Origin of the sequence: Fibrobacter sp. UWR3 (genome assembly GCF_900143055.1) — a bacterium.
Lineage (GTDB): Bacteria > Fibrobacterota > Fibrobacteria > Fibrobacterales > Fibrobacteraceae > Fibrobacter.
This window is the reverse complement of record NZ_FRCW01000005.1, coordinates 171,972-229,642: the sequence shown is the minus strand read 5'-3', so window position 1 is coordinate 229,642 and position 57,671 is coordinate 171,972. Positions and strand designations below refer to the sequence as shown.

Sequence of the window (57,671 nt, the reverse complement as noted above, 5' to 3'; positions counted from 1 at the left end):
CAAACACTTGCGGCGGACTTCAATCTGGGCTATACTTTCCTCGATTTGAAATACGTAAACTTGAGGGCGTTTGTTTCGGGCGGAGTGGGCTACAGTTCTTTGAAGTATGTCGATTCGGACAATAATGACAATAGCCTTTCCTCGCAGGTTTTCCCGGCTTTTGGCGCTGGTGCGATGGTGGATGTTTTCTTTATGGATTACAAGAAGGTCCGCGTGGGACTGAGAATCAGGGGTGGTATCAAGAACATGTGGGCAGACGATGTCGTCGATGCTTCGGGCTACACTCTGTACGCCTCGCTGGAATTGGCTCTGTTTGAATACAAGCAAAAAAACTTTGAATTCGATTATAGCGATAGGGAGGGTGCGAAATGATTCTGAAGCGCCTTTTCTTATTCTTGCTTGCTGTAGTTTCGCTTGCCTTTGCCAATGCCGACTTCGTGATTATCCGGGACATTGTCAAGCAGGAATCTGTTGTCAAGAAACTTGAAACAGCTCCTGCCGCATTTTACGGGACGATTACGGGAATGCGTATCGTTCCTGAAGAAGAACTCGGAAAATATACGCTTGAAGGCGATAGCGCCCGCCTGTTCAATTTCTTTCACGGATGGGCAGAAACGAAAAGGAACCGACAGGAAAAGGACCTTTCCCGCGCTCCCGAAATATTCCGCAAAACGTTTGAACTGCGTAACCTGACGGGATGGGATACAGGCTTTTACCTGGTGAATTACACCTTGCTTGTCGAGAAGGTTTATGACAGGGCTACCGGTGCGTGGGTCGCTCCGAGCGGGGAAGCGAAAAAGTCCATATTCACTTTTGCGTATGTAGGGACGGATATTTCCGGGGATTCTACGGGCTGGTCGCTTGTCCAGCGGCTCGCGCTTATTCCTTTCCCGGAGCATTCGCTACAAACTAATTCGCAGAATAAATACATCTTCTTTTTGGACGGATTCTCCGATCCGGTGCCGTCGCTGGATTCGTCTCTTGAAAATGTCCGGTACTTTCCATTCCGCGTGAAGTACGATATTAAACCGCATTATGCGATAGACGTGCGCAAACGCCTGCTTGACTTAGTGAATGCGGGTGAATATTCTGCCGCGCTCGCCTTGGCCGATTCGGCGGACCTATCGCTCCGATCCCGCGTTCTGCTTAAGGTCTTGAACCGGGATTATGAATTTATTCTAAATGAAGATTCCGTAATGTATTATCGTGACGGCTACAACAACATTCAGTACGGGGAAGGGCTGGACCCGCGCCTGAACGCCTTGTTAAAGTATTTCGTGGAAGACGGTTCGTATTGTGCATCGGTGAAGGGCCTGTCGGGAAAAAATCGTGAGCGCGTCTGCGAGACGGTTAAGCGAATTGCCGCAAATAAGCCTCCAGAACGCTTGTACGTTTCCGAAGATAAATTCGCTTTCGATTTTGCAACAAATTTCGGACGTCCCTTCCTGTGGGGAGATTTTTCTGGGGTAAGCCCTTCACTGTATATGAATTTCGAGACGAACGTTCTCATGAATCGGTGGATATTTGGCATGAATTCGTCAATTGTCGTGCTTGATACCGAATGCGATTCCTGCTCGGCTAACGATTTTTCTGCAAATGTACAGTTCGGATTCTTGTGGCTGAAAACTGGGTACGTGGAGTCTGCTGCATTCGCATCTATCGGGGTGTCCACGTTTGAGTATAACTATGGAGACGCTGACGATTATTCGCACGAACCGTACTTCCGCTACGGAGTGGGAATGTACTTCGACCTGCTGTTCCCCAATTACATAGGCAAGCCCGTTGAAGGTTCACGCATACATAGCCGCTTTGGCTTGCGGCTCAAATTCGGGCTTAACAATATGGATGTATCCGATATTGCTCAAGCTGACGGTTACTCGCCCTACGTTTCCCTTGGATTAACGTGGCGTCTTGTCTCGATGAATCCGGGACAGGTAAAGAGCGAGAAACCGAGAAAGAGGCAACTACGGTATATGAATTTAGAATGCTGGTGGTAGTTAGCGCTCCAGCCTGAAGTACAGCGCGCCGAGCGGCGGGAGCTGAATGTTCAGGCTCCACTGGCGGTTCTGCCACGGGATATCGTCCGTCCAGACTTCACCGAAGTTTCCGACGTTACTGCCGCCGAACATGCTCGCGTCTGTGTTGAAGATTTCCTTCCATGCACCGCGCGAGGGGGCACCCAGACGGTAGTCGCGGCGCACGACCGGCGTGAAGTTGAACACGCACAGAATCTGGTTCCCGTGGTCGTCCTTGCGCACGAAACTCACGATGGAATTGTCGGCATCGTCGCACCAGATCCACTCGAAACCGGTGTGGTAGTGGTCGATTTCCCAGAAGGGGGCGTTTTCCTTGTACAGGTGGTTGAGCGTCTTCATCATCTGCAGCAGCTTTCCGTGGCTGTCCCAGCTTACGAGGTGCCAGTCAAGCGACTGCTTCTCGTTCCATTCGCGCCACTGCCCGAACTCGTTGCCCATGAAGTTGAGTTTTTTGCCCGGGTGCGCGTACTGGAAGGCATAGGTGAGGCGGAGGTTCGCGAACTGCTGCCAGTTGTCGCCCGGCATCTTGCGGAGCATGGAGCCCTTGCCGTGCACCACCTCGTCGTGGCTGAACACCTGGATGAAGTTCTCGCTGTAGGCGTACATCATGCTGAAGGTCAGCTGGTTGTGGTGGTACTTGCGGTGGATAGGTTCGTGCTCGATGTAACTCAGGAAGTCATTCATCCAGCCCATGTTCCACTTGTAGTGGAATCCGAGGCCGCCCTGCTCCGGCGGGCGCGTGATACTCGGGAAGCTCGTGGATTCTTCGGCAATCAGGATGGCGTGCGGGGTCAAGCGGCCCATGATGCTGTTCAGGTGCTTCAGGAACTCGATGGTATCGTAGTTGATGTTGCCGCCGTCCTTGTTCGGCACCCATTCGCCCGGGCCCTTGCCGTAGTCGAGGTAGAGCATCGATGCTACGGCGTCTACGCGCAGGCCGTCGCAGTGGAATTCCTTGAGCCAGTACATCGCATTTGCGATAAGGAAGTTCTTGACTTCGTTGCGGCCCAGGTTGAAGATGTAGGTGCCCCAGTGCGGATGTTCGCCCTGGCGCGGATCGGCGTGCTCGTAGCAGGCGGTGCCGTCGAAGCGGCCGAGCGCGTGTGCATCCTTCGGGAAGTGCGCCGGCACCCAGTCGAGAATCACGCCGATTTCGTTCTGGTGGCAAAGGTCCACAAAGTGGCGGAACTGGTCGGGCGTACCGTAGCGGCTCGTGGGGGAGTAGTACCCGGTCACCTGGTAGCCCCAAGATTCATCGAGCGGGTGTTCCGCGAGCGGCAGGAATTCCACGTGCGTGTAGCCCATCTCCTTCAGGTAGGGGATGAGGCGTTCGGAAAGTTCGTCCCAGTTGAGGAAGCGGTCGGGGTTCGCGGGGTCGCGCCTCCAGGAACCGGCGTGCACCTCGTAGATGTTCATGGGGCTTCCGAAAACCTTGGTGGCCCAGTGAGTTTTCATGTAGAGTTCGTCGCCCCATTCGTAGCCGTCGAGGTGGGTCGTGATGGAGGCTGTTGCCGGGCGGACTTCCGCAAGTTTTGCGAGCGGGTCAATCTTTACGTGAAGGTTTCCGTCCGCGCCGTGGATTTCGAAGCGGTACAGTTCGTTTTCGCCGAGGTTCGGGATGAATATTTCCCAAATGCCGGAACTGCCGAGCATGCGCATCTGGTGGCGGCGGCCATCCCAGCTGTTGAAGTTGCCGACGACGGCGACAGCGCGTGCGTTCGGGGCCCACACGGCGAACTGCACGCCCTTGAATCCCTGGTGCTCCACGAGGTTCGCGCCCAGCTTGCGGTAGAGTTCGTAGTGCGTGCCGGTCGAAATCAGGTGGCGGTCGAATTCGGTAAGTACGGGCTGGAAGGCGTACGGGTCGGTGAGCGTGTACTCGATGCCGTCGCCCTGCTTGATAATCAGGTTGTAGAAGAACGGCTCGTAGTCCATGTCGAGGATGGCCTCGAAGAACCCGGTGTCGCCGAGCTTCATGAAGTCGAATTCCACTTCGCCGTCGCAGGATTCACCGCGGATGTAGGCGGCCTGCGGTTGGTACGTGCGGATGACCGTCTTGATACCCTTGTCCGTCTCGAGCGGGTGGATACCCAAGATAGAGAACGGGTCCTTCGTCTTGAAGTCCCAGATAGCCTGCATGTCTTCTGCAGAAAGGCTCGTGAAATCGTTCCAATCCATAAATACTCCTTTAGACAACCCGTGAAAAAACGGGCTGTGGCACTTTTCGTTGTAAATATAACATAAAGAAAGGTTTTTGGTCAATAGTTTTTAGTCATTAGTCATTGGTTCTTGGTTATTAGTCGCAAGTTGTTAAAGTTTCTTTGTTCGCTGAAGGTCATGTTTTTTATCTTTCCCCCAAACGGAGGTTTTTATGGCTATTGCAATGGAAGATACGGTGAACCCGATGCAGTTCACGCAGGTGTTCAAGGTGACACCCGAGATGATTGACGACAATCACCATTTTAACAACGTGTGGTCGGTCAAGTGGATTCAGGATATTGCGATTGCCCATTCCGATTCCGTCGGCGGCACGGCCCTCATGAAGAACCTTGGCGCCGGCTGGATGATCCATGTGCAGCACGTGGAGTACAAGAACCAGGCTTTTCTGGGCGATGAAATCCGCGGGACTACTTGGGTGGCGGCGTATGGCCGCGTGGCGAGCTTGCGCAAGTGCAGGTTCGAGCGTGTGTCCGACGGCAAGGTGATTTTCGAATCCGAGACGCAGTGGGTGCTCGTGGACCTGAACCGCGGCCGCCCTATGGCCCTGACCGACGAGATGAAGAAGTTGTACGTCGAAGGGGCGTAGACCGGGCTACACCCCGATGGTACAAATATGGGGTGTTTTTTTTGATTGTGCCGTTTTTTTGCTTTTTTTAGCAAAAATGCTGATTGACAAATTAGTATTTTTTTATTATCTTTTACCTTTGTACATATTTTTTGCCTTCGGGCATAAATAGGAATAGAAGGAAACTCTGAATGAAAATTGTATTGCCTGTCGCCGGAAATGGTCTGAGACTCCGTCCGTACACCGAGGATCGTCCTAAGTGCCTGCTGCCTCTTGCCGGCAAGACAATTATCGACTGGATTGTCGAGGACGCTTCGTGCCTCAAGCCTTCTGAGACGATTTTCATTACCGGCTACAAGGCCGAAAAGATGGACGAGTACCTCAAGTCGAAGCCCGAATGGGGCGCCGTGCGTACCGTGGTGCAGTCCAACCCGCAGGGGCTGGGCGAGGCGGTAAGCCTTGCTCTCCCGTACGTGAACGACGACGAGCCTCTCCTGATTATCTTGGGCGATACGCTTTTCGAGGCGGACCTGAATATCCTGAACGATGCGCAGGAAAACATCCTCTACACCTATAAGGTCGAGGACCCGAAGCGCTTTGGCGTTGCCGTGGTGGGCAAGGAAGGCCTTATTGACCGCCTTGTGGAAAAGCCGCAGGAGTTCGTGAGTGACGAGGCCATCGTGGGCATTTACTACATCAAGGACGTGAAGGCGCTGAAGGCTGCCCTCAAGTACCTGATGGATAACGATATTCGCACCAAGGGTGAGTTCCAGCTCACCGATGTGCTCGAGATGATGATTGAGCAGGGGTGCAAGTTCAAGACGGCTCCGGTTTCCCGCTGGCTCGATTGCGGGCTCGTGGAAACGCTGCTCGATACGAACGCGCATATCCTGAAGCGCAACGACAACTCCAAGGACGTGAATGTTCCGGGCGTGGAAATCATTCCGCCGTGCTACATCGGCAAGAACGCGAAGATTCACGGTTGCAAGATTGGCCCGTTTGTCGCCATCGGTGACGATTGCGAACTTTCCGGTGTCGAGATTCGCGACGCGATTGTCTGGAACGGCGTGAAGATTTCTAGCGGCATCGTAAAGAACGCCGTGGTTCACAAGTAGCCTTGTGCAAATTCGTGTTTTCGCTCCGCCTTGTGCGGGGCTTTCTTTTTGGGATAAAATGCCCCGTGCGGGGTGTTTGCATATTCTCCTATGTGTTGAAGAAAACCCGCATCAACCGATGCGGGTTTTTACTTGCTTGCGACATTCATGGACACGCTTGTCGCTTCCGCGACTTCGGTGTGATGTTTTTATGCCTTTATAATCGTGTCCTTCGCGAGGACGACGATGCCAGATTCTGTCACGTGGAAGAGCTTCTTGTCGCGTTCCAGGTCGTAGCCAATCTGGAATCCGGCCGGAATGTGCAGGCCCTTCTCGACGATGGCGCGGCGCACCTTCGCGCCCGGCCCGATGGTCACGTTCGGGAAGAGGATGGATTCCTCCACGAGGGCGTCCTTCTGGATGGTGACGCCGGGGGAGAGAATGCTCTTTACCACGGTGCCCCCGCCGATAATGCAACCCGAAGAAACGATGGAATCGATGGCCGCTCCCTGGTGGGCGTTGCCGTCACCGGCAAAGAAGCGGGCGGGCGGCTGGTTCCAGTTGAATGTGCGGATAGGCCAGTAGTTGTTGTACAAATCGAACGGCGGGTTTTCGGAACACAGGTCCATGTTCGCCTCGAAGAAGGCGTCGAGCGTTCCCACGTCGCGCCAGTAACCCTTGGTAGATGCCTGCTCGCCGCGCACGATGTTCGTGTTGAAGTCGTAGACGTACACCGGGTATTCTTTGTACAAACTAGGAATGATGTGCTTGCCGAAGTCGGTCGCGCCGTTCTCTGCTCCCTTCAAAAGTTCGCGCACCAGGAACTTGCTCGTGAAGATGTAGTTGCCCATGCTCGCGAGGCAGTAGCCGGGGTTGCCAGGCATTTCTTTGGGGTTCTTGGGCTTTTCTTCGAAACCGATCATGCGGTTGTCGGCATCCACTTCGATAATGCCGAATTCAGACGCTTCGGAAACCGGCACCGGAATAGCGGCAATGGTCAAAAGGGCGGCGCGGGAGAGGTGGAAATCAATCATCTGGTTGATGTCCATCTTGTAGATGTGGTCGCCACCGAAAATAGCCACGAGGTCCGGACGTTCGTCGGTAATCAGGTTGATGTTCTGGAAAATGGCGTCGGCCGTTCCCTTGTACCAGTCGTCGCCAGTGCGCATCTGTGCAGGCACCAAGTCCACATATTGGTCCAAACTGGCGTTCAAATTCCAGGCGGCAGAAATGTGCTTGTTCAAGGAATCGCTCTTGAACTGGGTCAAGACCTTGATTTTAAAGATGCCGGAGTTGATGAAGTTGTTCAGCACAAAGTCGATAATGCGGTAAGTTCCGCCAAAATGGACGGCAGGCTTCGCGCGGTCGCGGGTGAGGGGCTGTAAACGGCTGCCTTGACCGCCGGCCATGATCATGCAAAGGATGTTTTTCTGGTGTTCTCTAGAATAAGACCAACTCATATAGCAATAACCTTATAATGAGGGGTATTAACCCTTTTTCGTGTATACAAGCCTAATTTATGTAATTTCAGGCCGAAATGTAAACTTTTTAGCAAAAAAAAACAAAAAAAGTGAAATTTTTTCAAGCGCCGTATTTGGGGCGGACTGCGTGTGGCGGATGGATGGGGTGATTTAGTTCAAAAAATTGCCAACGCCCCTGCAATTTGGACATTGTTTTTTGTAAATTTTATCGCGTTCGAAATTATCGAAACTTAACGTTAAACCAAACAGGAGCTCATAATGAGTCTTACCCTTAACGATATCAAGCACCCGAAGATCAGTACTTGGGTGAATGAAATGATTGCCATGTGCGAACCGGACAACGTCGTTGTCGTTGACGGCTCCAAGGAAGAATACGATGCCCTTATGCAGAAGTGCGTCAAGGCTGGCCTCGCCACGAAGCTCGCCAAGAAGGAAAACTGCTACCTGTTCCGTTCTCTCCCGTCTGATGTGGCCCGCGTCGAATCCCGTACCTTTATTTCCTCTGTGAAGGAAGAAGATGCAGGTCCGACCAACCACTGGATCGACCCGTCTGAACTCAAGCAGACGATGCGTAAGCTCTATAAGGGTTGTATGCACGGCCGTACCATGTACGTGATTCCGTTCTGCATGGGCCCGCTCGGCTCCCCGATTTCCAAGAACGGTATCGAAGTCACGGACTCCGAATACGTTGTTCTCAACATGGACATCATGACTCGCGCCGGTAAGAAGGTTCTCGACATCTTCAATGCAGACGTGAACGCTGACTTCGTTCCGTGCCTCCACTCCGTTGGTAAGCCGCTCCGCGAATGCGAAAGCGACAACGGCATCTGGCCCTGCGCTGACGTTGAATACAAGTACATCACTCAGTTCCCCGAAGAACGCCTCATCTGGTCGTACGGTTCGGGCTACGGTGGAAACGCTCTTCTCGGTAAGAAGTGCTTCGCTCTCCGTATCGCTACCGTTCTCGCTCGCGACGAAGGCTGGCTCGCTGAACACATGCTCATCCTCAAGCTCACCAACCCGAAGGGCGAAGTCAAGTACGTGACTGGCGCATTCCCGTCTGCTTGCGGTAAGACGAACCTCGCTATGCTCATCCCGACTATCCCGGGCTGGAAGGTCGAAACCATCGGTGACGACATTGCATGGATGAAGTTTGGTAAGGATGGCCGTCTCTACGCTATCAACCCGGAAGCCGGCTTCTTCGGCGTTGCTCCGGGTACTTCTGCAGAATCCAACAAGAACGCTCTTATCTCTGCAGAAAAGAACACCATTTACACCAACTGCGCCCTCACTGAAGACGGCGACGTGTGGTGGGAAGGCATCGGCTACCCGGCCAAGGGCAAGCTCGTTGACTGGAAGGGCAAGACCCGTGACGCTCTCCCGAAGGACAAGGCTCCTAAGGGCGAAGAAATGGCTCACCCGAACGCTCGCTTCACCGCTCCGGCTAAGCAGTGCCCGTGCATTGCTAAGGAATGGGAAGATCCGGCAGGCGTGCCTATCTCTGCAATCCTCTTCGGTGGCCGTCGTCCGTCCACCATTCCTCTGGTCCACCAGTCCCTCAGCTGGAACCACGGCGTGTTCCTCGGCTCCATCGTGGGTTCCGAAATCACCGCTGCCTCTACGATTGACGCCTCTCAGGTCGGTAAGATCCGTCGCGACCCGTTCGCCATCCTCCCGTTCTGCGGCTACAACATGGGTGACTACTTCAAGCACTGGATCGAAATCGGTAAGAAGTCCACTGAAGACAAGCTTCCGAAGATCTTCTACGTGAACTGGTTCCGTAAGGATGCCAACAACGAAAAGCTTCCGGGTGGCTTCATGTGGCCGGGTTACGGCGACAACAGCCGCGTGCTCGCTTGGATCTTCGACCGCTGCAACGGTGTTGACAACGCTGTCGAAACTCCGATCGGTTACATGCCGAAGGAAGGCGCCATCAATACTGATGGTCTCGCTGACTACTATAAGGAAACTCTCCCGCAGATCACGAAGGTTGACGTGGAAGGCTGGAAGAAGGAACTCGCTGACGTTAAGGAAAACCACTATCCGAAGTTCGGCAAGCACCTCCCGAAGGAACTCTCTGAAATCATCGACATGATCCAGGATCGTCTCAATAAGGCATAGTGCCTTATTAGGAAAAGTCTCCTCCTAACAAAAGTCCTCGTGGCCGCAAGGCCGCGGGGATTTTTGTTTATGAGATGTGGGCGGGCACTGGGGGAGATTAGGGCGGGCTCCAAGCCCTCCCTTGCCGCCCCTTCCCTGTTGTCTGTAAGTAAACTTTTATAAACATAATGTAAAAATTGCAAATTTTTTTGTAACGAGTACACTTTTTCGCAAAAATGATAATATATTCCAAGTTGGAATAGGGGTGCCTTTGGCATTCTGAAATTTGGAATAGAAGGTATAAAATGAATCGATACGACCTGGTCCTCCTGGGCCTGATCCTGGAGAAGGAGCGTAGCGGCTACGACATTATCACGGAAATCAGTTCCCGTGAACTTGACCGCTGGGCCAACCTGAGCACATCTACCGTTTACAACCGCCTGACGACGCTCGAGAAGAACGAGTGCATTCTGGGCCGTACAGAACGCGAAGGGAACCGCCCCGAACGCATGATGTACAGCATCACCGAGAAGGGTAAGGACGTGCTCCGCAAGGAGGTCCTGAAGCACCTGACCGGGTTCAACGACGACCCGCGCACCTTGGGCTTCGCCTTCCTTTACGGTGCCGAGAACAAGGAACTCATCCGCACCCTCGAGGCGCACGAACGCCGTCTGGTGCAGGAAATCGAGCGCCTGGAGAAGATGATTGCCGAAGAACCGCGCCCGACGCTTTACCCCGAAGGCCCGTTCCTCAACTGCATGAGCCGCGACCACATTCTTGTGGAGCTCAAGTACGTGCGAGCCGCCATCGGCATCCTGCGCGACCCCATCCGCAACAAGAAGCTCGACGGCTACTTCTACATCAACTTCGGTAACCGCGACTTCGAGAACTTTAACCAGAAGAAAGACCAATAACAATGTGTAGTGTGAAATGTGTAATGTGTAATGAATAATTGCACATCTCACATTTCACACCTCACATTTTTTTATATTTACCGCGTTAAATTTAACAACCCCCTCTTACGGAGATACAATGGCTACAAAACAGAAGAAGAGTGTCAAGAAGGTCGCCTCCAAGAAGGCTCCGGCCGCCCAGTACGGCTACTTCGATGACGCTGCAAAAGAATACGTGCTCACCACGCCGGCAACCCCGATCAAGTGGTGCAACTACGTCGGTACCTTGAATTTCGGCGGTATCGTGGATACTACCGGCGGTACCCTGGTTTGCAAGGGCGACCCGGCCCTGAACCGTATCACCAAGTACATCGCCCAGATGCCGTGCTCTGACTTCAAGGCCAGCACCATCTACATCCGTATCAAGGAAGCCAAGGGCTACACGGTGTTCTCTCCGTTTGTTGTTCCCACCCTCACCAAGATGGACAAGTGGGAATGCCACGTGGGCCTTTCTTACATGCGCTGGATTGCCGAATGCTGCGGACTCCGCACCCAGGTCACGATTTTCGTGCCGACGGGCTCCAACACTCTCCTCCAGGACATCCAGGTGACGAACCTCGGTGGTGCCGCCAAGGAAGTGGACATTATCCCGGTCTATGAATTCAGCCACTTCGAAGCTGAAAAGCAGCTCACGAACGCCGACTGGGTTCCGCAGACCATGACCCTCAAGGGCCACTGGGAAAAGGACGGCCACGTCGTTCTCGAACAGTATGCCTACATGAAGCGCGACTACGCCGTGAACTACGTGACCGCTAACTGCAAGGTCGGTAGCTTCGACGGTGACCGCCGCGTGTTCCTCGGCGCGAACGAAATGGGCTCCTGGGCCGCTCCGCTTTCCTTGGGCAACAAGGAACTTTCCAACAGCGAATGCGACCGTGGCGACAACATCGCCGCCCTCATGATTCACGGTGGCAAGATTGCCGCCAAGAAGACTTTCCGTTGCTGCACCCAGCTCGGTCAGGAACAGAGCCTCAAGGTTGCTGCCAAGGCCATCGCCAAGTACCGCGACCTGAAGAACGTCGACAAGGCTTTCGACGAACTTGCCAAGTTCTGGGAGAACTACCTCTCCACGATCCAGGTGAAGACTCCGGACGCATCGTTCAACACGATGGTGAACGTCCACAACCCGCGCCAGTGCCACACCACCAAGAACTGGAGCCGCTACCTCTCTCTGTACCAGCTGGGCTACGGCACCAGCCGCGGTATCGGTTACCGTGACTCCACGCAGGACTTGATGGGCGTGATGAGCCACATGCCGGAAGAAGCCCTGGTCCTCACCAAGAACCTCATCTCCGTGCAGCGCCCCGAAGGTAACGCCATGCACCAGTACGCCCCGCTCGCCCTCGCCGAAGACAACGGCAACGAAGCGAACGCCGGTGACTCCCGCGAAAAGGCCGGCGTCAAGGATGCCAAGGGCAATCCGATGTATGCCGACTGGTACGGCGACGACCACCTCTGGATCATCCTCACTGTGGCTTCTTACCTCAAGGAAACCGGCAAGATGGATTTCCTCAAGGAAGAGATTCCGTTCTACGTCGCCGGCAAGAAGCGCAAGGACCGTCCGAAGGGCACTGTTCTCGAACACTTGAAGCGCGCCCTGAAGTTCACCCGTGAACACCTCGGCAAGCACAACCTCCCGCTCCTCGGCTTTGCTGACTGGAACGACTGCATGAACTTGCCCCTCGGTGCAGAATCCACGTTCAACACCGCCTTGTACGCCAAGGCCCTGCTCGAAATGATGGACATCGAAGAAGCCCTCGGCGACAAGAAGGCCGTCGAAATGTACAAGGGCTGGTACGAAGACGTTAAGGCCGCCTTCAACAAGAGCGCCTGGGACGGCAAGTGGTGGACCCGCTGGTTCGACAAGGACGGCAACGGCTACGGTGTCGCCAAGGCCAAGTACGGCAAGATCTACTGCAACGGCCAGTCCTGGCCGGTTATCGCCGGCATCGCTTACGGCGACCGCGCCAAGCAGGGCATGGACAGCCTGAACAAGCTCCTCAACACCAAGTACGGCGTGAAGAGCTCCACTCCGGGTTACCGCGGTTTTGAACCGGCCGTGGGTGGCATCTCCACCTATCCTCCCGGAGCCAAGGAAAACGGCGGTATCTTCCTCCACACCAACCCGTGGGTGATGATTGCCGAAACCATCCTCGGCCGTGGCGACAATGCCTTCCAGTACTACAACCAAATTAACCCGGCTTCCAAGAACGACATCCTCGACGTGTTCGAGTCCGAACCGTACTGCTATCCGCAGAACATCCTCGGTGACGAACACAAGCAGTTCGGTATGGGCCGTAACGCATGGCTCTCCGGTACTTCCACCTGGACGTACCAGGCTGCCACGCAGTTCATCATCGGTATCCGTGCCAACTACAAGGGCCTCGTGGTTGATCCTTGCATCCCGTCCAAGTGGGATGGCTTCGAAGCAACCCGTAAGTTCCGTGGTGCAACCTACCAGATTACGGTGAAGAACCCGAAGCACGTGTGCAAGGGTGTCGCCAAGATGGTGGTTGACGGCAAGGAAATCGACTCGAACATTGCCCCGATCTTTACGAAGGGTGTACACAAGGTCGAAGTGACCATGGGCTAAGAAACGCATATAGCCGTCGCGATAGTGCGTTGCCTTGACTCTCGTCGTACGTTTGTACGCCTTCGGTCAAGGCGCCTGCTCTCGCTAGGCTCTCTGCGTTTCTTGGATGATAGTGTCATCCCCGCGTAGGCGGGGATCTCCTCTTAGAAACATTTATGTCCGCCTCTCACGGGGCGGATTTTTGTTTGCTCTCGCTTGGCTCTCTGCGTTTTTCGAAAGAGGTTTGTCATCCCCGCATAGGCGGGGATCTTCCTGAAATTAAAATATCCGCTCCTTTTGGGGCGGATTTTTGCTTTTTTGTGGAAATTGGGGACTAAACTGCTGAAAAAACGCCTGTTTGGTACCCAATTTGTTAGCTTGTTTGTACTAAAAAGTCAAATTTTGCTTTTAGTGGGGATGAAATACTCAAAAAATGTCGCTTTAATCCCCATTTTTTTTGCAATATCAGTGTTTGAACGTTAGAAATGCGTTATTTCCTGTTAGTTTGTGTGTGAAAATGGGTACCAAAGTGCGTCAAAATAAGTCGTTTGGTACCCTTTTTTTGTTTTTTGTGTTATTTTTAGTGAGGTATGAATATGTTTTCTAGACTTTTTCGCGTGATTTCCCTGCTTGCAGTGCTTTGCGTGTGCGGCCATGCAGCCGAGGACAAGTTGTTCAACATGAACGCCGATATTGAAAAACTCATTGCCCCGTATATCGAAAAGGCTAGGGAGACGTTCCCTGCGGTCAAGAAGAAGTACATCGCGGGCGACTACGTGCGCGAAAAGCGTGTGCTGGATGTACAGATTAATCTTGTCGACAAGGACGGGACGAAGGAGATGGTTTTCGTTCATGTTACCCAGTGCTTGGGAAATCGGTTTCAGGGAATTGTGACTAACGATATTCAGCTCCTTAAGGAATACAAGAAGGGCGATGAAGTCTCGTTCACGCAGGACCAGGTGAAGAACTGGGTCGTCGTGGATTCCTTGGGCAACGAGGAAGGCAATTTCGTGGGGAAGGCCATCGAGGCGTTCGATTCGGGGATTGTCGGCGTTTTTTTCGAGGGGGTGTTCAAGAAGGGCAAGTTCGAGTTCAAGTACCAGGATGCCCAATCGGCGAAATACCAGAACAGCATAGACGGGATTGTATCGCAGGAAACCATTGCGGAAATAGCAAAGCGCTTGAAGGCTTCGTACGAAAAGAAACGACGCGAAGGGCAGAAGTTCGAGGAAGGGGAGGTTTTCTATACTTACGGAATTTATGATTTCCGAACCGGTGAGGTCAAACCCTGACGTTTTAAGGAAAGCAGGAAATTTGAAGTCCGCTCCGTTGGGGCGGATTTTTGCTTTTTTGTGTATTCTGACTTGTGAGACATTTGGGCGACCTTCGTGAGGGGGATTGTTCTATATGCATGCGATATTTGTTGCATATAGAATAAAATGATATGAAATAATAAAAAATGTAGCAATTTTGATGAAATTATCTAAATTTTGTTTTATGAATCTATTGACTTTTGCGAAAAAAGTTATATATTTGAGAGTGTTGAAAACGATTGTCGAATGGACAAACTAGATTTGATAAAAGGAGAAACGTATGAAAACGAAAATGCTTAAGCCTGCTTGCGGGATTGCCTCCGTGGCGCTTGCCGCATTCATCTTTGCCGCCTGCGATAGCGACAGCCCGAGCGCCCCGACCGGCGGCGACGAGAAGTCCTCTGCCATCGAGAGCACGGATGCAAGTTCCTCGAGCAACGGGGACGTTCCGCCCGAATCTAGCAACGGCGAGCCTGCCTCCAGCGAGACTGTTCCCGAAAGTAGCTCTGACATTGCGGAAAACTCCAGTTCCAGCTCCTTGCTGCAAAAGCAGTGTGAAGCATTCATGCCCGAATGCGGATACACCGAGGAGGAGCTCTGCAAGATGGGCTATACGCAATATTGTGTTGCCGGAAAATGCATCGACATGGATCAGATGTGCCCGCCTTGTGAAGGTGACCTATGCCCGGTGACGAACGAGGCCTGCAACCATTGCGATGTAGAAGGCGCTGTGGTTCCTGACTGCAAGGGAGGCCCTGACTACGCCTGCAGCAATCGCCTCTGGACGCAGATAAAGCCTACCTGCGAACACATTACCGATTACGACGGGATGAGCGCAGAAGGAAACTGCGTCGGAAGAAACGGTGAGGTCGCTATCGACTGCGCAACCGGTGAAGATTACAGATGTGTCGCGAATTATTGGACACGCGCAAATGCCTGCCCTCCGGGTAGCGATTGCGATGGCGACGGCATTCCCGACGGAATCCGGAGGCCTGACCTGGAGCCCTGCGACACGGACACCCTGCTGGAATTCTATGGCCGCGCTTACCAGTGCGTAAACAACAAGTGGGTGTACCTGCCGCCTCCGACCACGTACATTAATGAAAAGGCGACCGACGTCTCGGCCATGCTTCGCGGCGGTCCGGCGGTTGCTCCGCGCGTCGTGAAAGTGGAAAGCGCTAGCGGGTCCGTTACCTTCCGTGACGATGGCGTGCTTGTGGACGACCGTTGCACTTTCAACGGGCTCAACGCCGAACTCAGGGGCGATACCCTGATTGCCTCCGTCCTGTATCCGGAATGCACGACGACCGGCGGCTCCATGGGCGTCATCACGTTCACTCTCGGCGTGTCGTTTGCCGATGTGAAGTACATCAAGTATTCGGGCGAAACGAAGACCAAGCCGGTTTACGAAGCCGAGGAACTGCTGCCCTGCGGAAACACTTCCTCTTGCAATACTTGCAGCGGTGACCGCGACGGCGACGTCGCGGGCTGCTAGGGGCTTGTGCGAGGGGTGCAAGCGCCTGTTTAACTGCAAAATAAACCTACGAAGCTGATTTTATACGGCGTCCCGGTTTTTGGGGGCGCTTTTTGACGCCTTTGGCGTCCGTGGCTGCGGCTCGGAAATAGGCCTGCAAGCAGTCCTGCTTCACTCGCCTTGCACACTTTTGCTATATGGCACTCCTTCGGAGTGCATATAGCTAGGCTCGGTCATGCCAAAACCCTTCGGGCTTTGGCGCGACTCTCGCCATTTTGCTATATTATAGCGCGGAAATTTTTAACAAGGATAGATAATGTCTCTTAAACTTATTTCTCGTGGTGTCCTTACCGTGGCGCTTGCCGCGGGCATTGCTTCGGCGCAACTCCTCAACAGCAAGAGCATCGACGTCATTCGTGTGGAAAAGGTCGGTTTTTCTGCGGGTCGTATTGATAGTCTGACCCAGGCGCTTGCCTTGCAGCAGTTCCATGGCAAGAAGGTGAACGACGAGACCATGACTCAGGTCCGCTATGCGGTTATTGACAACCTCGTGGGCCAGGAACTCGTGAAGCTCGAATGCAAGAAGCTCGGCATCAAGGTGCCCGCTAACCGCGTGGATAGCCTTGCGACGCTCTTCAAGAAGCAGTTCCCGAGCGAAGATGCCTTCCAGAAGCAGCTGAAGCAGAGCGGCCAGACCATGGCCCAGTTCCGCGAGAAGATCGAGGACCAGCTCAAGAGCGAGGAACTCCTTGCGAAGAAGGTCCCGTTCCCGAAGGACCCGACCGAAGAGAAGAAGAAGGCTTTCTGGGAACTCAACAAGGAAAAGGCTGTCATTAACGACTCTATCAGCGGTGCCCGAATCTGGATTTCTACGAAGGGCAAGAAGGCTCAGGAAATCAACGACGCGAAGGACATGCTGAAGGGCCTTGCCGCCCAGGTGCGTACCAAGAAGGCTCCGTTTGCCCAGCTTGCCGCCATCTACAGCGAGGACAAGGATGCGAAGAAGACCGGCGGCGTGATGCCGAAGTTTGTCGCGAAGTCCAAGGGCGATGCTTTCGTGAAGGCCGTGAACAAGATCAAGGTGGGCGAGATTACCGACGTGATTACCGATAAGGACGGCGTGTATATCTTTATGCTTGCCGAACGTAATGACGGCAAGTATGAAAGCTACAAGGCCCAGATTGAATACTACCTGCGACTCCAGGCCGAACAGGAACGCCAGATGAAGCTCAAGGGCTACCTGGACGAACTTGCGAAGGTCTACAAGGTTCAGTACCTCGACAAGAAGTACACCCCGCCGCAGGCCATCGGGGGCAAGTAATGGCCTTCCAGACTACTCATACCGGGCTTATCGAACTGCGTGCGCGTATCGACAAGCTCTGGGGGTATCTTTGACTTAGAGGCGAAGACCGAAGAGCTCTACGTCCTCGAAAAGGACTCTGCCGACCCGAACCTGTGGAACGACCAGGAGAAGGCGCTGTCCATGATGAAGAAAATTGGCAACCTGCGTGGCCTCCTCGATTCCTGGAAGGAGGTCTCCCAGACTTGCGATGACCTTGCCGAACTCTACGAGATGAGCAAGGACGAGGAATCTGCCGACCTGACCAAGACCATCGAGAACGATGTCGCCGACTTGCGCGCGCGTGTCGAGAAGATGGAATTCAAGAAGATGTTGAACGGCCCGGACGACGCCTGCAGTTGCCTGATGTCGATTCACCCGGGCGCGGGCGGCACCGAGTCGCAGGACTGGGCGCTGATGCTGTTCCGCATGTACACGCACTTCTTCGAGCGCGAGAACATGGAATTCAAGGTGGTGGACTTCCAGGAGGCGGAAGACGCGGGCCTCAAGAGCGCCACCATCGAGGTGACCTGCGAGAACGCGTACGGCCTGTTGCGTTCGGAGATTGGCGTGCACCGCCTGGTGCGCATCAGCCCGTTCGACGCGAATGCCCGCCGCCACACGAGCTTTACCGCCGTGTACCTGTACCCCGAGCACGAGGACGTGGAATTCGACCTGGACATGGCTGACGTGCGTGTGGATACCTACCGTTCTTCGGGCGCAGGTGGTCAGTACATCAACAAGACGGACTCTGCGGTACGCATGACGCACTTGCCCACGGGTATCATGGCGAGCTGCCAGACGGAACGCAGCCAGATTCAGAACCGCGAGACCTGCTACAAGATGCTCAAGACCATGGTGGCCGAGCACTACCGCCTGGAAGAAGAGGCGAAGCGCGATGCCCGTATGGCCGAGAAGAAGAAGGTCGAGTGGGGGAGCCAGATCCGTAGTTACGTGCTGCAGCCCTACCAGATGGTGAAGGACCTGCGTACAGGTGTCGAGACCTCCGATACCGCTGGCGTGCTCGATGGCAAGATTAGGCCGTTTATTGACGCGTACTTGCTGAGCACCAGCGAAGAGAATAAATAGACCGCTCGTTCGACGTCTCGGGTGCGGATACTTCGTCATGCCCGCGAAGGCGGGCATCTATTAAGAAAAATGCCCCGGTTGAGCTGGGGTTTTTCAATTGGGTTTCTGCGCGCTACTTTTTCCAGATGCCGCGGTCTTATCGGCGCCAAACGCCGATGAGGCTACGGTTCTTGCGCATTGCAAGCCACAGCGTGGGCCAGATGAGAATCAGGTCGCGGATGAGGCTAGTCCAGGCTTCGGCCTTGTCCTGCGCGCCTTCGAGTTCGAAGCACCCGCAAGTGATGCCTAGGTCGTTCCAGAGCGCCCAGGCGAGCGCGATGATGAAACTCACGAACATCCAGAAGATGGCGAACGCGGATTCTTTCACGAAGGGCGTGAAAATCATTGCAAGCCCGAACCAGAGTTCAAATTGCGGATAAACTAGCGCGAAGAAGTTGTTCACGAAATCCACGTGCAGTGCTGAGAAGAACTGGTACTGCGCTACGAGAGTCGCGAACTGGTGCGGGTCCTGAATCTTGAAGATGGAGGCGAATATGAACATGCCGCCGATGCCGAACCTGCAGAGCACTTCAAGGGCGCGGATGGCGAAATCCTTTTGCAGCTTGATGGCCGGAATTACGAGCAGGCCACAAATGACGCAGGCGGCAACACCCAGGTGGATGTTGTAGCGGTAGGCCTTGGGCCAGATGTCCAAAAGCCAATCGTGGTCGGTGAACGTGAGGATGCTTTCGGGGAAACTGATTTCGGCCACACCGAAGGCGACAAAGAAGGTTGCAATAAGGAGGACGACCGCAGAGGCAATCGTACGCTTGATGTTGTTCTTTTCAAAGCATTCGACCATGTTGCCCCCTACAGGATGTCCGCCGGTTTTTCCATCACGTCCTGGGTGCCAATCCATTCGACGGATTTGCCTTCACCCACGCGGATGTTGTTCACGATGGCGAGAATGATGCAGAAGAGGGCGATGCCGAGCAACACGACCCAGTTGAGTGACTTGAGGTAATCGATAACAAGTCCGGGAATCTTTTTGATGCGTTCTTTCATATTGATGAATATATAAAATTTAGTTCCCAAAGGTCCAGACGATGCCGTAGGCGAAGCGGAGTCCTTCGGGCGTGTATCCGGAACCAGGCATGTAGATGCTGTGGTTGAAGTTCTCGATGCGGCTGTAGAGCTCGAAGGTGAGAATCTGCATGCGCGCCTCGAAATCAAGCGCGAGGTACTTCTTCATCTCCTCGATTTCGGGCAGGCCTTCCTCGTTCACGGTGCAGTCGTAGTGCGTGCCGAACCACTGCCAGTCCACGCGGACGCTCACGCCGAGCCTGTCGCGCACAAAGCGGTTCTGCCAGTGGATGGAACCCTTGTAGTAGAGCTCCTGCACGTCGAGGATGCGCTCGTCGCGGTCAAGGACCTGTCCGCGTTCCAGGTAGAATTTCCAGTTCCCGAGCCGGAACCCGATCTTCATAATCCAGTCAATGGTCGATGCCTCGTCGAGGTTGGTCCACTGGAATGCCGTAGGCACGGACTCCATGCCTTCGCCCAAGACCCAACGTTGTTTCATGAGGTTTTCTGCGCTTTCGTAACGCATGCCAAGCCCGTAGTAGACTTCCTTCGAGTACCAGCCGAGGGTGGCTGCCGCACGGTTCCTTTTTTCGAATTCGAGTTCCTTGTTCGCAAACGATAGCCTTCCGGTCTCGTTGAACTTGAGCTGCCTTACCTCGGGGAACTTGTTGTCGTGCCGGAACATGGCGTTGAGCCGCAGGTCAAAGGGCAGGAACATGCTCATGTCGGCCGAGAATGCGGGGGCAAAATCTACCTGGTCCCTGAGGGAACTGTTGCGCTGTATGCCGCCCTGCACGCGGAACATCGTAAACCCGATGGTGTCAGAAACTTCGCCGTAGCCGATTTCCCTGTCCTGGTAGTAAGTCTTGTTGAATTCGGGGCGTTCCTCGTCGGTGTTCACGAATTCGTACATAAAGCGGATGGTCGGGTTCAGGAACATTCCATAACGCACGAAGGCGTCGCCGAGCATCGTGTTGTAGGTGAATTTCCACGTGGTGTCGTAGTACATGCTGTCGGTGTGCTCAACCCCGAGCGTGTCGGTCCAGGTTTTGGAATCGTAGGCGATAGCTGCGAGTGAATCGTATTCTATCTCGTGCGTGCCGTAATGGAAACTTGCCCCGAGGGTGAGCCGCTTGAGGGGGTAGAACTCCACGCCGCCACCATACGTGATTGCCTTCTCGTCCATGGTGTAGTGCGGTTTTTGGAACGTGCGCTTGGAAAGGTCGAGCGTATCGAGCAGCACCTTGTAGCTAGTCTGGTCTGCGTTCTCGAGCGAGAGGTAGTTCATCTTGAAGTGCGCCTTTCCGAGCCCGAATCGCCAGGTAAGCATGGGCTGCACGTGCATCGTGTTTACGGCGATGTTCCTGCCGGAAAAGGGAATGCTCGTGGAGTCGCGCCCGAGGGCAAAGTACGGCGAGCTGGTGACGTTCTGGTACTCGTATTCCTTGGAATTCTTGTTGGAGCGGCTCTGCACGCCGAAGTCGAGCGTCACCGAGTCGGTAACGAGCCTGCGGAAATCAAGGTGCAGGGCGTTGCCGTCGAAGGCCCCGCGTTCCCAGGCGACATCGGTAATGGGGGTATCTACGGGAATGCCGTGCCGTTCCTCGAACAGAATGCCGTTCTCGCCGTTGAGCGATAGGCGCGAGGGGTCGAACCCGAGGCGGGTGGTGTAGATGCCCGAGAGCATGGAGGGGTAGCGCTGGCTTACGTTTGAAAGTCCCATCGAGAACGGGTCGAGTTCCGGATTCCCGAGGATGGAGGTGCCGAGCAGCCATTCCGACTTTTGGCCTGAGACGTCGTAGAGGCGTTCCATGACTTCGGTATGGGCGAGTCCCCAGCGGCCGGCGTCGTTCTCGCGCACGGATGGGCTCGGGCGGTCGGGCGCGTACCACACGGAATCCTGCGGCTTCGGTTTTTCGTAGGGCGTGGGGTTCATGACCTGCGCGCCTGCTGCCGTTGCAATTAGCGCGAGGGCCGAAAGCATGTATGCGAGAATCTGGCCGAACTTCATGCTAGAACCATTCCGCACGGGATTTCTCGCGACATTCCTTGAGGGCTTGAACCACGGTGTAGGGCATCTTCATGCAGCCGGGAGGGTAGGCGCCCCCTTCGGTGTGGAAGTCCGAGCCGCCGGTACCCACGAGCCCGAAACGCTGGGCCATCTCCTTGTACTTGCGGCCCACGGCGCCCTTCTGTGCGGGGCTGTAGACCTCGATACCCTTGATTCCCCATTCCACCATGTCCTCGATGAATTCGTCGGAAAGGCCCGACTTGTAGGGGTGGGCGAGGACCGCAATTCCGCCCGCGTTCTCGATGAGGCGGATGGTCTGCTGCGGGTTGAGTCCCTTCTTTTCGACGAAGGCGACGCAGCCGTCACCCAGGTACTTGGTGAAGGCTTCCGCAAAGTTCCCGATGTATTCCTCGTCTACGAGCGACATGGCGATATGCGGGCGCCCGATGACCTTTCCCTTGCAGTAGGAATGCACCTTCTCGTAGGTGATATCTATCCCGAGGGCGTTCAACTTCTTGATAATCGCCTTCACGCGGGCGATTCGCTGCTTCGCGAAATCCTCAAGTTCCATGTTGAGCGCGAGGTTCGTGGGGTCGCAGAAGTACCCGAGTATGTGGATGTCCTTGCCCTGCCACACGGCAGAAATTTCGATGCCCGGGATGAGTTCTATCCCGATGTCGCGGGCAGGCCCCTCGGCAATCTTGTAGCTGTCCAGGTTGTCGTGGTCGGTGATGGAGATGCACCGGAGGCCCTTGCGCTTGGTGAGCGCGAGCAGTTCCTCGACGGAAAGCGTGCCGTCGGAAAGTCGCGTGTGCAGGTGCAGGTCCGCATAGCCGCCGTTCTCTGTTATGATTGTCCCTCGGATCACTTGCCTACCCCGTAGTAGCCGCTGATGAGCTCCGCCTCGCTAAGTTGGTCGGGTGTGAGGCTCATGTTCAGGAAGGGGTAATAGGCTTCGCAGTTGAAACCGATACGCAGTCCGGCCCCGCTGCTTTTGGCGAGGTAGAGCCTGGGAAGGAACGGTTGCCCGAGGTAGATGCAGACCGTGGGGGAAAATTCGTGGATTTTCTGTTCCAGTTCGTCGAAAACACGTTCGCCGTAGCGGCATTCCGAGTCGCTGAAGTATATGGCGTGGGCGCGCTTGGCCGAAATCAGTGCATGGAGCGATTCGTGCGCGACGCAGAGCACGTTTGCAAACCACGTGTTCGGCATCTTGTGCAGAAACCCTGCGGCACTTTCCATATCGCGCGGGAGGAACACGAGCGTTTTCGGGTTGTTCTTGAGCGCACCGGGGAAATCGAATGCCTGGGAGTCTTCGCCCGCCTTTTTCAGAAACCACTTGAACAACGCCTCGTTACCCGAGAATCGTTTGAAGAAAAAGCGGAACTGGTCAGCAAAGTATGGCGACGGTTTCAAGAGAACTCCAATGTTTGGGAGAAATATATAAATTTGTACATATGCCGAAGCAGAAGTTTTATGCAATCAAGAGTCCTGAATGGGGAAAAATCGTAAATTCCTGGGAAGAATGCGAGACGATTGTCCGAGGAACGAAGGGACTCAAGTACAAGTCTTTTTCGACCATGCCCGAAGCGCAGGCCTGGCTTTCGGGTGAAGAAGTTGCCGAGCCTGCAGGTGTACGTGTGTATGTCGATGGATCTTTTATGCCCGGCTGCGACAAGGCGGGTTGGGCGTTCGTCGTGGTCGAGGACGGCAAGGAAGTTGCCACGGGTTCGGGTTACACGGTTTTCCCGGCAGAAAGCAGGAACATAGACGGCGAATGCATGGCAAGCTACCAGGCGATGCGCTGGCTCGACCTGAACGACAAGTATGCGACGATTTGCCACGACTACGAGGGTATTGCCCGCTGGGCGCGCGGGGAATGGAAGGCCAAGAGCCATATCGCGCAGCAGTACGTGGCTGCGGTAAAGCCGTTCCTTTTCCGCGTGAAGTTCGAGAAGGTTGCCGCCCATACGGGTGTCAAGTGGAACGAGCGCGTGGATGGGCTTGCGAAGGCAGCCATCGAGAAGCTGAAGGCCGAGGGCAAGGCTAACGCATAATGACGCTGCAGGAATTTATCCAGGAAATCCCGGCCGGCTCGCTTTCGCTCTTTGCGGACGCGGGTAACGAGGCGATACACGTAAACGGGGCCTCCATCCCGCTTGCGTCCATGATGGTGGCGAAGCGCTTTTTCGACCGGCCCGGCAACATGCTTGTTGTCGCGAAGGATTTCAAGAGTGCCGAAGTCTGGATGGAAAATCTCCAGAGCCTCGTGGGCGAGGACTTTGTTCGTTTTTTCCCTTCGATAGGGCTCAAGCCCTACGAGCAGAAGGTTCCGTTCGAGGGCGTTGTCGAGGAGCGCCTCAAGTTTTTCCGTGATGTGGGCGATGTGCAGAAACCGATTGTTGCCGTTTGTGCTGTAGATGCCCTGCTCGCGAAGTTGCCTGCTCCCGGCGGATTTAAACGCGAAATGCGCACGCTCAAGGTGGGCGATGTGCTGGAACCTGCAACACTTCGCCCGTGGTTCCTGGATCATGGATTCGTGGAACAGCCCGTAGTGAGTTCGGTTGGCGAGTTCTCGGTACGCGGTTGCATCGTGGACGTGAACTGTTTCTTGTACCCGCACCCGATACGCATTGAGTTCTTTGGCGACGAGATTGAATCCATCCGCAGTTTCGATATCTTCACGCAGCGTTCCGTGGAACGGATGGACCGCGTGACGCTCTACCCGATGGGCGAATGGACGCTGCCCGACGCGGAACTGGCAAAATACGGTGGCGACCTGACGGGGTTATGGTGGAAGCGCGCCCGGTACGAGAAACTGAACTGCAGTCTGCTGGATTACCTGCCGGGGGCAAGCCTCGTGTTCGAGGAACTTTCCGCCATTTCGGAGGCGGCGTCCCGGATGAATGCCGCCTACGAATCTACGTACAATGAAATCCGTGCGACCGTGCCCGATGTGGTACCCGCAAGCGAAATTTGGTTCAAGTTCAATGAACTTGCGATGATGTTCCCGGGGCATGCCTCGCTTGATATTACTCACGTGGAGACGGAAGCCTCGAATTGGTACAAGGTGGAATCGCGCCCGCAGGATTTTGCGAGCGCAGGGACTGCCGAGGTGGCGAAGAAAATCGAGGATTTCAGTGCAGGCGGTGGCGAGGTATATGTAGTCGCGCCTACTCCGGGTGCTCTTGCCCGCCTGAAGCACGTGTTCGAGGGATTGCCTGTTGCAGATTACTTTGTCGGTAACTTGAGCGAAGGCTTCTGGCTCGATAATGAAAAGATTGCCTTCCTTACCGAGACCCGCATATTCAACCGCCATGCGACCAAGTCCAGGAAACGCCAAATTGCAGGCTCGGTGACGAGCGCCCTGATGGTGGAATCGCTCAACCGCGGGGATTTTGTCGCTCACGAGGATCACGGCGTGGGCCGCTACCTCGGGCTTGTGCGCGTTGAGGTGAACGGCGGTCTTGTGGATTGCGCCCTGCTGGAATACGAGGGCGGGGACCGCCTCAAGTTCCCGGTTTCTGACCTGCAGAAGATAGAACGCCTGGAGGTTTCCGAGGAAAAAATCCCGAAGCTCGACCGCCTGGGTGGCAAGAGCTGGGAAAACCTCAAGAAGCGCGTGAAGGAGAAGGTCGTAAAGATTGCCCGCGACCTTGTGGAACTCTATGCGAAACGCGAACTTGTCGAAGGTTTTGCCTTCCCGCCCGACGGCAGGATGCAACAGGAATTCGAGGATGCCTTCGAGTACGAGCCTACGCCTGACCAGGTGAAGGCTACTGCGGAAATCAAACGCGATATGGAATGCCGCAAGCCCATGGACCGCCTTGTTTGTGGAGATGTTGGATTCGGCAAGACGGAAGTTGCCATGCGGGCTGCGTTCAAGTGCATTACCGCCAAGAAGCAGGTGGCGATTCTCGTGCCTACGACAATCCTTGCCGCCCAGCATTACGAGAACTTCCGCGACCGTTTTGCCGCATTCCCGGTGAATATCGCGCTCGTGAACCGCTACAAGACCGCGAAGGAAAAGAAGGAAATTTTCCAGCAGCTCTCCGAAGGGAAAATCGATATCGTGGTAGGGACGCACGCGCTTTTGAGCGAGAAGAATCAGTTCAAGGATATCGGGCTCCTCATCATTGACGAGGAACAGAAGTTCGGCGTGAAGCAGAAGGAAAAGTTGCGCGAACTCCGCATGACGGTGGATACGCTCAGCATGAGCGCAACCCCGATTCCGCGTACGCTGCACCTGAGCATGACAGGCGTGCGCGATATCTCGCTTATCAATACGCCGCCCATGAACCGCCTGCCGGTAGAGACGAAACTCCTGAAACGCGACGACATGGTTTTGGCCGGTGCCATCCGTGACGAACTGGCGCGGGGCGGGCAGGTCTTTGTGGTGAACGACCGCGTGCAGAATATCAATACGCTTGCCGAAGAAGTGGAATCGTGGGTGCCGGAAGCCCGCGTGGCCGTGGCCCACGGGCAGATGAACGACCGCGACCTGGAACGCGTGATGGAAAGCTTCCTCTCTCGCGAATTCGATATCCTCGTGAGTACGAGCATCATCGAGTCGGGCCTGGACGTGCCGAACGCGAACACCATCATCATTATGAATGCGCACCATTTTGGCATAAGCCAGCTTTACCAGATGCGCGGGCGTGTGGGCCGTAGCGACGTGCTCGCGAAGGCTTACCTGGTTACACCCGCAAGGGGCGAGATTTCTCAGGAATCCATGCGCCGTTTAAAGGCGCTGGAACAGTTCAGCGACCTGGGGAGCGGCTACCAGTTGGCCATGCGCGATTTGGAAATCCGCGGTGCGGGTAACCTGCTGGGCCAGGAACAGCACGGGTTTATCGCCGAGGTGGGTTTCGAGACGTATGTGCGCCTGGTTCGCGAGGCGGTGGAAATGCTCCGCGGGGGCACAACCGAAAAGCCGGTGCAGCCGCGTGTGGAAATCGGCGTGGATGCCTACCTGCCCGAGGACTACATCCAGGATGGACTTACCCGCATCGGGATGTACCAGCGGATTGCCCGCATCTCGAGTTCTGCGGAGGTGGAAAGCGTTCGCCAGGAACTTGTGGACCGCTTCGGTGAACTTCCGGTACCCGCGAATATGCTCCTTCTCGTAACCGAAATCGGGCTACACGCCGGCAGGCTCCGCATGCAGGGCCTGCAGCAGCGCAAGGGAATCCTGGTGGCGACGTTCGTGGAGTTCCCGCCTATAGAAACTCGTGTACTGGGGGAGATTGCCGGCAAGAGCACTTGCCCCATGCGCTATGTGGGCACGTCGCCCCTGCAGGCGGTATTCGAACTCGGTACGGCCCCCGCAGAAACGCTCGCTGAGCGCATTGCAGAACTGTTCCGGCAGTTCGCCGACATCACGCCGACGCCTGCGAAGGCGGAACCCGCAAACCCGCTCTTTAGGGACACGAATATCCTGAACTAGGCCTGCATCTCGTCATTCTCGCGAAGTTGCCCGCATCGTCATTCTCGCGAAGTTGCCCGCATCGTCATTCTCGCGAAGTTGCCCGCATCGTCATTCTCGCGAAGTTGCCCGCATCGTCATTCTCGCGCAGGCGAGAATCTAGGGAAACGCATCTCGTCATTCTCGCGCAGGCGAGAATCTAGGGAAACGCATCTCGTCATTCTCGCGCAGGCGAGAATCTTAAATAAACTGCGTCACGTCATTCTCGCTATACGATACTTGGCAACTTGTTGCCATAGTAGAGTTATCCTCTTTGGGGAGACGGCGAGAATCTTGCAACAACGTCTCTGAGCGTATCTTCGAGCATCACGGCGACATCTTGTGGCGTGATGGCATCTCCTGATCCGCGCGTGGCGACAAGCGTTTCGATAAACGATTCGTCGGCGTCCGTCTCGAAAAGGAGATGCTCCCGCGGGATTAGCGCGAGGGCTTCCCGCGTCGCCTTCTTGCGGAGTGTATCCGCATGAATGGAGAATAATGCGCCCAGCGAAAGGCCCGCCTTTACGATGCCCGCGTCGCCGCCGAACCTGTGGAATACGGGGCGCGGCCGTTTAATGCTTGAATCGGGGCGTGCGCATTTTAAGCCCGCGGCGAACCCGGCTTCGCGCAACACCCTGATTATGCGCCCGTAGTCGCCCACGCAATGGATTTGCAGGTCTCGCCCGAGTTCGAGAGCCATTTCCGCCTGCTTGCGAAAAACCTTCTCTTGCACTCCGCCTGGTTCATAGCCCGCATACCGTCGGTCCAGTCCCGCTTCTCCGACTTGTGTGTTCGGGTCGCTCTCCAGCAGCCGGCGCAGTTCTGTCCATAAGTCCTCTGGACCCCCGTTGATCGCTCCTTCCGCAACTTGTGCTGCAATCATCGGGTGCAGTCCGTAACTGCGTCCGCATCCCTCGAACCAGCCGGTTTCGGAGGCTCCTGTCCATATCCCGTCAACCGCCTTCCATTCCCACGGTTCGCATGCCACAGCCCTGTACCGGTAATCGCGTTCATGCAGTTCCCGTGCCAGTTCAAGGGGTTGCGGTAGTCTTGCGAGGTGCAAATGTGAGTCAAAAATCGCCATTTTCCCAATAAAATACGAAATTTTGAAAAAAGTGCTTGTTTTTTCGCCTTTAAAAGTCTAGTTTAAGGTTCGTGGGCCGAATTAGCCCCGATATTTCATTTTTTGTATTTAAACTAAAGGAGTCCCTATGCGCGACCTGCTCGAGAAAGCCTTGAAGAAAGGTCTTGTCGTCACTTTTTCTAACGAGAATGGCTATGCCGTCATTCGTATTTCCAAGGACGGTGAAGTCGTCGCAAGCTGTAGCCTCGGTGCTGCAAACTTCCGTGATTCTGTAGAAGACTCCCTGCAGGCCCTGCTTCTCGACCTGGAGCGCAAGGGCATCTAGTTCTTGGTAGAATCTGCCTTTTGGGGCTGCGCATCGCTTTCGGGCTGCGCGGCCTCTTTTTTTGTTTTCTTCTTGTTAATCATTACTGCTGCGAGAGCCTTTCTCACAAAGCCTCTCACGGTGTTTATCGCGATTCGCGGTTCCTTCACGTAGCGCCCACGCAGGTGACTCCTGGTAAAGTAGCCCACCTCGCGGCTGTCGAGGCAGAACGCCCCCTTGGTGCAGGCGAGAAAATAGCAGTCTTCCGGTACCACAAGTTCGGTAATTTGCGTGGAATCTTCCTCGTTGTAAAACTCTCGGCGAATCTGGATGGGGGAGTCGCCCGGTTCGGTATGGAAAATCTGTTCTTCGAGCAGGTAGCGGTCCTGCCAGGGGAGAAAGTCGATTTCTTGCAGGCTAACCTGGCGGTTCCCGAGTTTTGTGGAACCGAGCCGTTCAATCCCGATTTCGCGGTCGCCTTGCCAGAGGGTCGTCTTCACGTAGAACTTCCTGCCGGATTCAATCAGCAGGTTTATCATGTAGTCTTCTTCGATGTCGTTCAGTTGGGCAAAACGGAGCGTGTCGCCCTTGCGGGGTATGTGAAGGTGGCGCCTCTGGATAAATGCCGTCTCGTCTTTCCACCTGAAGTTCCCGTGCGGGGTCTTTACGCGCCCGCGGTCCGAAAAGTCAATCTTGTCGCCGGGGAGTCCAATCACCTTGCGGATAATACTTTCCCCGTTGCGCAGTGTTGCCCAAACGGTCTCGTTGTAGGCAATCTTGTCGGTACACTGCGGTAACTTGCACATCCACAGAATCTCTTTTTCCTTGTGCCTCGGGTACATCGAGGAATCCGTAATCTGTAGCGGCTCCAGCACGCGGATACGCAAAGCCATCGCGAAGATAAAGACAATTGCAAGGATGACGACAAGCACGGCCAGGCATGCTTTCGAATTCTTCCATTGCAGTCTCTTGACTTTAAACTTCAGGCTCGACATACAGATTAACAAATTTAAAACAAACTATTCTCCGCTGCTACTGGAATCGTCGCTGAGCGAAAGTACGGCGAGGAACGCCTTCTGCGGCACTTCCACCGAGCCGATGCTCTTCATGCGCTTCTTGCCTTCCTTCTGCTTTTCGAGGAGCTTGCGCTTGCGGGTAATGTCGCCGCCGTAACACTTGGCGAGCACGTCCTTCCTAACCGCCTTCACGGTAGAACGGCTGATAATCTTCCCGCCAATCGCACCCTGGATAGCCACGTCGAACTGCTGGCGCGGAATCAGGTCCTTGAGCTTCACGCATATTGCGTTCGCGTAGGTATGTGCCTTGTCGCGGTGGATAATCACGGAGAACGCGTCCACCGGGTCGCCGTTCAGGAGAATGTCAAGCTTCACCAGGTTGTTCCTGCGGTATTCGCTCGGCGCATAGTCGAGGCCCGCATAGCCGCGGCTCACGGACTTCAGTCGGTCATAGAAGTCAAACATGATTTCGGCGAGCGGCAAATCGTACTTGAGAATCACCTTTGCCTCGTCGATGTATTCCATCGTCTCGAATTCGCCGCGCTTCTCGTCGCAGAGCGTCATGAGCGCACCCACGTATTCCTTGGGCGTAAATATCTGCGCCTTCACGTAGGGTTCCTCGATGTGGTCGTAGCGGCTTGCGTCGGGGAGCTTGGAGGGGCTCTCGATTTTCACCATCGTGCCGTCGCTCATGTACACGTGGTATTCCACGTTCGGCACGGTCGTGATGATGTCGACGTTGAATTCGCGGTCGAGGCGTTCCTGCACGATTTCCATGTGCAACAGTCCGAGGAAGCCTGTACGGAAGCCGAAGCCCAATGCTTCGGAGGTTTCCGGTTCCCAGCTGATGGCGGAATCGTTCAGGCGTAACTTCTCGAGCGCCTCGCGCAAATCCTTGTAGTCTTCCGGGTTGATGGGGTAGATGCCGGAATAGATCATCGGCAGAATGTCCTTGTAGCCCGGGAGCGGCTCTGTTGCGGGGTTAGCCGCATCGGTGAGCGTGTCGCCGATTTTTACGTCGCTAATCGTCTTCACGTTCGCGAGCACGTAGCCCACCATGCCTTCCGAAAGTTCTTCGCGCGGGTCGCGGTGCATACTGAACGTGCCGACTTCGGTCACCATGTATTCGCCGCCGGTCTTCATCATGCGGATTTTCATGCCCGCCCTGAGCGAACCCTCCACGATGCGTATGTAGTTGATGACACCGCGGTAGGAATCGTAGACGGAGTCGAAAATCAGGGCCTTGAGCGGTTTTCCGCTGTCGCCCGTGGGGGCCGGAATTTCGTCTACAATCTTGTCGAGCACCTGTTCCACGTTCAGGCCCGTTTTCGCGGAGATGCGCGGAATCTTGTCGGGGTCGTAGCCCAGGAGGTCGCCCACGAGTTCTGCCACGTGGTCGGGCTGTGCGCCCGGCAGGTCCACCTTGTTCAAAACTGGGATAATCGTGAGGTCGTTTTCGATGGCGAGGTAGAGGTTGCTAAGCGTCTGCGCCTCGATTCCCTGGCTTGCATCCACCACGAGAATAGCACCTTCGCAGGCGGCAAGCGAGCGGCTCACTTCGTACGTGAAGTCCACGTGCCCCGGCGTGTCGATCATGTTCAGGATGTATTCCTTGCCGTCCTTCTCGTACACCATTCGGATGGCGTGCGCCTTGATGGTGATGCCGCGTTCGCGTTCGAGGTCCATGTCGTCCAGGAGCTGGTTGGTCATCTCGTTCTTCGCGACGGTCTTCGTGAGTTCAATCATGCGGTCGGCGAGGGTAGACTTGCCGTGGTCAATGTGCGCGATGATGCTAAAATTTCTGATATTGTCGTTTTGCGGCATATAGGCGATAAAATTATCGTGAAGTTGTTCTATTTTCGGGGGTAAAATATAGAAAATGCGCAAATGGTGCTTTACAAAATTATCTATATTCACGATACTAAAACAGAAATGAGCCATTAAATCCATGGTCGTTATGAAAATGTTTCCTAGATTCTCTGCATCCAAGGTGCTTGCTTCGGCTGCACTTATGTTATTTGCTTTTACGGGTGCCTTTGCCCAGGGCAAGGTATTCAACAAGGACTACACGGGCATTACCGCTATCGAGGCTACCATTACCACACACGAGGGCGTGATTGTTGTCGACCTCGATTTCAAGGCCGCACCGAATACGGTTGCGAATTTTGTTGACCTTGCACAGAAGGGCTTTTACGATGGCCTTACCTTTCACCGCGTCATCAACGGTTTCATGATCCAGGGTGGCGACCCCGAAGGCAACGGCCAGGGTGGCCCGGGTTATACCATCGACGACGAACCGAACGACCTGAAGCACGAGAAGGCCGTCATTTCCATGGCGAACCGCGGCCCGAACACGGGCGGTTCACAGTTCTTCATCACGCAGATGCCCCAGCCGCACCTGGATGGCAAGCATACCGTCTTTGGAAAGGTTATCAGCGGCGAAGATGTCGTCTGCCGCATCGAACCTTTCGACCCCATTATTAACATCAAAATCGTGGAAAAGAAGTAATCTATGAGTTCTAAGAAAGTAGTGTCCAAGGCAACCAAGACTCCGGCAAAGAAGCCCGCGGCAAAGACGCCCGCGAATGCTTCGGCAAGCTCAGCAACCAAAAAGTCTGCCGTAAAGTCTGCACCTGCCAAGAAGGCCGCTCCGGCGAAGAAGGCGGCTCCGGCAAAGAAACCTGCCGAGGTGAAGAAGCCCGCTGCGAAGAAACCTGCGGCGAAGCCTGCAAAGGCTCCTGCGAAGAAGCCCGCGAAGGTCGAGAAGAAGGCTCCGGCATCCAAGGTCCAGCCCGCGAAGTCCGCCGTAAAGTCTACGGTGAAGCCCGCTGCTGCAAAGCCCGCGAAGGGCACTGCAAAGAACGAAACAAAGCCCAAGTCCACTGGCAAGAAGGATGTGAAGACTTCCAAGACGGGAAAGTCTGCTACGACTGCTGCCACGAAGGGCAATGACAAGAAGATTCAGACGACAAAGAATTCTAAGGTCACGAAGTCTAACGTAAAGGCCGATAACGACCAGAAAAAGGTTGATTCCGGCAAGAATAATAACAAGAAGCCTGAACCGCCGAAGGGTGGCAAGAAGGGCGGGGCGAAGCCTGAACCTGTTGTCAATGACGCTCCGGTAACAAAGCCTGTGAAGCCGGGCAAGGGTGGAAAGGACAAGGACGGGGTGAAGCCTGAACCTCTGCCGGTTGAACCGTCGGTAGCTGTGGTTGACGATACTCCCGCTCCGGCTCCCGCACCCGCACCTGCGCCTGCACCGGGCAAGAAGGTTGTTGCATTTGCTCTTTTGCTCCAGGGCGGCAAGAAGCTTTCGAAGACGCTCCTCTTCACGGAAGCGAAGGACGAATCTGATCACGCGAACCAGAAGAAGGTGACTTCGGATGTGAGCAAGGCTGAAAAGAAGCCCACCATGGCTATCCGCCGCAAGATTTCCCTTGCTGAAGAGACTCAGGAAGAACTGACGGAACGCATCCTCAAGGAACTCGAGGAACAGAATGCCGCATTCACGCGCGAGGCTGCCACGCAGATGTGCACGCGCTGCAACCGCAATCTTGTTTCTCCGGAATTCTGGGTCGACAAGCACCTCGGATACTGCGAAGAATGTGCGACGATCCTCAAGCTTGGCCAGTCCAAGGAAGCGCGCAAGGTGGAATACACGCTCGGTTCCATGGGTGGCGACTCCCTTGACGAGGCGGATGACGAGGACTTTGAAGGTCCGGACGCCGCAGATCTCAAGGAAGCGGAAGAAGATCTCGCCGATTTCGACGAATCGTAATACAACGGCGTTGTTGCCTGAATGTTTCGCTACGGTAAACGATTGGGCAAGCTTTTCGCGGTAGGTGGATACCTGCCGCGCATTTTGCTTGCATCTGTAATCGGGTTCGTTACGGGCCTGGTGGCGGTCGCTTTCCATTTTTCTCTGGGATGGGCTACTTATGTGGTTCGGTTGCCGTGGGAGGGTGCCGGTGCACTGCCGAAGTGGAGCTTCGCGTTCGTACCTATGATTGGCGGGCTTGTCGTGGGGCTTGTCATCTACAAGTTCACGCGCACGCCCGAGGCCGCAGGCCAGGGAACCGACAACATGATACGCTCGTTCCATCGCGAGGGCGGTGTGGTGCGTGCCCGCGTGGCGCCGGTCAAGTTCTTCACGAGCATCGTCACGCTTGCAAGTGGCGGTAGCGCGGGGTACGAGGGCCCCATCTCGCAAATCGGTTCGGGCATCGGCTCCGGCATAAGCCGCCTCTTCAGGCTCCCCAAGGCGATGCGCGGGCAGTTCATGCTCGCGGGTACGGCGGCCGGGCTCGGCGCAATCTTCAAGGCGCCTCTTGCGGGCGCACTCACGTCGGTCGAGGTGCTCTACCGGGAGGATTTCGAGTCGAACGCCTTCGCGACGAGCATCGTGTCGTCGGTGGTCGCGTTCACCGTGTATATCGCCCTCGTGGGCACGGAACCTGCGATTGCGGGTGTCCCCGCCATCCCGTTCACGAACGGCATAGAACTGCTCGCGTGTGCGGTTCTGGGCGTGCTCTGCTTCCCGTTCTCGTTCCTGTACGTGCGTTGCTACGACCTGTGCGAAACGCGGTTTGCCCGCTGGAAGGTTCCCGACTGGCTCAAGCCCGCGGTGGGTGGCGCGTTCGTGGGCGCCATCATTCTCGTATTCCCGCAGGTCGCGGGCGGCGGCTTCGGGTTCATCGGCGAAATCATGCGCGGCCTTGTACCGCACGGGCTTTTTGGCATATTGTTCCTGCTGGCCATAGCAGTCGCAAAGATCGTTGCGACCGCGTTTACGGTGGGCTCGGGCGGTTCGGGCGGTGTGTTCGGGCCTTCGCTCTTCATCGGGGGCGTGCTCGGGGCGATGTTTGCAGGGATATGCGAGTTGTTGTTCCCTGGGGCGGTTCGCATGCCCGAGATGTTTATCCTCGTCGGTATGGCCGCGTTTTTTGCGGGTGCAGCGAAGGCGCCCATCGCGGGCGTCGTGATGGTCTGCGAGATGACGGGCAGCTACAGCTTGTTGCCAGGGCTCATGATTGCAGCCGTCATGCATATCGCATTCTCGCGCCCGTGGACAATCTACAAGAGCCAGGTTTTGAACAAGTTTGCAAGCCCCGCGCACCGCTGCGACATGGATGTGGACGTGCTGCAGGTAACGAGCGTGGGCGAGGTGATGGAGCCCCGCGAAATCAAGCGTCTCGATGCGGGTAGCCCGCTGAGCGATGCACTCAAGTTGATTGACCTCAACTGCATCTATCCGGTTTATGACCGCGGGGAATACGCGGGCCTGCTCGACATGCAGGCGGTGAAATCCACCTTCCTCTCGTCGCCGGAACTGGCGCGTCACCTGCTTGTCTCGGACTGCACCGTGCGCGCCCCGATGCTTGCCGAAACGATGGACCTGCACGCGGCCCTGAAGGTCTTTACCCGGATAGAGATTGACGAACTCTGCGTGAAGGATAGGCAAGGGAACCTGGTGGGTACGCTCTCGCATTCCGCCATATTCCGCGCCTACGAGACCCTCGTAAGCCGCAATGCTTAGCCGGCGGGTTACAGACGAAAGAAAAACGCAAAAACAAACATTTTTTTTACTAGAAAATCTTTCGTCTTTCGTCTTTCGTCTTTCGTCTTTCTATATTTGGCTGCGTTAAGACAAAAAAGGACTCTAAAATGGCAAAGAAAGTTCAGGATGCCCTCAAGGACATCATCTCCCTCTGCAAGCGCCGCGGTTTCATTTTCCCCGGCTCCGAAATTTACGACGGCCTCGCCAACACTTGGGACTACGGTCCGTATGGCGTGGAACTGAAGCGCAACATCAAGAACCTCTGGTGGAAGAAGTTCGTGACCAGCCGCCAGGATGTGCTCGGTCTCGACAGCTCTATTCTCTTGAACCCCCGCGTCTGGAAGGCCTCTGGCCACGTGGGCAACTTCTCTGACCCGCTGGTCGACTGCCTCGCTTGCCACGAACGTTTCCGTGCCGACCAACTTTTGGAAGACAAACTCGGCGAAGGCTGCTGCGCCGGCAAGAACTTTGACGAAGTCCACCAGATGATGATGGACAACAAGATTGAATGCCCGACCTGCGGCAAGACCGACTGGACCAAGCCCCGCGCATTCAACCTGATGTTCCAGACCGAAATCGGCGTCATCGAAGGCGAAGGCAACAAGGTTTACCTGCGTCCGGAAACCGCCCAGGGTATCTTCGTGGACTTCAAGAACATTGTCGACAACGTCCGCCCGCGCATCCCGTTCGGTGTGGGCCAGATCGGTAAGAGCTTCCGTAACGAAATCACTCCGGGTAACTTTATCTTCCGTACCCGCGAATTCGAACAGATGGAACTCGAATTCTTCTGCGAACCGGGCACCGAACTGGAATGGTACAACTTCTGGCGCAAGTACTGCTTCGACTGGCTCGTGAACGACCTCGGCGTGAACAAGGAAAAGCTCCGCCTCCGCGAACATGCCAAGGAAGAACTTTCTCACTACAGTAACGGTACCACCGACATCGAATACGAATTCCCGTTCGGCTGGGGCGAACTCTGGGGTATCGCAAGCCGCACGAACTACGACTTGACGCAGCACCAGAACGAATCCAAGGTCAAGCAGGAATACATCGACCCGGTGCAGAACAAGCGCTACATCCCGTACGTGGTGGAACCGTCCCTCGGTGTGGAACGCCTGCTGTTGGTGCTCCTTTGCGACGCCTACGACGTTGAAAAGCTCGAAAATGACGAACGTACCGTGCTCCACTTCGACCCGAAGATTGCTCCGGTGAAGGTTGCCGTTCTCCCGCTCGTGAAGAAGGGCCAGGTGAAGGCCAAGGCCGAAGAACTCTACCAGAAGCTCCTGAACCGCTGGAACGTGGAATACGACGAAACGCAGTCCATCGGTAAGCGCTACCGCCGTCAGGACGAACTCGGCACGCCGTTCTGCGTGACCGTGGACTTCGACACGGTGGGCGACGGTGAATCCGATCCGGCAAAGCTGGGCTACGTGACGGTTCGCGAACGTGACTCCATGAAGCAGGAACTGGTGAAGATCGATGAACTCGAGGCTTACCTGTCCGCCAAACTCGGCTGCTAGTTGAGATGCAAAGGGAACCTCATGGTTCCCTTTGGAATCCTTCCTAGAAGTAGGTAAAAGGGCCCGGAAACGGGTTCTTTTTTTATATTTTTTCCAGATGATTCAGAACAAACTCAAATGGCTATTTTTCTTTCTTCTGGTAGCGTCTGCTTGCTTGTGGGCGGCAGAAACGACTGATGCTCCCGAAAAAGTTTCCAAGAGGGAACTTTTTTTGCGTGCCCGTGATGCGCTCAAGACATCCCTGGAATCGGGCGATACGACGCGTGCACGCGAGGCCCTGGATTACCTTGCCGCTAACGTGGCGCAGGGAGCGCCGCTTACGCGTTTTGAGGAATACCTCGCGAACATGGAGGCGGGGCGCACCCAGCGGGGCCTTGACCAGTATGCCGATATGCGACGGACCGTTCTCGATTCTACGTACAATCCTAACTGGGATCCGCGCGCTGCCACCGAAGACCCGCTGTCGCATTACCTGTACAGGAACCTATCCCCGTTCGATTCCGCGAAGGCCGATTCGCTCTATGCCCGTATCCAGGATTCCCCGGAAATAAGCGATGAATCTAAGGGTCTGTACCGAGTATTACTTTGTTCTGAACTTGTTTTCAACCGCGCGGGGAACCGCTATTATGGCGGGTCAAGGCTTGCTATTTACGATACGACAAATGTGCAGTCTTTCCTCACGTATGCGAAAGACTATGTGGAAAAGAACCCCAATACGACCTATGCGAACATTTTCAAGAATCAGCTGATTCCCTATGTAGAAGATGTCATGAAACCCTTCCGCGATTTTCACAAGAATCCCTTCAAGCACAAGTACTATAGGGGCGATGTCTCCGTATTCCTGGGCAAGTGGTTTGGTACAACGACGGGCGACGTGAACGATTATCTTGACGTGAGGATGGGGTCGTCGTTCTTGCTTGACCTGGAAATGCAGTTTGGTCGTATTTCATTGGGTTTCTTCTACGGTTGGGGCCTGATCCATAGATTTACATACCTCTACGAGCAGGCAGGATACTTTACCGAGGAGAGCCATGACGAAGAAGTGGAAGATCCCTTCCTCGGGCTTACGGTCGGCTTCACCGTGTTTGATTCGCGGTTCCTTAAGTTGCAGCCCTTTATTGGCTTTGGTCAGGATTATTTTGATAACGGTTGGGACGATATAAGTTCCCCTACGTATGTCATGGGTGCGAATGCTGATATCCGCCTGTTTTCCACAAGGCCCCAGGGGTTGTATGACGTTTCGTATGCGCTGGTGCTACGCTTCAAGTACATTGCGACATTTGGAAAATTTACCGATGATTACTGGACCGATAACTATTTCAAGGTGGATGACTCCTACATAAACCACGTGTTCTCGGTAAGCCTTGGTGCTATGATTTGGTAGAGTTTTTCTTTTTTCCTTGCGGATAAATTCATAAAGATGTATATTTATCCGTGATGAAGAAAAACACATACTTACTGTTCCCTGTGGCGTTGTCCTTTTTGCTGGCGTGCTCGGCAGACGTGGGTTACGCCCCCGATAAGGATTACTCCGGCACATCTCCCTCGTACAATGCCGATGAACTAGGAGACCTTCCGGACTGCGATAGCAAGCACGAAGGCCTGGTGGTACATGTCAACTACTATCCGAGCCATGACTATGCCTGCAGTGAGGGGTATTGGGTGGCTCTTGGACAGTCCACTACCGACAAGAAGTTGCCTGATGTCCACGAGACCTCGGATGATGCCGTAGCGCTTCATGAAAAGTTCAAGAATGTCGAGTCCGTGCAGATTCTCGACACGCGCGACAACAAGGTGTACAAGGCGATTGTCCTGGGCGACCTGGTCTGGATGGCCGAAAACCTGGATTATGAAACGCGGTATAGCCGTACCAATCCTCAGTGCGATGATTTGGGAATCAAGTGCGGGCGCTATTACATGTGGGACGATGCCGCATACGGTAACGACGATTATTCTAGCGTATGCCTTCCCGGTATGCGCCTGCCTACGGAAGAAGATGTCGATAAGCTTGTGGAGTTTATCGGGGGTGTTTCCAACGGGTACGTACTGAAGTCGAAATCGTACTGGGAAGAGTCGGAAGATGCTCCGCTGGGGACCGATGAACTCGGGTTCAATGCATACCCTGCAGGCTACAAGAGTAGCAGCCGTAACTATTTCGAGTATTTTGGTACTGAAACAGTCTTCTGGACTGATATCAGCAATGGTTACCACAGTTCGCTAACCTTGTCGCTGTATTCCCATAATTCGATTCTCGGGACTAATTGGGGGCCGAACTGGGACAACTACATGAACGTGCGTTGTGTGGGGGATTTATAGCATGAAGTATTTGGGATTAGTTCTCCTCACGTTTGCAGTGCTGTTCGTTTCGGGATGTTTCGCGCCTCCGCACCGCTCTGTTGGCATGCCCGAAAACCCGACCCCGCTCGATTCACTCGCGCAGGTTGTCTTTGTGAATGCAGCCATTGTTCCGCTGTTGCCTCCCGAATTCAAGTATCTTGGGACTGTTCAGACGGAGGCGGATGTGGGCTGCTCTGATGCGGGAACCGTCGGATTCCTTCGCGAAGAGGCGAGGCGCGTAGGCGCAAACATCGTCTACGTCAAGAATGCGCAGACGAATACTGCCTTCCTTTACACGCAGTACATGACCACGACTTATCACTGCTTGACTCTGCATGTTGACTTGTTGTACGCCGAGGCTCCGCTGATTACCAGGTGGCAGGAGCAGATCAAGGCGGCCGAGGAAAAGGAAAAGAAGGAGCGGAAGTGATGATGCGTAAGTTTAAGTTTCTATTTGTTGTTGCGCTTTTGACGGCTCCCTTCGCCTTCTCGGGTGAATTCGATGACTTTGAAAAATCGCTGATGCAGAATTCCGAGCCTTCCGGTTCTACAGATTCCGCTTCTTCTGTGTCCTCGACGGATGCTTTCGAGCAGTCGCTGGTTGCAGAACCCGGCACGGAAATGGAGAAAATCTACCAGTTGCGCGAATCGCTTCTCGAGGCCGCTAAACAGCGCGATACGGCGCAGGTTTCAAGCGGTATCGCGGAACTGGATGCCCAGAAAACCGAGGACATGGTCCCGTTGGTCGATGTCGAGGTGATAGTCTTGCTTATTCGCCAAAAGATGTGGCCGCAGTTGCTCCAGTACGAAGTGAAGAGGTACAAGAACTTCTACAATGACCTGGTAAATGAAAATGCGCGCTATGCCGAAAATGACGGCTTGATGCTGTATATCAAGAAGGAAATCTCCAAGTTCGATTCTACGACATCGCTGCTAGCGCAGGTGGAAAAAGACATAGACAATTCCAGTTCCCTTTCCGAAAGCGATAAGTTCGAACTCAAGATTCTCCTGCTCTTGAACGATGCCTACCGCGATAACAAGGTAAACGAACGGATTGCTAGGCTCTCGCAAATGTTCCTCGAAAAATATCCGGACCATCCCGATGCGAAATGGATTGAGAATAGCGTTGCCGGCCCCTATTTCCGTAATGATTTCGGTATCCTCTGGGACAAGGACAGGCAGGAACACCGCGAAGAAAACATCGCGAGGAACTTCTATACCGGCGGGCTCGGTTTCAACGTGTTCTTCATTTCGGGTGGTCTTGCCTTCGGGATGGACGAACTGTACCGTTCCGACCTGTTCGAGCCGGAACCTCCGGGAATATACCTCGAACTCTACCTGCAAATCAAGCGTTTCGCGATTTCCTTCGAGCTTCTGCCTTCCGGCATGGAAGGGGTGGCGTCGTACTCGCTTGGCTTGGGCTTTGTAGCTTATGACAGCCGTTTCTTGAAGGTTCGCCCCTACATCGGTCTGGGAATGCCCGCAATGATTCTTGAAGCGAAGCAAGATGGGTATCTTGCAAGGCCGGATGGGGAAAGGGAGTATTTTAATGAGGGCAACAACGATATGTATGCCGAAAGTTTCGGATTTACCTTGGCCGCGAATGTCGATTTCAAGTTCCTCACGACTTATCTGTTCTCCTCTAACTCGAAATTCTTCAGCATGACGCTGACGGGCAAGTTCGGTATTACGTATATGGAATTCGATGACACGCTCGTCAATGGCTCCGGTGTAACGCCCTTCTTTGCACTAGGCCTCGGGATACTCTTATGGTAAGGATTGCAACATTTCTTTTCGCTGCGTTCCTGTTGCTCGGTTTTTCTGTGCCTATGGCACAGGATTCCTCGCCGAAGCCTTCCAAGAAGGAACTTTTCCTGCGTGCGCGCGACGTGCTCAAGACTTCGCTGGAATCGGGCGATACGGCCCGAGCGGGGCAGGCGCTGGACTACCTCAAGACGAATGTGGAAGAAGGCGCGCCACTGACGCGTTTCGAGGAGTACCTTGCCGACATGGAGACGGGCAGGTACGAACAGGGTATTGAACTCTATGCGGATATGAGGCGCACCATTCTTGATTCGGCTTTCAAGCCAAACTGGCAGAGCCGGGCTAGCGAGGATGACCCGCTGTCGCGCTACCTGTACAGGAACCTCTCTCCGTTCGATTCCTCCAAGGCGGATTCGCTCCATGCGCGCGTCGTTCCCTCGGAAAGCCTTTCCGATGAATACAAGGACCTGTACCGCACCCTGCTTTACTCGGAGCTTATAATCAATAAGGTTCCGGTCACGGTTTACGGCGTGGCGTTTACGGTTACAACGCTGTACGATACCACGAACGTGGAACATTTCCTGACGTGTGCCCGTGACTTTGTGGGCAAGTATCCGCAGTCCACGTACTCCAGAATCCTTAAGGAACAGACAATCCCGTTTGTTGAAAAGATTATGCAGCCTTACCGCGATTTCTACAGGGATCCGTTCAAGCACAAGTACTATACGGGCGGCCTGGGCGTGTTTGTGGGCCAGTGGCTCGGGTTCATGACGGGCGATGCCACGGATTATTTCCACTCTGAGATGGGTTCTAGCTTTATCGGTGAAATTAGTCTCCAGTTTGGCCGTATATCCCTGAACGGGTTACTCAGTTATGGACTTATAAATAAGCCTGTGGGCGAATCGCATGTTTATGTTGCGGGTGGCGGCGAGGACGAGACTGTGGGCCTTACGCTCGGGTATACCGTCTTTGATTCCAGGTGGCTGAAGGCGGAACCTTTTGTGGGTGTGGGCAATTACAATTTTATGTGGTCGGATGCCGATATTTCGACGGTGTTGATGCTGGGTGTCAATGCGGATGTGCGCCTGTTTGCGACCAAGCCCAAGCGCCTTGGCGGGATATCGTTCGCCCTCATCGCGCGATTCAAGTACATGATGCAGTTCGGCTACTTTACCGAATCGTCGAGCTCGGGCTATTACGATTACGACCTGGGAGAATACGTCGATACTTCCATAGATATAGATGCGAGCTTCATGAGCCACCAGTTCTCGCTTTCGCTCGGCCTGTACCTCTGGTAACTGCGCGTAAAAATTGCAAACGAAAAGCCCTCTCAAGTGAGAGGGCTTTTTCGCGGGATAGACGAGGCTTGAACTCGCAACCTCCGGCGTGACAGGCCGGTGCTCTAACCAAAATTGAGCTACCACCCCAAATCGTTTCCGATTCTCGGTAGTGGGCGATAACGGATTCGAACCGCTGACATTCTGCTTGTAAGGCAGACGCTCTGAACCAACTGAGCTAATCGCCCGAAAATTTAATCCTGCTTGTCCTGCTTCTTGCCGCCGAAGAGGATCCCCACGGGAATCACGACCAGGTAGGCAAACACCAGGATAAGGGGTGCAACCGTGAGGCTTACCGGATTATCTGCCGGGCCGGTGGCGAGGCAAAGGAATCCGATTGCGAGCAGTAAAACGCCGATTGCGATAAGAATGAGATTCTTTTTGTTCAACATTTACTACGTTCCTTAGGTTACGTGCCAAATATAAAAATATCTCGCATCTTGTCAACCAAAAACGCCTTTTTTTAGCAAAAAAGGGAGGGCCGAACCCTCCCTAGTCTCAGTATTCCTCGGCGGGTGCGTTGTATTCCTCGGCGCTCGGCTCGTAACCGGGTCTGTCCCATGCGCTGCCTTGCGACTTGTAGGGCGAAGTGTTCCAGTCGTTGCCACCCGTCTCGCGCACCGTCCGGCTCACCATCTCGCTGCTGTAGTCGATAGGGATATACACGTTGTCGGGGTATGCCTGGTAAACGAACAGCGTGGTAAAGTACGAAACAAACCCCCACATGACAGACGCCGTGGTTATCTCGCGCTTTATCGTGGTGCGCCCGACGACCGTATTGCCCTTGACCGCCTTCAGTTCCATGGTGTGCGGTGCTCCGCGCTGGCCAATCTTGCAGTCCTGGCTACTTTCGCAGATGAGTTCGTCGTCGCCATAAATCTTGTAGTCTTTGCCGTCGGTCGTCCTAATCGTCGTGCGGCTAAAGTAACACCCGCTCAGCATGAGTGCGAACGCGAGCAAGCCCAGGAGGACTATGTTGCGTTTTGTGTTCACTAGAAACCGTAGCCTAACTTGAGGTTGAACATGAAGCCCTGGAAGAGTTTATCGGACTTGGTGGGTAGATCGTTGTCGTACCAGTCGTAGTCTTTCCACTGCTCGTAGGTAACAGTGCCTTTCGGTTCTGCCAGCTTGAAGAAGTTGACAAAGTACTTGACTTCGGCCAGGAGTATGATACTGCTTGCGCGGTTGAGCATCACGCCGCCACCAATAAATGCTCCGATGCCGCTCTTGTCATCGACATAGGTATTGTATTCCGTCTCTTTCGTGGTCCTGTATCCTTGAATATCATAGTCGTAATATTCGCGTTCGGCGACATAGGACACTTCAGTCTCGTAATCGACGGCAGAGAAGCTGAGTCCGCCACCGATATAGGGGGCAATGAACTTACGGCCGAATGCGTAGTAGGCCGAAATGCCAAAATCTGCATAGGAATAGCGGGAGTCGCTGCTCATACCCCACAGGTTGCAGTCAATCCCGAAGAGGATACTCTGCGTATCGTAAATGCCGAACAGGTTCAGGCCTGGGGCCAATTCGATTTCGGGGGCAAGCGGGACCATTCCGCCGATGCCGATACCGAAGTAGGAATTCACTTTCTTGCGCTTGGGGGCCTTGACCTCGTTTTCTGTTATGTTGTATATATCCTGGTCGTTGGTCGCCTTTTCGTCTGTGCCGATGGTGCGGGCCACTCGCTGGATAATCGGGTCAAAGTCATCGGGGTTTGCTGCCTTGAGGCGGTCCTGCCATACGGGGGTGTCGCTATCCGTGCCGTAGAGCTTGAAGGATAGAATCACGTTGTCGCCCAGGCGGGTAAATTCCGCGATGAGGTATTTGCTGCAGCCTTTTTCTACCGCCTTGTTCTTTACGGTTTCCTGTTTTTCGAGCACAACGCTATCGGCGGCTGTGCCCTCAACAAGAATAAACCTGCCATCGTCTTCGATGTAGGTTTTCATGAGTTTCTGCGCGGCGATGCCGTAGTCGCTGTGGATGTTGGTGGTACCGACCGGAGCCATGTAGACTTTCTCTGCCGCGAAAGTGGCGACAGAAAAGGCGGTAAAAATTGCGAGTAAGGTCTTGGAAATGTTGTTCATAATTTTCTCCTTTATCCCTATGTCGCTAAATATATAAAAATTCAAAACGAAAAAAGCATTTCCTTGACGAAATGCTTTTTTTGAATATCTTTCGGCAATTTTTCGGCGATTATGCGACGAAATTCCCGATAAAGTGCTATTTCTTTTTCTTCTTGGTTTCGAGCCACTCGTCGAAGGTAATGGAGCGGTCGAGTACACCGTTCGGCGTGAGTTCGAGCACGCGGTTTGCGACCGTTTGCACGAATTCGTGGTCCTGGGAGCAGAAGATGATGGGGCCCTGGAATGCGGTGAGGCCGTTGTTGAGGGCGGTAATCGCTTCCAAATCCAGGTGTGCGGTGGGTTCATCGAGGAGCAAGCAGTTCGCGTTGCTGAGCATCATGCGGCTGAGCATGCAGCGCACCTTTTCGCCACCGCTAAGAACGTTCGCGCTCTTGAGGGCTTCTTCGCCGGTAAAGAGCATGCGACCGAGGAACCCGCGGATGAACGTTTCGTCCTGTTCCTTGCTGTACTGGCGCAGCCAATCCACGAGGGAGAGGTCGCAACCGAAATAGGCGTCGTTGTTCTTGGGGAAGTAACTGTAGCTGATGGTGTTGCCCCACTTGAGCACGCCGTCGGGTGCCTTCGTCTCTCCGGCAACCAGCTGGAAAAATGCCGTCTTTAGCGTATCGTATTCGCCGACGAGGGCGACCTTGTCGCCTCCGCCCAGGCTGAAGTCGAGCCCCTTGCAGATGATGCCGTCGCCGCCGTCGATGGTCGCGTTCTTGACTTCGAGCACAATCTTGCCCGGTTCGCGATCCATCTTGAAGTTGACCCACGGGAACTTGCGGCTCGATGCCGGCATTTCTTCGACGGTCATCTTGTCGAGGAGCTTCTTACGGCTGGTGGCCTGCTTGGCCTTCGCTGCGTTAGAGGCGAAGCGGCGGATGAACGCCTTCAATTCTTCAATCTTTTCTTCGGCGCGGCGGTTCTGGTCCTTGCGCTGTTTCTGGGCGAGCTGGCTTGCGGCGTACCAGAATTCGTAGTTACCGCCATAGAGGTTAATCTTGCCGTAGTCGATATCGCAGGTGTGCGTGCAGACCGCATTGAGGAAGTGACGGTCGTGGCTCACCACGATGACGATGTTTTCGAAGCGTTCGAGGTAGTCTTCGAGCCAGCCGACTGTTTCGAGGTCCAAGTGGTTCGTCGGTTCGTCGAGCAGGAGGATGTCGGGGTTGCCGAACAGCGCCTGGGCGAGGAGCACGCGCACCTTGAGGCCGGCGTCCAAGTCGGCCATGAGGCTGTAGTGGAATTCCTCGGGGATGCCGAGGCCCTTCAGGAGCACTGCCGCGCTGGAATCGGCCTCGTAACCGCCGATTTCGCCAAAGCGCGTCTCGATTTCCATGGCCTGCATGCCCTGTTCTTCCGTCATTTCGGGGAGCGCATAGAGTTCGTCGCGCTTCTTGCCCAGCTCGTAGAGTTCGGGGTAACCCATCATGACGGTTTCGAGAACGGTGTTCTGTTCGTAGGCGAAGTGGTCCTGCTTGAGGACGGCGATGCGTTCGCCCGGGTCCTTGGTGACCTCGCCGGTGTTGGGCTCGAGTTCGCCCGAAAGAATCTTGAGGAAGGTTGACTTTCCGGCGCCGTTCGCACCGATGACTCCGTAGCAGTTGCCGCGTTTGAACGAGAGGTTCACCTCCTTGAAGAGGACGCGGCTACCGTATTGAAGACTGACATTAGAGACGTTGAGCATAAATTATTTCAGAATTCGGATTTCAGATTTATGAATTATTAAGTAAAAATGTGCGTTCAAAAAAGATTAAGTTTGGAAAACAGAATCCAGAATTCAAAATAGTTTGTTTAACAACTCCGAATTCCGAACTCTGAATTCCGAATTAATTCTGATTTGCTTTTTCCAATTCTCTTGCATTGATGATGAGCATCTGCAGGCGGTTCTCGATGTTCGCGAAACTGGTGTCCGGGTCGTAGTCGAGCGAAAGGATCTGCACGTGCGGGCAACGCTCCTTCACGGCCTTGGTGAGGCCGCGGCCACTGATGTGGTTTGCAAGGCAGGCGAACGGCTGCAAGATGATGTAGCTGTTCACGCCGTGCTGCGCGTTGTACAGGATTTCGCCCGGGATAAGCCATCCTTCGCCCGTGTTGTATGTCGGGTCGATGATGTCTGTGACGTAGTCCTTGAGTTCGTAGCAGTCGGCATGGTGTTCGTAGAGCTTGAACTTGTGCATGGACTTGCGGGCGGTTTCTACGGCATGCGTGTAGACCTTCGCCGTCACGCCGCCTTCCACGCGGTCCATGAGCGGGTTCGCCGAGAATCCGCGTTTGATTTTTTCGCTACGTACGACTTCGTCGACGCGGAAGAAGTCCGTCATGCCCGGGAGGTAGACTTCCATCCCGTTGTTCATGAGGTATTCTTCCACGAACCCGTTTGCGCTCGGGTGGTAGTTCATGAGAATTTCGCCAAGTACCGCTACGCGGGGCTTACGGATTCCGCGTTTGCGATCTTCGGTAATCTCGACACCGTTGAACGCCTCGATGCACTGCTCGAAGACCTCGATGAGCTTGGAGGGGCGCACCAGCTGCGTGGTGGTGAGGTGGCCTGCGACGGCGATAACCTTCGGCATCCACTCGTCGTAGACTTTTTGCGTGTCGCCCTTGTTGACTTCGTAGGGTCGCAGGGCTCGGTACATGGTCTCGATGGCATCCATCGTGACAAGGCCCCAAAGCATGTGGAGGCGGAAGTCGAGGCCCAGCTGGAAGCCCGGGTGCATGCCCTTGTAGTCCACACCGGTCGTGATGATGGTGACGTCCTTGAAACCGGCCTCGTCGAGGGCCTTACGGGCGAGTACCGCGTACTGCACGGCACGGCAGTTCTCGCAGTTCTTCGCGAGGCACATCGAAACTTCGGTCTGCGGAACATTGGGGTGATTGACAAGCCACTTGAGGGCTTCGCCGATGTTCACCTGGCAGGGAAAACAGATATCGTTGTGCACGAACTTCTTGCCGAGCTCGATGGCTTCCCTGTCGGCCACGGGCAGGTATTCGGCGATGTAGCCCTCGCGCTTCATGTACTCGCTCGCAAGCACGGTAAATGCGGGGGAGAGGTTCGGCGTAAGGATACGGCGGCGCTGCTTGTCTTCGGCGACGAACGGAGTGTGATACAGCGGTTCGTGGCTTTCGGGCTTGTCGGGGAGGTTCGCCGCACGGCGTGCCTTCACCGTCTCGATGAAGCTCTTGATGCGGATGCCCACGGGGCCGCGGGCGTCGCCCTCGTCGAGCTTGAGCATGAGCATTTCCTTGTTGGAATCAAGGTGCAGCATGCGCATCATTTCGTCGGTCAAGATGGAATCGTGCCCGCAACCGAAGCTCACGATTTGCGCAAGTTCGATGTTCGGGTCCTTCGCCGCAATCATGGTTGCGCCAATCATGCGCAGGTGGAAGGTGTTCTTGATTTCGATACGGGTGTGGCTTGGTACATCCTGGTCGTATACGCCGGGGAGCGATTCGGTGGTAAGCACCGGGATGCCCATGGCGGTAAAGTGGCTTGCGATGTTGTGGTTGATGAGCGTATCCGCGTGGTAGGGGCGGCCCGCAATCACCACGGCAAAACTGTTCTTCGCGCGTACGTCGTCGAGAATCTTCTGGCCTTCTTCCAAAAGGGTCGTGCGGTAGTTGTTGAGAGCCTTCTCGCCTTCGGTCACGGCCTTGTCCAGGAGCTTCTTGTCGAGCTTCCAGTGTTCGTGGAACCAGTCTACGGTCTGGCTTCTGCGGAGCTTGGTGTTGAACCAGTGGAAAATCGGCTGGTCCATGGGGACGCCGTAGTTCTTCTCGGGTTCATCGGTGTTCTTGCACACGTTCGGGTAGGCCTGCACCACCGGGCAGACGGAGGTGGCCGTAAACTTGGTGTGGTCGCTCGGGATGGCTACCATCATCGGGAAGAATATGCGGTCGACCTTCTTTTCAATGAGGCTGAGCACGTGGCCGTGTACGAGCTTTGCCGGGAAGCACACTGTGTCGGAGGGCACGCTGTGGAGGCCCGCCTCGAACATCTTGTAGTCGCTCTGGCGGCTCACCACGACGGTGTAGCCGAGGCTTGTGAAGAACGCCTTCCAGAAGGGGAGGCTTGCCCAGAATTCCAGCACGCGCGGGATACCGATGGTCTTGCCCGTGTTCTCGACGAGCTTGGCTGGGGCGTAGTCCTTCACCAACAGCTGGTTCGTGCGCTTGATCATGTCGGGCACGGAGAGCATCTTCTTGTTGATTTCGGCGATGAGGGCCTTAGTCTTCGGGTCGTTCGGGTCGGCAGTGACTTCGCCGCGTTCGCAGCGGTTGCCGGTAACGAAACTCTGGCCGTCGCTAAACGTGACGATGGTGCGGGAGCAGTGGTTGGTGCAGTACTGGCAGAGCTGGCCCGGCTGGTTGTGCCAGCTGAAGGTCTTCATGGCCTCGAGGCCGATAAAGCTCGATTTGAGGTCCGGATTTTCCTTGCGCTTCTCTTCCATGAATTTGCGGGTGAGGAGCGCGATACCGATGGCGCCCATTTCGCCCGGACGTTCGGGACGGATGGGCTTGAGTCCGGTGTACTGCTCGAAGGCGCGGAGGACCGCGTTGTTCTTGAACGTTCCGCCCTGCACCACGACCTTCTTGCCGAGGGTGTTCAGGTTACGGATACGGATAACCTTCGTAAACACGTTGTTGATGATGGAGCGGCAGATACCCGCGATGATGTCTTCGGGCTGCTTGCCGTCGCGCTGTTCCGTGATGATGGAACTGTTCATGAACACGGTACAGCGGGAACCGAGCTGCGAGGGGCTCTTTGCGTTGAACGCGAGTTCCGCAATCTTTTCCATCGGGATTCCGAGGCTGCGGGCGTACGTCTCGATAAAGGAACCGCAACCCGAGGAGCAGGCCTCGTTCAAAATGATGCCGGTGACGACGCCGTCCTGCACGGAGATTGCCTTCATGTCCTGGCCGCCGATGTCGAGGATGAAGCTTACGTCGGGGCACAGGCGCTGGGCGGCGTTCGCATGCGCGACCGTTTCCACGGTATGGTAGTCGGCATGGACGGCCTTTGCGAAGAGCTGCTCGCCGTAGCCGGTGGTTCCCACGCCCAGAATGTTGAGCTTGCAGCCGTATTCCTCGTAGCGGTCGGCGAGCTCGTTCATGGCGCGCTTCAAGACGGCGAGCGGTTCGCCGTCGTTACTGGCGTAGAACCCGTCAATCACGTTGTCCTGCTCGTCGAGGAGCACGAACTTCGTGGTGGTGGAACCCGCGTCGATACCGAGGTAGGCGTTGATGGTCGAACCCGAGGCCGGCTGCGGGTAGTGGTTGTCGGCCATCTTGTGTTCCTCGAGGAACATCTTGTATTCGGCTTCGTTCTTGAAGAAGAGGTCGGCGGCGGCCTTCGCCTTGTTTTCGGCCTGGCGGACTTCGTTGAAGTGCACCAGGGCGTCGAGCGAGCCTTCCATGCGGTAATGGCATTCCTGGCCCGCGAACATGGAGCCGAGCGAGAGGGCGGCACCCATGGCGACGAGCACTTCGGAGTGTTCCGGCACGATTGCCTGCTCGTCGTTAATACCGAGGCGTTCCTTGAACGCGCGTACGAGCGTCGGGTTGAACGTGAGCGGGCCGCCCTCGAAAATCACGGGCGGCTTGATTTCCATGCCCTGGGCGAGGCCACCGATGGTCTGCTTCGCGATGGCGTGGAAGCTCGAAAGGGCGATGTCTTCCTTTGCAATTCCGTTGTTGAGCATCGGCTGGATGTCCGTCTTCGCGAACACGCCGCAACGGCCCGAAATCTCGTAGACCTTCTGGCCGCGCTTGGCAAAACCTTCGAAGGCCTCCGTCTTGATGCGGAGGAGTTCGGCCACCTGGTCGATAAATGCGCCGGTACCGCCCGCGCACACGCCGTTCATGCGCATGTCGCTTGCGATGAGCTTGCCGGTTGTCTTGTCCTTTTCGAAGAATACGACCTTCGCGTCCTGGCCGCCGAGTTCGATGGCGACGCGGGATTCGGGGTAGGTGGCACGCACGGCGAGGGCGTTTGCTACCACTTCTTGTACAAAGAAGGCGTGCGTGGCGTCGGCGAAGGGCTGGCCGCCGCTACCGCAGAAGGCCACCCTGAAATTCTTGTCCGGGAAGAGCCCGTGGGCCTCCCGCAGCACCTCGTAGACCTTTTTCGCCTGCATGGCGTTGTGGCGCTGGTATGTGTAATGCAAAAGCTTGTTGGTCTCGGGATCGACGACCGCAATCTTCACGGTGGTGGAACCTACGTCCACGCCGACCCACAAATCATTCTTCAAATTGCTCATAGTGGGCGTAAAGATAGAAAAATTGGGGTGGAGCTTATTGGCAAACGGGAACGTAAAATGCCCAAATTCGCAAAAAAAGAGATTAAGCCATTTTTTTATTGACATCTGCACCGGCGATTGTTTTTTTTTGATGAACAAACTAACAATCAGTTCATAAGGAGAACAAAATGAAAAAAATAGCCGTGCTCGCGATAGCGCTTGGCTTTACCTGTGTACCTTCGTTCGCCCAGTACGACGACGAGGATTATGGCGAGACCCCCGCTGCAACCGAAGACAACAGCTACTCGACAGAGGAATCCACCCAGGCTGAACCCGCCGAAGAAGCCGAGTCTGCCGCACCTGCCGCGGAAAAGTCTTCTGACGATACCGACTACCAGAAAATCCGTCTGGGCGGCCATATCGGCGTGGGCGTGGGCGGTCTTGGCGACCTTACTGCCGTTGGCGGCTATGTGGGCGGTTCCCTCCGTTACTATATCAACAAGCAGTTTGCTGTCGCTCCCGAAGTGAACTTCATTTTCCGCTATTTCTATGAAACCTCCGAACGCTATCCCCTTGGCGGTGGATACGAATACGAATACGAACAGGGCATCTCGCAAATCCTCATGGATGTGCCCGTGCTCGCCCGTTACGAACCCCTTTCTTTCCTCTACGTGGAAGGCGGTCTCCGTCTCGCATTCTGCCTTGCCGACATGTTCTCGGCGCAGTACAACTACTATGATACCTACGACAACGAGGTCGACTACGCAAGCGATCTTGTCGCCGCCGATGACATTGAGACCAGCGGCGTTTATGTGTCGCTTGTTCTCGGTGCCGGTGCTCAGTTCCACCAGGGTGGTCACGACATGAACGTCGGTCTGCGCTTCATGTACGACTTCAACAGTGTAAGCGATGCTGTTGAAGACAAGCCGAGCGCCTGGAACATCCAGCTTTCGATGACCTACCTTCTCTAGTGTAGGCCCCGTTGAACGGCAGGTCGGCCCGGCTTCTAGCCGGGCTTCTTGTTTTTTTGCGGGCTTCTTTTTTTATATTTCGCTCCGATGAACTACTTGGCACTAGATTACGGAGAACATCGCGTCGGGGTCGCTTTTGCCGATTCCGAACTGCGCATGGCTTTTTCTCGCGAGACAATCGACCAGAAAACGACGAACTTGTTTGTAAGGCTCGATGAACTCGTGAAGGTGAACAAAATCGATGCGTTCGTGGTGGGGATGCCGTATCACCCCGATGGCCGTAAGGACGGCAAGAACGTGGTGGTGGAAAAATTTGTCGAGGACCTGAAACTCCGTTTTCCGGGACTTCCTGTATACACGCAGGACGAATCGTACTCCAGCGTGCAGGCCCAGGAAAAGACGTCTTACTTCAGCAAGAAGAAAAAGCAAAAAAATAAGGCGGTAATTGATCAATTAGCCGCCGCGATAATTCTCCAGAGATGGTTGGACGAGAACGGTTAGGTATCGCCCTTCTTGTTCTTTTGTGCCTGTTCCAGGTAGGCCATGAATTTCTTCTTGTCGGCCGCCTTCTGGATAGGGGAAAGCGTTTTTTCGTAATTCTTGAACAGTTCGGCCCAAAATTCAGACGGATCCTTGTAGAGAACCTTGAGTACGTTGTAGAGGTCAAAACTGATAGGGGTCTTCTCGCCCTTTTCCCACTTACCGATGGTAATGCGGGTAACACCAGAATGAAAACTTAGATATTCTTGAGTAAGGTTGAGTTCGTCTCTTCTGGCTTTAATAATCTTGGATAATTCTAGGTCAAATGCCTTTTCTGCATCGTTCTTCAGTTTCATGGTATGACGATTTAAAAAAAAATGGCAAGCCGTTGTGAAAACATAAGAGGTCGTGTTGTAATCATAAGTTGTCAAAATTATTTATTTCCGTGTACAGAAAATTACAAAAAATGTAAAACTCCTGCAACTCATTAGCGAAAAACGGCGTTTTCGGACGATAAAAAAAGTTTTATTCCGCTTTTTTTCTATTTTCCACCCCAAAAACAGGAGATTTTATGTCTATACAAGTGATGGTTAATGGTATTCCGGGCAACATGGGCCGTATTGTGGCTGAAACCTGCGTGGCCCGCGGCTTGGAACTTGTCCCGTATTCGTTGACGGGCGAGATTATCGTGGAAAACGAGGCAGAGGTGGCGGGGAAGACCATCCAGCTCTTGAAGCCCAGCAACCGCGAGGCCCGTATTGGCGAAGTGCTCGCGAAGTACCCGAACGTCATTTGCATCGACTACACGCACCCGACGGCTGTAAACGACAACGCCGCATTCTACGTGAAGCACAAGATTCCCTTCGTGATGGGCACTACCGGCGGTGACCGCGAGGCGCTTGCAAAACTCGTGGCCGACGCGAACCACCCGAGCGTGATTGCCCCGAACATGGCCAAACAGATTGTCGCCTTCCAGATGATGATTGAATTTCTGGCGAAGGAATTCCCGACGGCGTTCAGCGGCTACAAGCTTTCCGTGGTGGAAAGCCACCAGAAGACGAAGGCCGACACGAGCGGTACGGCGAAGGCCATTGTGGGAGATTTCCAAAAGATGGGATTCGATTTCTCCGTCGATGACATCGAGAAGGTTCGCAACGAAAAAGAACAGATGGAACGCATGCACGTGCCCGAGGAATACCTCGGCGGTCACGCCTTCCATACCTACAGCCTCGACAGCGCCGACGGTACGGTGCATTTTGAGTTCCAGCACAACGTGTGCGGCCGTAAGATTTACGCCGAGGGCACTGTAGATGCCGTGAACTTCCTCGCCGAGCAGATTGCCGCCGGTACCGCCAAGCCCTTCAACATGATGGACGTGCTGCGCGCCGGAAAGATGCGTTAATTAATTATGAATTCGGATTTCGGAATTCGGAATTATTTAGTATGGCGGCTTTGCCGCAACCTTTTTAGGTCCGAGTTTCACATTCCGAACTCTGAATTCTGAACTCCGAATTAAAGATGCGTTCCTATATCCTCCGACGCTTGCTGCTCATGGTCCCGACGCTCATCGGGATTTCGCTGGTGTGCTTTATTCTCATCCAGCTGTTGCCGGGCGGCCCCGTGGAGGAAATGATTTCGCGCGCGCAGCAGGCCGCCGCCATGAAGGGCGGGGTAGATGCCTCGAAGGCGCTCTCGCCCGACCAGATAGCACAAATCCAGGCGTACTTCGGTTTTGACCAGCCCGCCTGGAAGCGCTACTTGACCTGGCTCTGGAACGTACTGCACCTGGACCTGGGCTCGAGCTACACCTACGGCCTCCCGGTATGGGACGTCATCGTGAGCCGTTTCCCGATTTCCTTGTTCTTCGGGGTGACCTCGTTCTTCTTGAGTTACCTTGTATGTATTCCCCTCGGGCTCTGGAAGGCGGTGCATCACGGGAGCAAACTTGACTCCCTCAGTTCGGGCTTGATTTTCTCGGGCTACGTGATGCCGGGATATGCACTCGGTATCCTCCTGATTATCTTCCTTGCGGGTGGGTCGTATCTCGATATTTTCCCGCTGGGTGGCCTCACGAGCGATGACTTCGAGGACTTCACTTTCTTCGGGAAGATTGCGGACCTCGGGCACCATCTGGTGCTGCCTATCTTCTGCTACATGATTAGCGAATTTGCGTTCCTGACCTTCCTCATGAAGAACTCCGCGCTCGAGGAACTGGGCAAGGACTACATGCGTACGGCGTTAGCGAAGGGCATGAGTTTTAGACAGGCGCTGGTGCGCCATGCGCTCCGTAACGCGCTTATCCCGATAGCCACGCGCCTTTCCGAAATCTGCACGCTTATGTTCGCCGGCGCACTCCTTATCGAGAAAGTCTTCGATATCGACGGCATGGGCCTCCTGTACTACAATTCCATGGTGAACCGCGACTACAACGTGGTCATGGGCATTATTTTCTTGAGCAGTCTCATGGCGATGGTGGGCCGCCTCTTTAGCGATATCCTGTATACGCTCGTGGACCCGAGAATCAAGTTCTCGTAAGGAGGGAAGGGAAATGAAAAAGATTGCAGGCGGTGTCTTTTTTCTTTTGTTGCTGTCTCTTGCGTTCTTGCAGGTGGGGTGTCCGACGCCGTATGGATACTGTGGTCTTTCTATAAGCGTAGATAATCCTCTGGACGTGGATTCTTTTGTCGTGGAGATAGTGGCGGACGATTCTGTTATCGCCTCGATGGATCCTTTTGAAACGACTTATGAACATTACAAGATATGGGATGATAATTACGACGGGAAAAAATCAAGAACCATGTTTTATTTTGATGGCTTTGGAGGACCTGCGTGGGAGAACACAAAAACGCGAGAGTATAAGGTGTCTGTCAAGGTCATGTGTGGAGATGAATGGTTCCCGTATGCAGAATACAGGGCGTCCGTTTCTCGGGGGCGTGATGTTTCTATTCACTTTTACCATGAAGATTTTGGTAAGCAATTGCCTATACTCAATACGAAATGTGGTGCACGGGGCCATTATCGTTTTATTTTCAATGATTATTCGGGTTGCGATGATGGCTGGACTAATCCTTCTGTGGGCGATTTTGGCAATAATCCAGAAAAATAAAGTTTTGAGTTAACTATATTACAGAATATGAGTAACGAATCCTTGCAAATTTCTCCTGTTATCAAAGACTATCTGCTTTCTCGCGGCTATTCCGAGAATTTTACCGTTTCCTCGATTGCGGGTGCGGGTTCGGGCCGCCAGTATTTCCGCATTTCTGAAGGTTCCAAGTCGTGCGTTTTGCAGGTCTGTGCCGAAGTGAACGATGACTTTAGGCATTTTGTGGATTATTCCAAGACCTTCCGCGATTTTGGCCTGCCGGTTACGCGCATCTATTGCGTGGATGAAAGCTCGTGCCAGGTGCTGCAGGAGGACTTGGGCAAGCGCAACCTGCTGGACGAGGTTTCTCCGGTGAGCCCGGGTGTGCGTTCGGGCAACGAGCGCATTATCTACCCGACGGTCATCGATGCCCTCGTGAAGTGGCAGGAGGCGAGCCAGCCGATTTTCAGCAGCCATACCGAACTCTGGATTCGCCGGTTTGACTTTGCCGCGCTCAAGTGGGAAACGGACTACTTTACCGAGAACTACCTGAAGGCCCATTGCGGTATCAAGGAAATCCCGCAGAGCGTGATGAACTTCTACTCGCTGTTGGCGGTTTCTGTGGATGCGCAGCCCAAGGTGCTGATGCACCGCGACTTCCAGAGCCAGAACATCATGGTGCGCCCGAATTCCGAGATTGCCTTCGTGGACTTCCAGGGGGCACGTCGCGGGTCGGCATTCTACGATATCGCGAGCCTCCTATGGGACCCGTACGTGTGCCTGCCGGTGCCGATGGTGAAGGATTTCTTCGAGTACTGGCGCATGCAGAACAAGCGCGTGCAGGCCTACACGAAGGACGATGCCTGGGAAAGCTTTATCCATGCGAGCCTCCAGCGCGTGATGCAGGCTCTGGGCGCCTACTGCTTCCTGAGCAAGGTGAAAGGAATCAAGAAGTTCGAACAGTATATTGAACCGGGCAAGAAGCAGTTGCTTGCCCTCTTCGAGGAATTCAAGCTTATCGCGAAGGCGACCGAGCCCGATGCGATTGAGTTCATCAAGAAGACCTTGGTGTAGATGATACCTGACTACACGAAATTCTATAACGGACCGGCTACGTTTGCGGGCGTGCTCGGGCTTGCCTATGATGCACTCGTGCATTCGGCGCGTTTCGATGCGATGTCGGCGTGGAACAGCCTTTCGGAGCGCGTGAAGCAGGGTATCTATATGGGCGATGGCCTGCTGTTGCCGCACACGCGCATTGCGGGGCTAGAGCGCCCGCTGATGGCGTTCTGCGTGTGCCCCGCGGGCTTTACCGGGATAGAAATCCGCGGTGGAGAGAAGGCGCAGTTCATGTGCGTGTTGCTTTCGCCTGCGGAATCGGCGATGGCGCATACCCAGGCGATTGCGGGTGTCGCGAAGCTCATTCTGGACCCGGAATGGAAGGCTCGTGCGCTTGCCGCCCCCGACGATGCGGGCGTCAAGGCTCTTTTTTAGTTTGTTTGTCGCGGGGTTACCACTGCAACGTGCCGGTAGCGTAGGCGCGGAAACCTTCGTAGTCCCCGAAGAAGCGCGTGTAGCCGGCGCGGAAATCCATCCAGTCCCAGGGAGAGACGCTTAGACGTGCGCCGAATTCTTGATAACGCAGGGTAGAGGCGTCCGCGAGGAATTTCTTGTCCGTTGCGTCTTCGGGGCCGTGGATGTCGGTTAGGTTCCCGCCGAAAGCGGTATCCTTCGCGACCATGCCCGCAAGGAACGTCGCCCTGATGAACTTGTATGTAGCGGAGAGTTCGGTGTGCAGTTCCTGGCTGTTGGGGCCAAGTTCACTCCCGAGACTCTGCGCGTAGTTTGCATACGTGTAGCCGCCGCCCTTGTGGTGCGTGTACACCCACGGCTCGATGCGCGTGTATTCCGTGAAGAAATCCAGCTGGACGGGACCCGCGTAGATGCTGTCGCGGGCGATGCCTACGGTTGTTGCCCACTTGTTGCCCCACCAGCTGTCGTCGAACATGCTCGTGGGCGTCTTCATGTCGTCCCACAGGAGTTCGCCGTAGAATTCCCAGTGCCTTATCGTCTTTACGCTCAGGTTGAACGCGAGCGAGATGTTGTCCTGGTCGCCCTGGATGTGTTCCTGGAAATTGTAGAGGATGAACGGGAGCACGTACGCCCACTCGAATTCGCGCCCCGTGCTATCGGCGTCGTGGTTCGGGTTCGTGCCCGCGGGTTCGGTTGTCGTCCCGTACAGCGATGTCTCGGATAGCCCGAGGGTAATGCGCGCCGGTAGCCTGATGTCGAGGTTGTGGAAATGGAAGTACTTGCCCGCGTTCTTTTTTTCGAAAAGCTTTGCGGCGTATTGCGTGTACGTGACCGGCCCGATTTCGAAGCGGTAACCGAAGTAGGGGAACGGGGCGGGCTCGCTTATGCGGGCCGAGGAATCTTGCCACGGACGGTAGTTGTTTTTCTCGCCGCGGAGAATCACGTGGTTGTAGCGTGCCGGCCCGTATTCGATGAAGTCAAAACCGGCGAGTAGCGTGAGCGGCTTGAGCCTGTAGTCAATGCTTGCCGCGAACTGGTCCCAGGTGCGCTTGTTTTCGCTTTGCTTGTTGTAGGGGTAACCTTCGCTCGGGTTGTAGAAATGGTCGGCGATTTCCCTGTTCGTGTAGTCGGTGAATATCCTTGCCCTCGCGCGGAAGTTGAGCGCCGGGGTAAAGTGCCCGTCGAGGAACAGCCGCACCGACATGGAGTTGTCGTAGTGCGTGGGGGCGTTGTCGAGGTTCGTGATGACTGCGGAATCGACGAGCTGCCCGCGAATGTTCACGAGGAAATCGCGTGCCGAGTCCTGGAAGGCTATGTGCGTTACCTTGGGGTCGCCCGGATTTGCCGCACTTGCGATGGATGCGACCGTGAAAAGCAATATGCCGAGAAGGGTTTTGTACTTACGCATAAAATCCTCCGTTCTTCTGTATGAACTTGCGGAAACTTTCTTCGGATGCGAGAATTTGCAGAATCTTTATGGCACGAAGCGGCTGTAACCTGAAAACGCGAATAGCGAGCGAGAGGAATAGCCCGACCTTGACC

The 57,671-nt window shown here is 54.8% G+C and carries 48 protein-coding genes and 2 tRNA genes (2 of these 50 cut by a window edge); 30 read left to right on the top strand and 20 right to left on the bottom strand.

What is annotated here, in order from left to right; genetic code table 11:
- A protein-coding gene (locus BUA44_RS08585) for a hypothetical protein (protein ID WP_143151918.1) crosses the window boundary here: on the top strand, positions 1-372 show its 3' portion. Its footprint begins 876 nt before the window's first position; only the last 372 of its 1,248 coding nucleotides appear in the window; its start codon lies beyond the left edge, outside the window; its stop codon occupies positions 370-372.
- Positions 369-1,997: a hypothetical protein gene (locus BUA44_RS08580; protein ID WP_072810845.1), complete on the top strand. Its 1,629-nt coding sequence runs from the start codon at positions 369-371 to the stop codon at positions 1,995-1,997. Before BUA44_RS08585 ends, BUA44_RS08580 begins: the two co-directional genes overlap by 4 nt.
- Here the strand turns inward: BUA44_RS08580 and glgB are convergent, their stop codons facing one another.
- Positions 1,998-4,214 carry a 1,4-alpha-glucan branching protein GlgB gene (gene glgB, locus BUA44_RS08575; protein ID WP_072810843.1) on the bottom strand — a complete coding sequence of 739 codons (2,217 nt, stop codon included), beginning with the start codon at positions 4,212-4,214 and terminating at the stop codon, positions 1,998-2,000.
- 193 nt (positions 4,215-4,407) lie between these two features.
- Between glgB and BUA44_RS08570 the strand changes: the two genes are divergently transcribed.
- On the top strand, positions 4,408-4,842 hold the full coding sequence (locus BUA44_RS08570) for an acyl-CoA thioesterase (protein WP_072810841.1): 435 nt from the start codon (positions 4,408-4,410) through the stop codon (positions 4,840-4,842).
- A gap of 170 nt (positions 4,843-5,012) precedes the next feature.
- Positions 5,013-5,936, top strand: coding sequence for a sugar phosphate nucleotidyltransferase (locus tag BUA44_RS08565; protein WP_072810838.1), 924 nt, complete (start codon positions 5,013-5,015; stop codon positions 5,934-5,936).
- A gap of 188 nt (positions 5,937-6,124) precedes the next feature.
- Here the strand turns inward: BUA44_RS08565 and glgC are convergent, their stop codons facing one another.
- Positions 6,125-7,375, bottom strand: coding sequence for a glucose-1-phosphate adenylyltransferase (glgC, locus tag BUA44_RS08560; RefSeq protein ID WP_072810836.1), 1,251 nt, complete (start codon positions 7,373-7,375; stop codon positions 6,125-6,127).
- A gap of 279 nt (positions 7,376-7,654) precedes the next feature.
- Between glgC and BUA44_RS08555 the strand changes: the two genes are divergently transcribed.
- The 7 genes from BUA44_RS08555 (at position 7,655) to prfB (ending at position 18,236) form a co-directional block, all read left to right on the top strand.
- A complete protein-coding gene (locus tag BUA44_RS08555) occupies positions 7,655-9,517 on the top strand; it encodes a phosphoenolpyruvate carboxykinase (GTP) (protein WP_072810834.1) in 1,863 nt (620 codons plus the stop codon).
- 284 nt (positions 9,518-9,801) lie between these two features.
- The gene (locus BUA44_RS08550) at positions 9,802-10,410 is read left to right on the top strand and encodes a PadR family transcriptional regulator (RefSeq protein ID WP_072810832.1); all 609 of its coding nucleotides are present in this window, start codon (positions 9,802-9,804) and stop codon (positions 10,408-10,410) included.
- 118 nt (positions 10,411-10,528) lie between these two features.
- Positions 10,529-13,042 (top strand): glycoside hydrolase family 94 protein, encoded by a 2,514-nt coding sequence (locus tag BUA44_RS08545; RefSeq protein ID WP_072810829.1) that lies wholly within the window; start codon positions 10,529-10,531, stop codon positions 13,040-13,042.
- Positions 13,043-13,611: 569 nt separating this feature from the next.
- Complete coding sequence (locus BUA44_RS08535) at positions 13,612-14,313, top strand: DUF2314 domain-containing protein (RefSeq protein WP_072810824.1); 702 nt, start codon at positions 13,612-13,614, stop codon at positions 14,311-14,313.
- Positions 14,314-14,614: 301 nt separating this feature from the next.
- Entirely contained in the window at positions 14,615-15,829 is a 1,215-nt protein-coding gene (locus BUA44_RS08530) for a hypothetical protein (RefSeq protein WP_072810822.1), read from the top strand.
- Between the two features lie 295 nt (positions 15,830-16,124).
- Positions 16,125-17,129 (top strand): peptidylprolyl isomerase, encoded by a 1,005-nt coding sequence (locus BUA44_RS08525; RefSeq protein WP_072810820.1) that lies wholly within the window; start codon positions 16,125-16,127, stop codon positions 17,127-17,129.
- A protein-coding gene (prfB, locus tag BUA44_RS08520; RefSeq protein WP_143151917.1) for a peptide chain release factor 2 occupies positions 17,129-18,236 on the top strand; the annotation gives its coding sequence in 2 pieces (ribosomal slippage) (positions 17,129-17,200 and positions 17,202-18,236; 1,107 coding nt in all). The genes BUA44_RS08525 and prfB overlap by 1 nt, the downstream gene beginning before the upstream one ends.
- A 136-nt stretch (positions 18,237-18,372) precedes the next feature.
- Here the strand turns inward: prfB and BUA44_RS08515 are convergent.
- Genes BUA44_RS08515 through BUA44_RS08495 form a run of 5 tightly spaced genes read right to left on the bottom strand, consistent with a single transcriptional unit; the run spans position 18,373 to position 22,725 of the window.
- On the bottom strand, positions 18,373-19,077 hold the full coding sequence (locus BUA44_RS08515; RefSeq protein ID WP_072810816.1) for a MauE/DoxX family redox-associated membrane protein: 705 nt from the start codon (positions 19,075-19,077) through the stop codon (positions 18,373-18,375).
- 8 nt (positions 19,078-19,085) lie between these two features.
- On the bottom strand, positions 19,086-19,280 hold the full coding sequence (locus BUA44_RS08510) for a hypothetical protein (protein ID WP_072810814.1): 195 nt from the start codon (positions 19,278-19,280) through the stop codon (positions 19,086-19,088).
- 19 nt (positions 19,281-19,299) lie between these two features.
- Positions 19,300-21,327, bottom strand: a complete 2,028-nt coding sequence (locus tag BUA44_RS08505; RefSeq protein WP_255370497.1) for a hypothetical protein — start codon at positions 21,325-21,327, stop codon at positions 19,300-19,302.
- Entirely contained in the window at positions 21,311-22,177 is an 867-nt protein-coding gene (locus tag BUA44_RS08500; protein WP_083535404.1) for a PHP domain-containing protein, read from the bottom strand. Before BUA44_RS08500 ends, BUA44_RS08505 begins: the two co-directional genes overlap by 17 nt.
- Positions 22,174-22,725 (bottom strand): hypothetical protein, encoded by a 552-nt coding sequence (locus BUA44_RS08495; protein WP_072810809.1) that lies wholly within the window; start codon positions 22,723-22,725, stop codon positions 22,174-22,176. The genes BUA44_RS08500 and BUA44_RS08495 overlap by 4 nt, the downstream gene beginning before the upstream one ends.
- A gap of 41 nt (positions 22,726-22,766) precedes the next feature.
- On the opposite strand from BUA44_RS08495, the gene BUA44_RS08490 reads away from it, so the two are divergent.
- On the top strand, positions 22,767-23,366 hold the full coding sequence (locus tag BUA44_RS08490; RefSeq protein WP_072810807.1) for a ribonuclease H1 domain-containing protein: 600 nt from the start codon (positions 22,767-22,769) through the stop codon (positions 23,364-23,366).
- Positions 23,366-26,755 (top strand): transcription-repair coupling factor, encoded by a 3,390-nt coding sequence (gene mfd / locus BUA44_RS08485; protein ID WP_255370496.1) that lies wholly within the window; start codon positions 23,366-23,368, stop codon positions 26,753-26,755. Before BUA44_RS08490 ends, mfd begins: the two co-directional genes overlap by 1 nt.
- Positions 26,756-27,038: 283 nt before the next feature.
- Here the strand turns inward: mfd and BUA44_RS08480 are convergent, their stop codons facing one another.
- Positions 27,039-27,857: a TatD family hydrolase gene (locus tag BUA44_RS08480; protein ID WP_072810803.1), complete on the bottom strand. Its 819-nt coding sequence runs from the start codon at positions 27,855-27,857 to the stop codon at positions 27,039-27,041.
- Positions 27,858-27,984: 127 nt separating this feature from the next.
- Between BUA44_RS08480 and BUA44_RS08475 the strand changes: the two genes are divergently transcribed.
- Positions 27,985-28,182: a hypothetical protein gene (locus BUA44_RS08475; RefSeq protein WP_072810801.1), complete on the top strand. Its 198-nt coding sequence runs from the start codon at positions 27,985-27,987 to the stop codon at positions 28,180-28,182.
- On the opposite strand, the gene BUA44_RS08470 is transcribed toward BUA44_RS08475, so the two are convergent.
- Both BUA44_RS08470 and lepA read right to left on the bottom strand, forming a co-directional pair.
- Positions 28,179-29,156: a S26 family signal peptidase gene (locus BUA44_RS08470; RefSeq protein ID WP_072810799.1), complete on the bottom strand. Its 978-nt coding sequence runs from the start codon at positions 29,154-29,156 to the stop codon at positions 28,179-28,181. The genes BUA44_RS08475 and BUA44_RS08470 overlap by 4 nt on opposite strands.
- A gap of 24 nt (positions 29,157-29,180) precedes the next feature.
- Positions 29,181-31,001, bottom strand: coding sequence for a translation elongation factor 4 (gene lepA / locus BUA44_RS08465; protein ID WP_072810796.1), 1,821 nt, complete (start codon positions 30,999-31,001; stop codon positions 29,181-29,183).
- Positions 31,002-31,188: 187 nt separating this feature from the next.
- Here lepA and BUA44_RS08460 point away from each other — a divergent pair, with 187 nt between their 5' ends.
- From BUA44_RS08460 to BUA44_RS08420, 9 genes are all read left to right on the top strand, one after another.
- A complete protein-coding gene (locus BUA44_RS08460) occupies positions 31,189-31,686 on the top strand; it encodes a peptidylprolyl isomerase (protein WP_097035752.1) in 498 nt (165 codons plus the stop codon).
- 3 nt (positions 31,687-31,689) lie between these two features.
- Complete coding sequence (locus BUA44_RS15680) at positions 31,690-32,955, top strand: hypothetical protein (protein ID WP_072810794.1); 1,266 nt, start codon at positions 31,690-31,692, stop codon at positions 32,953-32,955.
- Between the two features lie 21 nt (positions 32,956-32,976).
- Positions 32,977-34,713 carry a chloride channel protein gene (locus BUA44_RS08450; RefSeq protein ID WP_072810791.1) on the top strand — a complete coding sequence of 579 codons (1,737 nt, stop codon included), beginning with the start codon at positions 32,977-32,979 and terminating at the stop codon, positions 34,711-34,713.
- Between the two features lie 128 nt (positions 34,714-34,841).
- Positions 34,842-36,254, top strand: a complete 1,413-nt coding sequence (locus tag BUA44_RS08445) for a glycine--tRNA ligase (protein ID WP_072810788.1) — start codon at positions 34,842-34,844, stop codon at positions 36,252-36,254.
- A 97-nt stretch (positions 36,255-36,351) separates the two neighbouring features.
- Positions 36,352-37,638, top strand: a complete 1,287-nt coding sequence (locus BUA44_RS08440) for a hypothetical protein (protein WP_072810786.1) — start codon at positions 36,352-36,354, stop codon at positions 37,636-37,638.
- A gap of 53 nt (positions 37,639-37,691) precedes the next feature.
- Positions 37,692-38,570: an FISUMP domain-containing protein gene (locus BUA44_RS08435; RefSeq protein WP_083579544.1), complete on the top strand. Its 879-nt coding sequence runs from the start codon at positions 37,692-37,694 to the stop codon at positions 38,568-38,570.
- A gap of 1 nt (position 38,571) precedes the next feature.
- Positions 38,572-39,021 carry a hypothetical protein gene (locus tag BUA44_RS08430; protein ID WP_072810781.1) on the top strand — a complete coding sequence of 150 codons (450 nt, stop codon included), beginning with the start codon at positions 38,572-38,574 and terminating at the stop codon, positions 39,019-39,021.
- Positions 39,021-40,367 carry a hypothetical protein gene (locus tag BUA44_RS08425; RefSeq protein ID WP_072810779.1) on the top strand — a complete coding sequence of 449 codons (1,347 nt, stop codon included), beginning with the start codon at positions 39,021-39,023 and terminating at the stop codon, positions 40,365-40,367. Before BUA44_RS08430 ends, BUA44_RS08425 begins: the two co-directional genes overlap by 1 nt.
- Positions 40,361-41,653: a hypothetical protein gene (locus BUA44_RS08420; protein WP_072810777.1), complete on the top strand. Its 1,293-nt coding sequence runs from the start codon at positions 40,361-40,363 to the stop codon at positions 41,651-41,653. Before BUA44_RS08425 ends, BUA44_RS08420 begins: the two co-directional genes overlap by 7 nt.
- A 53-nt stretch (positions 41,654-41,706) precedes the next feature.
- On the opposite strand, the gene BUA44_RS08415 is transcribed toward BUA44_RS08420, so the two are convergent.
- The 7 genes from BUA44_RS08415 to BUA44_RS08385 all read right to left on the bottom strand — a co-directional run bounded on the left by BUA44_RS08415 (position 41,707) and on the right by BUA44_RS08385 (position 50,084).
- Positions 41,707-41,782, bottom strand: a tRNA-Asp gene (locus BUA44_RS08415).
- 23 nt (positions 41,783-41,805) lie between these two features.
- Positions 41,806-41,880, bottom strand: a tRNA-Val gene (locus tag BUA44_RS08410).
- Positions 41,881-41,886: 6 nt separating this feature from the next.
- Positions 41,887-42,084 carry a hypothetical protein gene (locus BUA44_RS08405; protein ID WP_072810774.1) on the bottom strand — a complete coding sequence of 66 codons (198 nt, stop codon included), beginning with the start codon at positions 42,082-42,084 and terminating at the stop codon, positions 41,887-41,889.
- A gap of 106 nt (positions 42,085-42,190) precedes the next feature.
- Positions 42,191-42,685 carry a hypothetical protein gene (locus tag BUA44_RS08400; RefSeq protein WP_139258982.1) on the bottom strand — a complete coding sequence of 165 codons (495 nt, stop codon included), beginning with the start codon at positions 42,683-42,685 and terminating at the stop codon, positions 42,191-42,193.
- Positions 42,685-43,779: a hypothetical protein gene (locus BUA44_RS08395; RefSeq protein ID WP_143151916.1), complete on the bottom strand. Its 1,095-nt coding sequence runs from the start codon at positions 43,777-43,779 to the stop codon at positions 42,685-42,687. Before BUA44_RS08395 ends, BUA44_RS08400 begins: the two co-directional genes overlap by 1 nt.
- A 136-nt stretch (positions 43,780-43,915) precedes the next feature.
- Positions 43,916-45,508, bottom strand: coding sequence for an ABC-F family ATP-binding cassette domain-containing protein (locus BUA44_RS08390; RefSeq protein ID WP_072810767.1), 1,593 nt, complete (start codon positions 45,506-45,508; stop codon positions 43,916-43,918).
- Positions 45,509-45,650: 142 nt separating this feature from the next.
- Positions 45,651-50,084 carry an acyl-CoA dehydratase activase gene (locus BUA44_RS08385; protein ID WP_072811049.1) on the bottom strand — a complete coding sequence of 1,478 codons (4,434 nt, stop codon included), beginning with the start codon at positions 50,082-50,084 and terminating at the stop codon, positions 45,651-45,653.
- Positions 50,085-50,251: 167 nt separating this feature from the next.
- Here BUA44_RS08385 and BUA44_RS08380 point away from each other — a divergent pair, with 167 nt between their 5' ends.
- Both BUA44_RS08380 and ruvX read left to right on the top strand, forming a co-directional pair.
- Entirely contained in the window at positions 50,252-51,034 is a 783-nt protein-coding gene (locus tag BUA44_RS08380; protein WP_072810765.1) for an outer membrane beta-barrel protein, read from the top strand.
- Positions 51,035-51,121: 87 nt separating this feature from the next.
- Positions 51,122-51,535, top strand: coding sequence for a Holliday junction resolvase RuvX (gene ruvX / locus BUA44_RS08375; RefSeq protein ID WP_072810763.1), 414 nt, complete (start codon positions 51,122-51,124; stop codon positions 51,533-51,535).
- On the opposite strand, the gene BUA44_RS08370 is transcribed toward ruvX, so the two are convergent.
- On the bottom strand, positions 51,532-51,870 hold the full coding sequence (locus BUA44_RS08370) for a helix-turn-helix domain-containing protein (RefSeq protein WP_072810760.1): 339 nt from the start codon (positions 51,868-51,870) through the stop codon (positions 51,532-51,534). The genes ruvX and BUA44_RS08370 overlap by 4 nt on opposite strands.
- Before the next feature lie 215 nt (positions 51,871-52,085).
- Here BUA44_RS08370 and dapB point away from each other — a divergent pair, with 215 nt between their 5' ends.
- From dapB to BUA44_RS08345, 5 genes are all read left to right on the top strand, one after another.
- Entirely contained in the window at positions 52,086-52,916 is an 831-nt protein-coding gene (dapB, locus tag BUA44_RS08365) for a dihydrodipicolinate reductase (protein ID WP_072810758.1), read from the top strand.
- A 116-nt stretch (positions 52,917-53,032) separates the two neighbouring features.
- Positions 53,033-54,049: an ABC transporter permease subunit gene (locus BUA44_RS08360; protein WP_072810756.1), complete on the top strand. Its 1,017-nt coding sequence runs from the start codon at positions 53,033-53,035 to the stop codon at positions 54,047-54,049.
- A 13-nt stretch (positions 54,050-54,062) separates the two neighbouring features.
- Complete coding sequence (locus BUA44_RS08355; protein ID WP_072810754.1) at positions 54,063-54,620, top strand: hypothetical protein; 558 nt, start codon at positions 54,063-54,065, stop codon at positions 54,618-54,620.
- A gap of 27 nt (positions 54,621-54,647) precedes the next feature.
- Positions 54,648-55,670 (top strand): aminoglycoside phosphotransferase family protein, encoded by a 1,023-nt coding sequence (locus tag BUA44_RS08350; RefSeq protein ID WP_072810752.1) that lies wholly within the window; start codon positions 54,648-54,650, stop codon positions 55,668-55,670.
- Positions 55,671-56,090 (top strand): PTS sugar transporter subunit IIA, encoded by a 420-nt coding sequence (locus BUA44_RS08345; RefSeq protein WP_072810749.1) that lies wholly within the window; start codon positions 55,671-55,673, stop codon positions 56,088-56,090.
- Between the two features lie 16 nt (positions 56,091-56,106).
- Here BUA44_RS08345 and BUA44_RS08340 read toward each other — a convergent pair whose 3' ends face one another.
- Positions 56,107-57,537: a hypothetical protein gene (locus tag BUA44_RS08340; protein ID WP_072810746.1), complete on the bottom strand. Its 1,431-nt coding sequence runs from the start codon at positions 57,535-57,537 to the stop codon at positions 56,107-56,109.
- Positions 57,530-57,671, bottom strand: partial view of a glycosyltransferase family 2 protein gene (locus BUA44_RS08335; RefSeq protein ID WP_072810743.1) — the 3' portion only. It continues 764 nt past the right edge of the window; the window shows 142 of its 906 coding nt (coding positions 765-906); its start codon lies off the right edge, out of view; the stop codon is at positions 57,530-57,532. Before BUA44_RS08335 ends, BUA44_RS08340 begins: the two co-directional genes overlap by 8 nt.

Excerpts from the sequence above, each read along its gene's own strand:
- BUA44_RS08580 (WP_072810845.1), top strand. The coding sequence starts at position 369 with ATGATTCTGAAGCGCCTTTTCTTATTCTTGCTTGCTGTAGTTTCGCTT.
- glgB (WP_072810843.1), bottom strand. The coding sequence starts at position 4,214 with ATGGATTGGAACGATTTCACGAGCCTTTCTGCAGAAGACATGCAGGCT.
- BUA44_RS08570 (WP_072810841.1), top strand. The coding sequence starts at position 4,408 with ATGGCTATTGCAATGGAAGATACGGTGAACCCGATGCAGTTCACGCAG.
- BUA44_RS08565 (WP_072810838.1), top strand. The coding sequence starts at position 5,013 with ATGAAAATTGTATTGCCTGTCGCCGGAAATGGTCTGAGACTCCGTCCG.
- glgC (WP_072810836.1), bottom strand. The coding sequence starts at position 7,375 with ATGAGTTGGTCTTATTCTAGAGAACACCAGAAAAACATCCTTTGCATG.
- BUA44_RS08555 (WP_072810834.1), top strand. The coding sequence starts at position 7,655 with ATGAGTCTTACCCTTAACGATATCAAGCACCCGAAGATCAGTACTTGG.
- BUA44_RS08550 (WP_072810832.1), top strand. The coding sequence starts at position 9,802 with ATGAATCGATACGACCTGGTCCTCCTGGGCCTGATCCTGGAGAAGGAG.
- BUA44_RS08545 (WP_072810829.1), top strand. The coding sequence starts at position 10,529 with ATGGCTACAAAACAGAAGAAGAGTGTCAAGAAGGTCGCCTCCAAGAAG.
- BUA44_RS08535 (WP_072810824.1), top strand. The coding sequence starts at position 13,612 with ATGAATATGTTTTCTAGACTTTTTCGCGTGATTTCCCTGCTTGCAGTG.
- BUA44_RS08530 (WP_072810822.1), top strand. The coding sequence starts at position 14,615 with ATGAAAACGAAAATGCTTAAGCCTGCTTGCGGGATTGCCTCCGTGGCG.
- BUA44_RS08525 (WP_072810820.1), top strand. The coding sequence starts at position 16,125 with ATGTCTCTTAAACTTATTTCTCGTGGTGTCCTTACCGTGGCGCTTGCC.
- BUA44_RS08515 (WP_072810816.1), bottom strand. The coding sequence starts at position 19,077 with ATGGTCGAATGCTTTGAAAAGAACAACATCAAGCGTACGATTGCCTCT.
- BUA44_RS08510 (WP_072810814.1), bottom strand. The coding sequence starts at position 19,280 with ATGAAAGAACGCATCAAAAAGATTCCCGGACTTGTTATCGATTACCTC.
- BUA44_RS08490 (WP_072810807.1), top strand. The coding sequence starts at position 22,767 with ATGCCGAAGCAGAAGTTTTATGCAATCAAGAGTCCTGAATGGGGAAAA.
- mfd (WP_255370496.1), top strand. The coding sequence starts at position 23,366 with ATGACGCTGCAGGAATTTATCCAGGAAATCCCGGCCGGCTCGCTTTCG.
- BUA44_RS08480 (WP_072810803.1), bottom strand. The coding sequence starts at position 27,857 with ATGGCGATTTTTGACTCACATTTGCACCTCGCAAGACTACCGCAACCC.
- BUA44_RS08475 (WP_072810801.1), top strand. The coding sequence starts at position 27,985 with ATGCGCGACCTGCTCGAGAAAGCCTTGAAGAAAGGTCTTGTCGTCACT.
- BUA44_RS08470 (WP_072810799.1), bottom strand. The coding sequence starts at position 29,156 with ATGTCGAGCCTGAAGTTTAAAGTCAAGAGACTGCAATGGAAGAATTCG.
- lepA (WP_072810796.1), bottom strand. The coding sequence starts at position 31,001 with ATGCCGCAAAACGACAATATCAGAAATTTTAGCATCATCGCGCACATT.
- BUA44_RS08460 (WP_097035752.1), top strand. The coding sequence starts at position 31,189 with ATGTTATTTGCTTTTACGGGTGCCTTTGCCCAGGGCAAGGTATTCAAC.
- BUA44_RS15680 (WP_072810794.1), top strand. The coding sequence starts at position 31,690 with ATGAGTTCTAAGAAAGTAGTGTCCAAGGCAACCAAGACTCCGGCAAAG.
- BUA44_RS08450 (WP_072810791.1), top strand. The coding sequence starts at position 32,977 with ATGTTTCGCTACGGTAAACGATTGGGCAAGCTTTTCGCGGTAGGTGGA.
- BUA44_RS08445 (WP_072810788.1), top strand. The coding sequence starts at position 34,842 with ATGGCAAAGAAAGTTCAGGATGCCCTCAAGGACATCATCTCCCTCTGC.
- BUA44_RS08440 (WP_072810786.1), top strand. The coding sequence starts at position 36,352 with ATGATTCAGAACAAACTCAAATGGCTATTTTTCTTTCTTCTGGTAGCG.
- BUA44_RS08435 (WP_083579544.1), top strand. The coding sequence starts at position 37,692 with ATGAAGAAAAACACATACTTACTGTTCCCTGTGGCGTTGTCCTTTTTG.
- BUA44_RS08430 (WP_072810781.1), top strand. The coding sequence starts at position 38,572 with ATGAAGTATTTGGGATTAGTTCTCCTCACGTTTGCAGTGCTGTTCGTT.
- BUA44_RS08425 (WP_072810779.1), top strand. The coding sequence starts at position 39,021 with ATGATGCGTAAGTTTAAGTTTCTATTTGTTGTTGCGCTTTTGACGGCT.
- BUA44_RS08420 (WP_072810777.1), top strand. The coding sequence starts at position 40,361 with ATGGTAAGGATTGCAACATTTCTTTTCGCTGCGTTCCTGTTGCTCGGT.
- BUA44_RS08405 (WP_072810774.1), bottom strand. The coding sequence starts at position 42,084 with ATGTTGAACAAAAAGAATCTCATTCTTATCGCAATCGGCGTTTTACTG.
- BUA44_RS08395 (WP_143151916.1), bottom strand. The coding sequence starts at position 43,779 with ATGAACAACATTTCCAAGACCTTACTCGCAATTTTTACCGCCTTTTCT.
- BUA44_RS08390 (WP_072810767.1), bottom strand. The coding sequence starts at position 45,508 with ATGCTCAACGTCTCTAATGTCAGTCTTCAATACGGTAGCCGCGTCCTC.
- BUA44_RS08385 (WP_072811049.1), bottom strand. The coding sequence starts at position 50,084 with ATGAGCAATTTGAAGAATGATTTGTGGGTCGGCGTGGACGTAGGTTCC.
- BUA44_RS08380 (WP_072810765.1), top strand. The coding sequence starts at position 50,252 with ATGAAAAAAATAGCCGTGCTCGCGATAGCGCTTGGCTTTACCTGTGTA.
- ruvX (WP_072810763.1), top strand. The coding sequence starts at position 51,122 with ATGAACTACTTGGCACTAGATTACGGAGAACATCGCGTCGGGGTCGCT.
- BUA44_RS08370 (WP_072810760.1), bottom strand. The coding sequence starts at position 51,870 with ATGAAACTGAAGAACGATGCAGAAAAGGCATTTGACCTAGAATTATCC.
- dapB (WP_072810758.1), top strand. The coding sequence starts at position 52,086 with ATGTCTATACAAGTGATGGTTAATGGTATTCCGGGCAACATGGGCCGT.
- BUA44_RS08360 (WP_072810756.1), top strand. The coding sequence starts at position 53,033 with ATGCGTTCCTATATCCTCCGACGCTTGCTGCTCATGGTCCCGACGCTC.
- BUA44_RS08355 (WP_072810754.1), top strand. The coding sequence starts at position 54,063 with ATGAAAAAGATTGCAGGCGGTGTCTTTTTTCTTTTGTTGCTGTCTCTT.
- BUA44_RS08350 (WP_072810752.1), top strand. The coding sequence starts at position 54,648 with ATGAGTAACGAATCCTTGCAAATTTCTCCTGTTATCAAAGACTATCTG.
- BUA44_RS08345 (WP_072810749.1), top strand. The coding sequence starts at position 55,671 with ATGATACCTGACTACACGAAATTCTATAACGGACCGGCTACGTTTGCG.
- BUA44_RS08340 (WP_072810746.1), bottom strand. The coding sequence starts at position 57,537 with ATGCGTAAGTACAAAACCCTTCTCGGCATATTGCTTTTCACGGTCGCA.